Genomic DNA, 53,921 nt, shown 5'->3' on the forward strand with positions numbered 1-53,921 from the left:
AACCTTCGTATAAAGAAACAGTTCCTATTCTTTCATTCAACTTACCTTTTCCTTTATAGGATAGCACTTTTACAACAGGGTAGCTTCCTGCAAAGCCTTTTGAAAGGTCTGTAGCAACAGCTATCAGTTTCGGTTTCTCGGAAATTACGATGCCTCCATTAGAATCTCCGTAGGCAAACTGTTCTTTTTTTCTTCTCCAGTAAAAAAAATTTATCACTAAGAAAATACAAAAGAATATTCCTCCCCAAAGTAAAGAAACATCAAAAGCAAAAACCAGAGAAGACAATAGAGCTATTAATAAAAAAACAGGTTTGTGCACATACCTCATCAATACCAATGGCATTACTCTTACTTTTCCCGGGTTGGAAGCCACAGTATCACTGTCCAATGTAAGAATACCTCTATTATCTTTCATATTTTATTTTAAAGCTTTGAGAAATTTTACAAACTTTTCAGTTTCTCTTCCAAAATAGCAATTTTATCCTGAGCATCTTTTTGTTTCTGGCGCTCTACCTCAACAATTTCAGGTTTTGCGTTGGCTACAAATTTCTCGTTGGAAAGCTTTTTGTCAACGGAAATTAAGAATCCTTTTAAATATTTTAATTCTTCTTCCGTTTTCTTTTTTTCTTCTCCTAAATCCAGGTTTTCACTTAGAGGAATAGAAACTTCCGTTGCTCCCACGAGGAATGTAAAGCTCGGTTTATCTGTTTTTGTCCCGAAATGAATTTCAGAAACATTTGCCAGCTTTTTAATGACAGACTCGTTTGCAAATTCTGAGGCATTGGTATAAATCTCAGCTGCTTCTCTCGGAGAAATTCCCTTAGTCTGGCGATAATTTCTGACTCCGGAAATCACTTCTGCCGCAGTTTCAAAGTTTTTAATGATCTCTTCGTTAAATGTTCCTGCTTTTTTCTGCTGGGCAATAACCAAGGCTTCTTCAACTTTTCTTGCAGAGATCAACTGCCATATTTCTTCTGACTGGAAAGGCATAAACGGATGAACCAACTTCATTAATTCTTCAAAAAGTTCAACTGTTTTATGATAAACTTCCTTAGAAATTCCTTCTCCGTAATTAGGTTTGATTGCTTCCAGATACCAACCGCAAAAATCATCCCAAATCAGTTTATAAATTAAATGTAAAGCATCAGAAATTCTGAATTTTTCAAACTGATCATTGATCTCAATAATCGTCTTATTCAATTTATTTTCAAACCATTCGATTGCTTGTGTTTCAGCCGGGTTTGCAGGTTTATCCTCATGATTCCATAGATTGATCAATCTGAATGCACTCCAAATCTTCGACATGAAATTTCTTCCCTGAAGCATTAAATCTTCATCAAAAAGAAGGTCGTTCCCAGCCGCAGAACTTAACAAAATCCCTACACGAACGCCGTCTGCACCATATTTATCCATCAACTCAAGCGGGTCCGGAGAATTTCCTAAAGATTTCGACATCTTTCTTCTCTGTTTATCCCTTACTATTCCGGTAAAATATACGTTTTTGAACGGAACTTCTTTTCTGTATTCCAGTCCGGCCATAATCATTCTGGCAACCCAGAAGAAAATAATATCCGGACCTGTTACAAGATCAGAGGTTGGATAATAATAGTTGATATCCTTATTTTCAGGATCAAGCAGACCGTCAAAAACAGACATTGGCCATAACCATGAGGAGAACCAGGTATCAAGAGCATCTTCGTCCTGTTTCAGATCTGATGTTCCGAGATTCATGTTTCCTGTTTTTTCCTTGGCTAATGTTAAAGCTTCTTCGATATTTTCTGCAACTACAAAGTCATTTTCACCCTCTCCATAATAGAATGCAGGAATCTGCTGCCCCCACCAAAGCTGGCGGGAAATATTCCAGTCACGGATGTTTTCCATCCAGTGTTTATAGGTGTTTTTGAACTTTTCAGGATAGAATTTCACTTCATCATCCATTACCACATCCAAAGCCGGTTTGGCAATTTCAGACATTTTCAAAAACCACTGAACCGAAACTTTAGGCTCAATAACCGCTCCTGTTCTTTCTGAAGTTCCTACTTTATTGACGTAATCTTCTGCTTTCAACAAAAGATCATTTTCTTCCAGCTCTTTGGCAATCTGCTTTCTTACCTCAAATCTGTTTTTACCTGCATAATGTAAACCATGCTCGTTCAGATTCCCGTCGTCATCCAGTGCATCAATCATTTTCAAATGATGCTTCTGACCGATCTCGTAGTCATTGATATCGTGAGCAGGTGTAATTTTCAAGGCACCTGTTCCGAATTCTATGTCTACATATTCGTCTTCGATGATTGGAATTACTCTGTTTACAATCGGTACAATTACATTTTTGCCTTTAAGATGGGCATATCTTTCATCATTAGGATTGATACACACTGCAGTATCCCCGAAAATAGTCTCGGGACGCGTGGTAGCCACGGAAAGAAATTCTTCCGTACCTTCAATCTTATATTTAAGGAAATATAGTTTTCCGTTCTGCTCCTTGAATATTACCTCTTCATCGGAAATATTGGTCTTTGCTTCCGGATCCCAGTTGACCATTCTGTAGCCTCTGTAGATCAATCCTTTATTATAAAGATCTACGAAACTTTTGATCACCTGCTGGGAAAGTTTTTCTTCCATTGTGAAGCGGGTTCTGTCCCAGTCACATGAACAACCTAGCTTTTTCAGCTGCTCAAGAATAGTTCCTCCGTATTTATCGGTCCATTCCCAGGCATGTTTTAAAAATTCTTCACGGGTAATATCTGATTTATTGATCCCTTCAGACTTCAGTTTAGCAACAACTTTGGCTTCAGTGGCAATTGAAGCGTGGTCTGTGCCCGGAATCCAGCAGGCATTGAAGCCCTGCATTCTTGCACGGCGGACGAGAACATCTTGAATGGTATTGTTCAGCATATGTCCCATGTGTAATATCCCCGTTACGTTTGGCGGAGGAATTACCACAGTATATGGCGGTTTGTCATTAGGTTCCGAATGGAAGTATTTGTTCTCCATCCAGAAGTTGTACCATTTCTGTTCAGTTTCCTGTGGATTGTACTTTTCTGAAATCTGCATAAATTCTATTTCTTTTGCTTACAATTTGCAAAAATAGGCTAAAGAAAAAAAATTTTAAGTATGAATTAAAATAATTTTTAACTTTGTTTCTCAAAATTTATCTAACAAACATATTAACATTCAAGAATATGAAAAAATTAATTGCAGGAATTGCATTATTTGGAACATTTGCACTGGCATCTGCACAAACCATTACGTTTGACAAAACGACTTTTGACTACGGTACTATTAAACCAAGTGCTGATGGTACAAGATTCTTTACTGTAACGAATACAGGTGACAAGCCTTTGATCTTATCTAACGTAAAGCCTTCTTGCGGATGTACAACTCCTGAATTCAGCCAGGACCCGATCATGCCAGGAAAGTCTGCTAAGATTAAAGTAGGATACAATACTGCTATTAACGGACCTTTCAATAAAATGATTGAAGTTTTCTCTAATGACCCGGCTAACAGCAGAAGCGTAATCTACATTAAAGGTAACGTAGACGCTAATGCTCCTGAGCCAAAGCCATTAACAGCTGAAGAGCAGAAAGCAGCAGCAAAAGCTGAGAAGAAAGCCGCTAAACTTGCTAAAAAAGCAGCAGCAAAGTAATCTCTACTAAAAAAATAAAAAAACCGTCTTCAATGAAGACGGTTTTTTTATTACATTTAGGTTAAAATATATCAAATCTATGGACACTAATTTTTCAGACGACTTCCTGATCAAGGAAAAATTTTCAATAAAAAAGACTTCAACGGAATATAAAGGAAAACTTACGAAAGAAGAAGGAGAACAGTTGCTAATTGCAGAAAAAGAAAAACTCCGTGAACTCCAGGAAAAACTATACGCCGATGGAAGCCAATCACTGCTTGTTATTCTCCAGGCAATGGATGCAGCGGGAAAAGACAGTCTGATAGAGCATGTTTTTGGCGGGGTAAATCCGCAGGGCTGTAATGTCACCAGCTTTAAAACGCCAAGCACAAAAGAATATTCCCATGATTTTCTGTGGAGACATTACCTGGCTCTTCCCCAAAAGGGAATGATCGGAATCTTCAACCGCTCACACTATGAAAGCGTATTGGTATGTAAAGTTCACCCTGAATACAATCTCAGTGAGAAAACGTGGTCTTCTGTAAAGGATTTTGATGCAAAATTCTGGAAAAACAGGTATGAAAGTATCCGGAATTTCGAAAAACATCTATCACAGAACGGAACCACTGTGGTTAAAATATTTTTAAATGTTTCCAAGGATGAACAGAAGAAAAGGCTTTTGGACAGAATAAACGAACAGGAGAAGAACTGGAAATTTTCTGCTGGAGATCTTCCGGAAAGAGCTCTTTTCCCTGAATATATGGACGCCTATGAAACTGCTATTAATGAAACTTCAAAGGATTATGCTCCCTGGTATGTACTTCCTGCAGACAACAAATGGTTTGCAAGAGTAGCCGCGATACAGATCATTATCGACACCCTTGAAAAGATGAATCTGAAGTATCCTCAACTTGGAGAAAAGGAAAAAGCAGAGCTTGCCGAAGCTAAAAAAACTCTTGAAAGTGAATAATATTTAAGTGTAAATTATTACACCGTAGCTAAATAAGATAAAATAAATTTAATGTAAAAGACACTAAAAAGTGAATAATATGTTGCACATATTAGTTTTTTTCATAAATTTATCAAAAATTAATTTTTAACCCCTAATTATTAAACTTTAGCTATGAAAAAACATTTATTATTATCAGCAATTGCTGTAATAAGCATTATCTCCTGTAATAGTGAGGGAACGGCAGTCAATACCGTGCAAAGCATGAAGACTCCTCAAATGGAAAATTACGACAAAGCTTTCAAAAGTCTTGGTGACCCCCAGAACAGACCTACCGAAGAAGAGAAGAAAAGTAATACTTCTGAACTGAGTGACAGGAGAAAAGCACTTCTTGTACCTGCATGCAAAGAACTTATTATTTCCTCAGGCGTTACAGAAGCTGAATTAATGAGAAAAACAGGAGGTGATATGAGCCAGATTATTGTCTGGGCCACCAATATCTACATGCAGAAAAGTGATGAGATCCGTAAAAACTTAAAATCTGAATAATCATGAAAAAGTTTTTATTGCTGCTCGGCATATGCTTTGTTTCTTCCGCATATGCTCAGGGTGGAACACTGATCATTCAGAATTTCACCACCAATTACGATTTCCATGGAATAATTTATGCCAATAATTTTGCAGGAGGATGCTATCCTTTCATTACTTCCAAAGACCCTTATCCTGTAGTGGTACCGGCAGGTGCTACAGCAAAATACGAAAACTACAGAGACCAGTTCACTTCTTCCCCCTTTCCGGTTTCTTCGTGGGAAGTTACCCTTGCCTCAGGTTCCGCGCCAACAACAAGACCATGGAACCATCCCAGCCTGATGCCCGGAGGTGTCATTTCCAATAATACAAGATGGTCTATGTCTAAATTCCAGATGTACCATGCCGGAACTTCTGTACCGGAAACTTTTTTTAACGGAGATATCGGAGATGCTACCAATCCATGCAACAGTAATCCTGATTTTATAGATTCATCACCTTACGGAAGCTCCAAGTGGTTCACCATCACTTCAGGCGGTACAGTCTATACTTATCTTGTCATTCAATAAACCACTCACCTTATATTACTATGAAAAGAACAGCATTACTTTTATCAGCCCTGGCTGGAGTTCTTTCCTTTGCCCAGAACTCGCCCCTGATTATACAGAACTACAGTGCGTATGATGCCGTAGGCAGGCTCCGTACCGGTACACCGGGAGTGCCCGGCCCTTATATGTATGCAGCTCCTAACTTCCCTTACGGAACTTACACCGTTCCTGCGGGAGCTATGACACAATATAATTCATTCAGCACATCAGGTACAGCTTCTCTTCCTATTACGACATGGTATGTTACAGATCCAGTAAACCCTGCCAATAGCGGAACATATCCATACAACCATCCCTTTATAGCATCGGTAATGAACCCTTCCAATATATGGGGCGGATTCCATTTCTGGCTGACAGATCCATCGTTGGGAACTGATACGTATCAGCTTGGGAATCCTGTTGTATATTCAGGTTTCACAGCTTCAGGAACGGGAAATTTTTCGAGCGCAGACTGGTTTACCATAACCACACCTAGCGGCCCGACCACTTACCTGCAGATCTTTTAAAAAAAGGGACAGCTGTTCTGCAGCTGTCTTTTTACATTATTATTACAGTGAGCAAAGTTTTTTTGCTTTCTGAGGATTTTCTATGCCTGCATTCAAACCTATTTTAATCTTTACTCTAATATAATTAATTATGAAAAAATTTCTTTTATCGGCTATGGTAGCCGTCATAACATTAACATCATGTAATAACGAAAATACTGCCGTAAATACGGTGGAAAGCATGAAAACCCCACAGATGGAAAACTTCGACAAAGCTTTTAAAAGTCTTGGTGATCCGCAGAACAGACCTACTGAAGAAGAAAGGAAGAGAAATACTTCTGAACTGAGTGACAGAAGAAAAGCACTTCTGGTTCCGGCATCCAAAGAACTTATCCTTTCTACAGGGGTTACAGAAGCCGAACTGACAAGAAAAACAGGCGGTGACATGAGCCAGATTATTGTCTGGGCCACACAGATCTATATGCAGAAAAGTGATGAAATCCGTAAAAATATTAAATCTGATAAATAGTTTATGAAAAAGTTTTTAACAATTATAGGACTGGCATTTATATCATCTGCCTATGGACAGGGAGGACCTCTTGTCATTAATAATTATACATCTTATGATTTCCATACAAGGGTTACTGCTGCTAATCTGACTACACCGGGATGCTATTTCTATGTGGCTTTAAACGATCCTGAGCTTGTAATTTCCGGTGGTAATTCGGTCAGTTACAACAGCTACAATATTCCGGGTACGACCTGGAAAGTATCAACATCGCCTACAAACGCAACACCAAGACCGGGGAACCATCCAAGTTTAACTTTGGGAGGGGTGATTTCCAACAATACGAAGTGGGTGATGTCAGAGTTTCAATTTTACCAGACAGGAACGCCTTTATCATCTGGTGCTGTGGGTGATACGGCTTATACATGCAATCCTGTTCCCAATATATTTAACACTCCTCAGGCAGTAGTAGAATGGTTTACGATTACTTCCGGCACCACTACATCTACCTATATCCAGATATATTAATCAGTTTATCCAATAAATCCTATTCCTTATGAGAAAACATTTTGTACTGGCAGCTTTTGCCTTATTAATCTTAACCTCATGCAGTAATGAAGGTTCTGCCGTCAATACAGTGGAAACTATGAAAACTCCGCAGATGGAAAACTTCGACAAAGCTTTTAAAAGTCTTGGTGATCCGCAGAACAGGCCTACTGAAGAAGAAAGAAAGAGAAACACTTCTGAACTGAGCGACAGAAGAAAAGCACTTCTGGTTCCGGCATCTAAAGAATTAATCCTATCCACAGGGGTTACAGAAGCCGAACTGACAAGAAAAACAGGCGGCGACATGAGCCAGATTATTGTCTGGGCTACGCAGATCTACATGCAGAAAAGCGATGAGATCAGAAAAAATATTAAATCCGATAAATAAACACTAACCATTCAATTATTAAAGTATGAAAAAATTAACTGTTATTCTAGGGATACTGGCAGGAATAGGCATTTCCGCACAATCTTCCTTAATGGTGATCAATAATTACAGCGCTTATGATGCTGAAGGCAGGTTTATGACAGTTGGCTCGGCCGGCATGGGATCTTCTCAACCCTATATGTATGCCCTTCCAAATCCTCCTTACTCGGTATATACCATTCCCGCAGGAGGTTACACTAAATATGACAAGTTTGATAATACAGGCAGCCCAAATCCTATCCCCATTCCCGGATGGAACTATATTGATCCTTTAAACAGTGCCAACACCGGAAATTACCCGTACAATCATCCTATCATCACGGCGGTTACCCCTATCGATGAATGGATGGGCTTCGCATTCAGGCTCACAGATCCTACAGGGTATACGTATGATACTTTTGAGGTAGGGGACCCGATTCTTTCCAACGGTTTCTTAAGCTCGAGCCAGACAGGCCCCAACACCACTGTATCCGCAGACTGGTTTACGATCACAACACCGGGCGGACTGGTTACTTATTTCCAAATCTATTAATTCCCATACTAACCTAGAAGTTTAAAGTAATTAAAAACGAATATTAAGTACTTATGAAAAAACTATTCCTATCATCAGCATTTGCCGTATTAACTCTGGCATCATGCAGTAATGAAAGCAATGCCGTCAATACGGTAGAAACCATGAAAACCCCGCAGATGGAAAACTTCGACAAAGCTTTTAAAAGTCTTGGTGATCCGCAGAACAGACCTACAGAAGAGGAAAGAAAAAGAAATACGTCCGAACTGAGCGACAGAAGAAAAGCTCTTCTTGTTCCGGCATCCAAAGAATTAATCTTATCCACAGGGGTTACAGAAGCCGAACTTACCAGAAAAACAGGCGGAGACATGAGCCAGATCATTGTCTGGGCTACCCAGATTTATATGCAGAAGAGCGACGAGATCCGTAAAAATATCAAATCTTAAAAATAATTATCATGAAAAAAGTATTAACATTACTGGGATTAGCCATTTTTTCTTTCGGTTTCTCACAAGGAGGAACGCTTATTGTGAACAACTATTCTGCATATGACTTCAAAGGATTTATAATCGCTAACAATTTTGCCGGAGGGTGTTATCCTTACATTAACTCCAACAATCCGGATATGGTAACAGTTCCTGCCAATTCTCATATTGGTAACGGTAACGCATTGATATATCCCAATTACAGGGATCAGTACACTTCTTCTTTATACCCGATGACTGAATGGCACGTCAGTACATCATCTTCACCCGGTATAGTAAGATTATGGAACCATCCCGCCATAATGCCCGGCGGGGTTATTTCAAACAATACCAAATGGGCCACTACCAAATTCGTAATGTACTATCCGGGAACAACTACCCTTGCTCCGGATAATTTTAACGGTGCCATCACCCTTGCCGGCAACTCAAGCTGCTACACCGCCTCTGACAATATGACGACCTCAACAGGAAACAATAGTGCAGAAATATTCACCCTGACAACTGGCGGAACTAATTATACCTATATCCAACTCTACTAAGATAATTTAATTATGAAAAAGATCTTAATGATACTGGGAACTGCAGTGGCTTCTTTTGCTTATTCACAGGGAACAATTATTGTGAACAACTATTCGAAATTTGATTTTTACGGATTTTTAATGGCTACCAATTCCACCTCCGGTTGTTATCCCCGTGTAGGAAATGACGGTGTAATTGTGGTTCCTGCTGAATCTCATATGGGAAACGGGCTTGAGCTTGTGTACAAGGATTATATGGGGCAATTCTCTTCTTCCCTGTATCCTACAGCTAACTGGGTAGTGACATTAAATCCTACTTCATCTTCAATCATGGCGTGGAATAATGTGAATCTTTCACCGGGCGGAACCATTGCAACCACCACAAAATGGTATGCCACGAAGTTTGATATGATGGACGCAGGAACAACAAATTCAAGCACAGAAAATTTTCGGGCCAATATGAATATTGCCAACGCTTGCGGTACCGGTATCAATAACTATTTCGTTACCTCTTCAGGAAACAACAGTGCGGAAATGTTTACCATCTCCGGTATTACATACCTGCAGCTTTATTAATCTTAAATCATTTTAATACTACAAGCATGAAAAAAATAGTAACCATCCTTTCACTCGCTTTGTTTTCATCAGCATTCTCCCAGAGCAGTATTATGATTGTTAATAATTATTCTACTACTTACGATTTTCAGGGAAATATCAGTGCTCACAACTTTGCAGGAGGATGCTATCCGTATGTAACCTCCAGCACCCCTGCGGCAATTACTGTTCCTGCAAACTCACATACAGGTAACGGTCAGGAACTTGCCTATAAAAATTTCAGAGACCAGTTTACCGGCTCATTGTATCCAACTACCAACTGGACAGTACAATTAAGCCCTACTACATCTCAGGTACGTGCCTGGAACCATGTAAGTATAGCACCGGGAGGAGTTATTGCCTCAAATGTGAAATGGGCTTCTTCGCAGTTTCAGATGTATTTCGCAGGAACTTCCACACCGGAACCGTCTTTCAGCGGGCTGATCGGAGAATCTCCCGATCTTTGCACAGGAGCTACCGGATATATTTCAACGCCTTACGGAGATGCGGAATGGTTCAATATTACTACAGGAAATGTAGATTATTCTTATTTGCAAATTTATTAATCAAAAAAATCAAATCTAAATTCTAATTAATTATGAAAAAACTTTTTTTATCGGCTGCTTTTGCTGCCCTAACCCTGGTTTCATGTAACAATGAAGGAAGCGCTGTCAATACGGTAGAAACTATGAAAACTCCTCAGATGGAAAACTTCGACAAAGCTTTCAAAAGCCTGGGAGATCCGCAGAACAGACCTACTGAAGAGGAAAGAAAAAGAAACACTTCCGAACTGAGCGACAGAAGAAAGGCACTTCTTGTTCCGGCTTCAAAAGAACTAATCTTATCCACAGGGGTTACAGAAGCCGAATTAACGAGAAAAACAGGCGGTGACATGAGCCAGATTATTGTATGGGCTACCCAGATCTATATACAGAAAAGTGACGAAATCCGTAAGAACATCAAATCTGATAAATAGGTTATGAAAAAAATCCTGTCAATATTAAGTATTGCAGCCTCCATAGCTGCCTATGCACAAGGAACCCTTATTATCAACAATTATACGATTTATGATTACAGAGGAGATGTAATCGCACACAACTTGTTTGCCCCATGCTATCCGAGAGTGGTCAACAATACTCCTATCATAGTGCCCGCCAATTCCAATACCGGAACCGGAACCCAGCTCCAGTATGATAACTTCAGAGATCAGTATACTTCTTCTTTGTATCCGATGGCTGCATGGAGTGTAGCAACCTCTCCCAATTCCACAACTATAAGACCGTGGGACCACCCGGCTTTAGTTCCCGGAGGTACGTTTTCAAACAATACGAGATGGGGCATGTCTAAATTCGGGATGGTATATGCGGGAACCAATAATAATGTTGTTGGTTTTAATGCCGATATAGCTATAGCCGGAAATCCATGTTATACTTATCCTGATTTTTTTACGACTCCAAGCGGAGCTAACAGCGCGGAAATGTTTACCATTACCAGCGGGAGCAATGTAACCACATATCTCCAGCTTTATTAATCAAAAATTCAACCTAAATTCTAATTAATTATGAAAAAACTTTTTTTATCGGCTGCTTTTGCTGCCCTAACCCTGGTTTCATGTAACAATGAAGGAAGCGCTGTCAACACAGTGGAAACTATGAAGACTCCACAGATGGAAAACTTCGACAAAGCTTTCAAAAGCCTGGGAGATCCACAGAACAGACCTACCGAAGAGGAAAGAAAAAGAAACACTTCCGAACTGAGCGACAGAAGAAAAGCTCTGCTTGTTCCGGCATCCAAAGAACTAATCTTATCTACAGGAGTTACAGAAGCCGAATTAACGAGAAAAACCGGTGGTGACATGAGTCAGATTATTGTATGGGCTACCCAGATCTATATGCAGAAAAGTGACGAGATCCGTAAGAACATCAAATCTGATAAATAATGAAAAAGCTATTAACCATATTGGGAATCGCTGCAACGTCACTTGCTTATTCCCAAGGAATGTTCATGCTTAACAATTATTCCCCCCATGATTATCACGGAAATCTCATGGCCATGAATCTTAGCGGCTGTGTTCCGGCTGTCATCAACAATGACCCTGCTACGATTATCGTTCCTGCCAATTCACACATGGGAAACAGTCTTGCATGGAAGATCGATAATTACAGAGACCAGTTCGCCAGTTCCTTATATCCCATTAATAACTGGCTTGTAACCCTTAGCTCATCCTCTTCAACCGTGAGATCATGGAATCATGCCAGCCTTATGCCGGGCAGTGTGATCGCCAATAATACCAAGTGGGTAACCTCTAAGTTTTCCATGTATTATGCAGGAACCAGTAATAAAGTGGTAGGCTTCAATACAAATCTGGGAGATGCTACCCCTAATACATGTATCTCCAGTGTGGATTATTTTTCCACTCCGGACGGCTCTGCAGAATGGTTTACCATTACAACAGGTACTACAACAACAACTTATCTACAAATCTATCCATGAAAAAAACAGCAGCTTTATTATTGGGCTTAGCAGGAATACTTTCCTCAGCCCAAACCTCTTCTTTTGTATTTAATAACTACAATACCTATGATGCAGTAGGAAGACTGATGACCTGCAGCCCGACTCCCGGACTGATCAAATATATGTATGCTTCTCCAAACGGTAATTTTGGTTCGTATACAATGCCGGCAGGAATTTCTTCATCTTATGCATCCTTCGGGACTACCGGCCTGGCGCCATTCCCTATGAACATGATGCAATGGAATGTGACTGATCCTTCCAATACAAACAACAACGCATCATATCCTTACAATCATAATTTTATAACCTCTACAATGTCAGCTATTAACGAATGGGCATCATTTCATTTTACGTTGCGTGACAGCTCCGGAAATGCCATTGATTCTTATCTCGTGGGAGATCCTGCCATTACCATTAATGCAGGTGTAACTGCAAACGCGTATCAGATAGGTGCCAACAGCGGAATAGAATCAGAATGGTTCACCATTACTACGTCTAACGGCAAGGTAACCTATTTCAATATTTATCCATAGAAAAAAGCGGAGATTAGTCTCCGCTTTTTTATTTTAAACAGTTGCTATTTGAATAAAAATCACGAGAAAATCTGTAAGCCGGATTTTGTTCTTCCGAAGAAGCGCCTGTTATTTATCTGCGTCTTACATTGCTGCAAGACTTGAGCTGATTACCCCTCGGCTTTCAGGACGAGCCGCCCCTATTTTCATTACTGAAAAGAACCGATATACTTATCATTGCACCGCAAAGAGTTTACCTGGTTTCACTACAGCCGAACTGTACCTGCTTTCTGTTGCACTTGTCCTACCCTCACGGGTGACGGATGTTATCCGCTTTGCTGCTCTGTGGTGTCCGGACTTTCCTACCCCTGCCGAAACAGGAATCAACAAGCCGATTTTCTCGCGGCTGCAAAGATACGTAAATTTTGGGCAGGAAATGCAAAGAGCGAAATAGCAAAAGGCTAAGCATACGCAATAAGGAAATAAGATAATTTGCAATTTTGTCTTTTTGCTATATATTTTTCACCAATTACCGCATTATTGTTATCTTCGTGCCATTATATAACTATGACTTCCAGAGAAAAAGAATTTGCGCAGCTTATTAAGGATAATCAGGGCCTGATTATTAAAGTTTCGCGCCTTTATACCAATTCTCTTGAAGACGAAGAGGATCTTTTCCAGGAGATTGTACTTCAGCTTTGGAGAAGCTACGATTCTTTTAAAGGAAACTCTAAAATTTCTACGTGGATGTACCGCGTAGCCCTTAATACAGCCATTACTCTTTTCAGAAAAAAAAGCAAAAGCCTTCCTACGAACGAACTGGATATCAACCATAAGGATTTTGTAGAGGATGATGATGAAAAGCAGCAGCAGATCTCACTTCTGTATACTGTAATCAAAACCCTGCCCAATATAGAAAGAGCTATTGTGATGATGTATCTTGATGACCTGCCTTATAAGGATATTGCTGAAAACCTCGGGATCACCGAAGTTAATGCACGTGTGAAAATGAACAGATTAAAGAAAACCCTTAAAGAACAGATGCAAAAATATGCCTGATTTTGATTTAGACAGCTTTAAGAAAACATGGCAGGAACAGCCTGTTCAACCCAAATACGACAGCAATGAAATCCTTCAGATGCTGAACAGAAAATCACGCAATTATGTGAAGTATATTTTCTGGATCAGCGTAGCGGAATTTTTATTCTTTTCCGTTTTGGGACTATTCTATTTCTTTCAGGATGAGGAATCGGACAGTTTCCGTAAAATATTGGAAAAACTAGGTGCACAGAAAGCTCCTGAAATAGAAAATAATTTTGATCATGCGTATTTAGCTATAAAAATCTTAAGCCTCTTAGTTACTGCTTATTTTGTCTTTAAGTTTTACCAAAATTACCGCAAAATAAAAATTGAAGAAAACCTTAAAGGCCTTATTATACGAATCATCAAATTCAAGAAAACAGTCAACGCTTTTATCCTGATCAGCATTGCTCTTCTGGTTGCTTTTACCTTTGTATTTACAGCCTTTATTTTCTATGTCCTGAATTCCCAGAATGTAAGGCCCGACAATTCCAACCTGATTATCGTTATTGTCGGCATCATTGTAAGTACAGTTCTGTGCGTACTTTTGATCTGGCTTTACTACAGGCTTGTATATGGAATCATCATCCGAAAGCTGGACAGAAATTTACAACAGCTCAGAGAAATCGATTCTCAGGAAAATTAGTACAAACAGGCATCAGTTCAAGATTTTTCATTAATTTTATTCTACCAAATCTTAAACTATGCCATTATCTTATGCCCATGGAGTTTCCACTATTCCATTATTGGGACAAACCATTGGGGGAAATCTAAAAAAGACTGTCGAAAAATACCCGAACCAGGAAGCGTTGGTTTCTGTTCATCAGGGTTACAGAGCGACTTATCAGGAATTTTATAATCAGACAACAGCGGTTGCAAAAGCTTTAATCTTTTCGGGCGCCAAAGCGGGCGACAGAATCGGAATCTGGGCTTCCAACCGTTATGAATGGGTATTGCTGCAATATGCCACAGCCCGGATAGGCACAATACTAGTCAATATCAATCCGGCTTACAGAACACATGAGCTTACCTATGTGATAAATCAGTCAGGCATCAGGATGATGTTTTCCTCTTTAAGCTTCAAAACAAGCAATTATAAGGAAATGGTGGAATATGCAAAAGAAGTCTGCCCCAGCCTGGAACATGAAATTTTCTTTGATGACAGCTGGGAAGATTTTCTGAACAACGGCCAGGACATTTCTGATGATACACTTCACAGTTTTGAAGAGCATGTACAGTTTGATGATGCTGTGAATATTCAGTATACTTCAGGAACAACAGGCTTCCCGAAAGGCGTTACACTTTCGCATCACAATATTTTAAATAACGGGTATTTCATAGGCATACGCTTAAAATACACGGAGAAAGACCGGGTCTGCATTCCTGTTCCTTTTTATCATTGTTTCGGAATGGTCATCGGGAACATATGCTGTACCGCCCACGGTGCATGTATAGTAATCCCTAACGACAGCTTTGATCCGGATATTACTTTAAAGACAGTTTCCGAAGAAAAATGCACGTCTTTATACGGAGTACCTACAATGTTTATCGCTGAGCTGGCAGTTAAGGATTTTGATACCTATGATTTTTCAAACCTAAGAACCGGTGTCATGGCCGGATCTGTATGCCCGCCGGAAATTATGAAAAAGGTGGAGAGCCTGATGAATATCAAAGAGATGAGCATCTGTTACGGAATGACGGAAACTTCTCCCGTTTCCACACAGACCCTAATAGGGACACCTTTGGAAAAACAGGTCAGCACTGTGGGAACTGTTCAGGACCATCTTGAAATTAAAATTATTGACGAAAACGGAAAGATTCTGGAACGGGGCGAACATGGTGAACTTTGTACAAGAGGCTATTCCGTCATGCTGAAATACTGGAATGATCCTGAAAATACTAAAAAAGTACTGGATGACGCCCGCTGGATGCACACCGGAGACATGGCGGTAATGGACAATGACGGCTATATTACGATTTCCGGAAGAATCAAAGATCTCATTATCCGTGGCGGTGAAAATATTTCGCCTAAAGAAATTGAAGATTTCCTGTATACTTATCCTAATATTCTTGATGTACAGATCATTGGGGTCCCGAGTGAAAAGTTCGGGGAAGAAGTAATGGCCTGGGTAAAAGTCAGAAAAGGATTTGATGTAACGGAAACTGAGCTTTTAGAATATTGCCAGGGAAGAATTGCTCATTATAAAGTCCCGAAATACTGGAAATTTGTTGATGAATTTCCTATGACCATTTCAGGAAAAATAAGAAAGGTAGAAATGCGGGAAATTTCTATTAAAGAATTGCAGCTGGATGCATTGAAGCAACGTTCTTAATTGATGTTTTATTTTAACGCAAAGTTTTATTTTAAATACGTTTGATTGTAAAGAATGCAAAGTAGCCGGCTGCGCCGTTGATTAAGCTATATGGATAAAACTACTGCTTAAATTTCTCGCAGATTGAGCGGATTGAGCAGATTTTCATTTTATATTTAAGCTGATTTATTTCCGATAAATACAAAAAAGCCCAGTATCCTGGGCTTTTATCAATATATAAAGTGTATAACTTTTTAAAGTTCTTTTCTCAATCTGGCTACCGGGATATTAAGCTGTTCACGGTATTTGGCGATTGTTCTTCTGGCAATATTGTAGCCCTGCTCTTTCAGCATTACTACCAGCGCATCATCGGTAAGAGGTTTTCTTTTGTTTTCTTTCCCGATCACTTCCTGAAGGTGGGTCTTGATTTCTTTGGTAGAAACTTCTTCACCGTCGTCATTCGTTAAACTGTCAGAGAAAAGGTCTTTCAGGTAAACGATTCCGTTCGGAGTATCGGCATATTTGCTTTTTACTACTCTTGAAATGGTTGAAATATCGAATCCGGTAATATCGGCAACGTCTTTCAGGATCATTGGCTTCAAAGATTTTTCGTCACCTGTGATAAAATAATCCTTCTGGAACTTCACAATAGCCGTAATAGTCTGCAACAGAGTATTCTGACGCTGATTAATAGCATCAATATACCATTTTGCAGCATCCAGTTTCTGCTTGATGAATAACGCGGCCTGCTTATGTTCAGAAGAGTTTTTATCGTGAGAATAAGTAGTTAAAATATCCTTGTATTCTTCGGAAACTCTCAGAGTAGGTGCATTTTTACTGTTGAGCATCGGTATTACTAAACCATCTTTTACCTGGATCACAAAATCCGGGATAATTTCCTGGTTGATGGTGATGGTTTGGGTATCAAAGTTCCCTCCTACTTTTGGCGAAAGCTTGGAAATCTCGTCTAACGCATCCTTAAGATCATCCTCTTCTATATCATATTTCTGGATAATCTTGTTGTAATGCTTATTAGTAAGCGCATCGAACTGATGTCTTAAGATATTGGCAGCTAACGAAACCGCTTTATCAGAACTTACTTTCTTTTCGATCTGAAGCAGCAGGCACTCCTGGAGACCTCTTGCCCCAACACCCGGCGGATCCAGTTTCTGGATATAATTTTCAAGAATATCCTCTACTTTTTCTTTAGTGGTATAAATTCCCTGAGAGAAAGCAAGATCGTCCACAATAGCTTTGATCTCCCTTCTTAAATATCCGTCTGTATCTAAATTTCCTATAATATATTCAGCAATTTTTACATCTTCTTCGCTGATATTTACCAGGTGGATCTGTTCCAGCAGGTAATCGTATAATGACTGGCCTTCGGTAAGAAGACTCTCATTATCAAACTCTTCATCGTCCGGAGAATAGTTGCTGGATGCAGTTTTATAGCTAGGTTCATCATCGTAGATGTACTCGTTAACGTCAAAATCTGTCTCAATACTATCGGTTCCTTCGTCCTGATAAGCCTCTTCTATAGAAGAGTAATCATCTTCTTTGGAATCTTCCTTTACAATTTCCAAAGCAGGATTTTCTTCTAGCTCTCTTTCCAGCTCCTCTTCGAATTCCAATGTATGAAGCTGGATGAGCTTCATCAACTGGATCTGCTGAGGTGCCAGCTTCTGTCCTAGTTTGAGTTGTAAGTGTTGTTTAAGCATATTAGTCTTTGTGTTTTAACATAACATATTCTACGAATTTAATGAATTAATTTGAAAAAAAACATATTTAGCATGATTTTTGCATTATAGTTTCAACATAATAAACTATTGGAAAATAAAAAAAGCCTTAATTTTTACATTAAGGCTTTTTTATTGTGCTAAAATTCAGCGCTTTTCGGTGTTCTAGGGAAAGGAATCACATCTCTGATATTGGTCATTCCCGTTACAAAAAGAACCAGTCTTTCCAGTCCTAAACCAAAGCCTGCATGGGGAACAGAACCGAATTTACGGGTATCAAGGTACCACCAAAGCTCGTGTTCATCTACATGCATATCTGCCATTTTCTGTTTTAATACGTCTAATCTTGCTTCTCTTTCCGATCCTCCGATGATCTCCCCGATTCCAGGGAAAAGAACGTCCATTGCTGCAACGGTCTTATTGTCATCGTTCAGTTTCATATAGAAAGCTTTGATCTCTTTTGGATAATCGAACAATACAACCGGGCTTTCAAAATGCTTTTCAACCAGGAATCTTTCATGTTCGGACTGAAGATCCGTTCCCCAGTTTTCAACCGGATACTGGAATTTTCCTTTTTTATTTTCTTTTGAGTTCATTAAGATCTCAATGGCTTCCGTATAGCTTACACGTTTGAAACGCTTGGCGATAACATTCTGAAGTTTCTCGATCAAACCTTCTTTTGCTCTGTCTTTTTCCGGTTTTGATTTTTGTTCTTCTTCAAAACGTTTGTCCAGGAATTCAAGATCGTCTTTACAGTTATCAAGAACGTACTGGATTACATATTTTAAGAAATCTTCCGCAAGGTCGATGTTATCTTCAAGGTTGTTGAATGCCACTTCCGGCTCTATCATCCAGAATTCGGCAAGGTGTCTTGTGGTGTTCGAATTTTCAGCACGGAAAGTAGGTCCGAATGTATAAATTCTTCCTAATCCCATTGCTGCAGTTTCCCCTTCCAGCTGCCCGGAAACAGTCAGGTTGGTTTTTCTTCCGAAGAAATCCTGTGCAAAATCAATCTCACCATCCTCAGTTCTCGGGATGTTGTTCAGGTCAAAGTTCGTTACTCCGAACATTTCTCCTGCTCCTTCAGCATCAGCTCCGGTAATTACAGGGGTGTTGATGTAGAAGAACTGGTTTTTGTTAAAGAATGAATGTACGGCAAAACTTACCGCGTGACGCACTCTGAAAACCGCTCCGAATAAGTTCGTTCTGAATCTTAAATGAGCCTGGTCTCTTAAAACTTCCAGCGAGTGTTTTTTAGGCTGAAGAATGGTTTTATCTCTATCTTCTGTAAAGTTATCACCTAAAATAACAATTTTTTTCGCTACGATTTCAACACTTTGCCCGGCTCCCTGGCTTTCCACCACTTCACCGATTACTTTTAAAGAAGCAGCCGTACTGATCTTACTGATAATCTCTTCATCGAAATTTTCAAAATCAACAACAATCTGCAAATTATTGATCGTAGAACCATCATTAAGCGCTATAAAGCGATTTGCACGGAATGTTCTTACCCAACCGTAAACCGTAATGTCATGATGTAGTACTTTCTTGTAATCCTGCAGGATTTCTTTAATTGTTTGCTTTTTCATTTGTTGATTATAAATTTTCGTTTAAAAATTAACGTTGGCAAAGTTACAAAAAAACAGCGTAACCTGATGATTACGCCATCTTTTAAAAAAACCATTATCAAATATTAAATCTAAAACTTAAAATATATTCCTGTTTCCACGGAAAAAGAGTTAAAACCTTTTGGAACCGTATTCCTATACCAGAGTCTGTAAGGCATATATGAAGCCTGTATCCCCAATCCTATATTATTTTTCCATAACCTTATCCCCTGCCCGAACTTTAGAGTAGCAATGCTTTCCGCATCTATACTAATATTGATGGTATTTTCATCATCTTCAGTTTCGGGTTCATCCGGTACTGTTTTTCCATCAAAGAACAGGTTATGGAAACTAAGTTCACTCACCCACTCTATCCTGGTATTTCCGGCAGTATATTCTTTCACCAGCCTGCCTCCAAGATTCAGTATGAATTCCCTGGAATCTATGTGGTAAAATGCTCCTCTTTTTCCGTAATCAAAATCATAGATACTTGAACTGTAACCGAAATTTCCACCTATCTCTAAATGGGTCTTATTTTCATCAACAGGATACCGATACCAGTACCCTACATAAAATCCCGGGCTCTGTTTTACTTTTTCAGGTGAAAAATTCATATAACCACCGGTTTCGATGAGTGATTTTTTATACCTCTGACCAGCTTCCGTACTTTGTGCTGCAATCTGTATACAGCATAAAAGCATACAAAAAATATAGGATTTCATAGGTTAAAAATTAATTAATGGCAGTGTTCTTTTGCAGTTTTTGTTCCAGAAACCGATCTGAAGTCCTTTATTTTCATCTGTCTTATTGACCAAACCAATCTGTACCCCTTTGTTTTGCTTGCTTATATTGATTGCACCCCCCTGAAACCCTTTCATCACCTGGGTGTTATTATAAATTCCGATCTGGGCGCCCCCAAAAGTATCTGCCGTATTGCTGAAAGAAATTAAAAGTCCGTGGCCTTCCCGCGCAGAATTATTGAGAAAAGAAACATGCAGCCCGTTAAGCTTACCGGAATTATTATTAAATCCATTCACCGTAAATCCATTGGTTACCTGGGCAATATGGTACATCGAAATTCCCAGCCCATTCAGTTTTTTAGCATCCGTCATTCCTCCTGTTGAAATATGTAAACCATTGATAGAGACCGTTGCCGCTTCGTCACCGGGAACTTCCACCGCATGTGGAAGCAGAAGATAAATAACGGAAAGAGGATTCCCCTGGAGATTAATACCATTGATCTTCTGGGTTTTGTAGTCATCCATTACGCCAAAATTGATTCCGGTTGTGTTTTCCATTTTGCTCTTAGGTGTGAATGAGATTATTTTTGATTTTATTTTTTCAACCTTTACACTGTCCTGAGCACTGATAATGCCTCCCGCAAAGAGACTGATGATCAAGAAAAATTTTATTTTCATAACGCTTTGTTTTAAAATGATGAGTCAAAATTATCTGTGAAAAGCACAAATCCGAATGCGGAAAAAAATTAAAATAAAGAAGTACATTTGTGAAAATCACAAAACCATGTATCAGGAACTTTTACTTAAGGAAATCCGCAGGAAGATCGGAGCACAATCGTTGAATGATGAGATTGCGAACATCCTCAATATAAGTTATGATGCAGCACACAGAAGAACGTCACTAAAGGCAAAATTCAGCTTTGAAGAAGCACTGGAACTGGCAAAATATTATCAGATTTCCCTCAACCAATTCATCACTTCGGACCGGCAGCTTGTGGTTCAGAAGACTACTGTGGTAGACAAAACGGAAGACCTGCAGTCATTTTTCCAGAACAATCTCAGCATCTTTGAAAATCTTCCGCTTTCTGATGAAATGACGGTTTATTATTCTGCGAAGGACATTCCTTTCTTCTATACGCTTTCGGACACTTTGCTTTCCCGTTTTAAAATTTATGTCTGGATGAATCTCCTGAACGCCAAGCAGGTCTTCATTCCTTTTCTGCAATTTTCACCACCTTATTTTGAATCCAACACTCAGGAGCTCAGGAAAAAATATGAAGATCAAAATGTAGTGGAACTGTGGAATGACAGGACCATTTCAAGTATTCTGCAACAGATCCTGTTTTATTTTGATACCGGACTTTTACAAAAAAATGAAGCCGGAATTATTCTGAAAGAACTTGAAGAACTGATAAAATACATTGAACAAAAAACGGAAAGTAACCTCAAATTCCATCTGTATGAAAACGAACTGATGCACCTTTCCAATGATATCTTTTTCCATCATCCGCAACAGTCGCTTTTTGCCATACCTATCAATATGTTCGGGTATATTCTGATTAATGATGCGAAAACCTGCAGTGAGACAAGGAACTATTTTGAACACCAGATTAAAAATTCAAAATCCCTGAACACGTCGGGAAACCGTGACCGAAAAATATTTTTCAACAAAATGTATAACCAGATTGAATCTTTAAAACAAAAAATGATACTATGAAAACCCTCTATAATGGTGAGTTTTTTGGAAAGACCAATGAAACGCTTCGTTTTGATGGATTAACCATTACGGATACGGAATACACACATCCTTACGTAGACTGGCACTATCATGAAAATGCTTATTTCACCTTTCTTTTACAGGGGAATATGAGGGAAGCAAACAAAAAAGAAACTTACGATTGCCAGGCAGGAACATTGCTCTATCACCATTGGGAAGATGCTCATTATAATATTAAGCCTGATATTTTCACAAGAGGATTTCATCTGGAAATTACCGAAAACTGGTTTGATGATTTTCAGGTTTCAAAAGAAGCTGTTGAAGGAAGCTTTAATTTGAAAGATCCTGCTTTAAAATTGTTGATGTGCAGGATTTTCAAAGAAACAAAAATTAACGATCCATCATCCGAACTTTCTGTTCATGAACTTTTACTGAGTATTTTCAGCCAGTTATCTGAGAAAAGCAGCAATTCTGACAAAAAGCCGGTATGGACCCGGAAGATTACTGAAATACTTCACGAAAATTTCACAGAAAAGCTAAGCCTCACAGAACTTTCAAAGGCATTGGATGTTCATCCGGTTCATTTGAGCAGGGATTTTCATAAACATTTCCAGTGTACCTTAGGAGTGTACATCAGAAAGCTGAAAATCAATAAATCTATAACTCTTCTCAATACCGGTTTGTCTTTAGCTGAAATAGCCCTTGACTGTGGTTTTACAGACCAAAGTCATTTTATCAGGTCTTTTAAAGAAAATACAGGAATTACTCCTTTGCACTATAGAAATATTCTGAAAAAGTAAAGATGCTAATTTCATTCTATTTTTCTTAAGGATCAATTTATATTTTTGTTTACATAAAACATTAACATGAAATCTATTCTACTGTTTGTCTTTTTCCTCGGATTCGGATTTTCTTTCGGACAGTTCAAAAATATTATAGATCCTGAAGCCATTGTACACCCTGTACAGAAAAAATACTTCAACAAAATAGTTTTTCTGGATAAAACGATTCCCTTAGACCAATTAAAAGAATCCGATATTATTACTGCTACAGAATTTCAGGAAGATAAGGATCTTGATATCCGTATTTTTATGGATAATTCCTTGGTTAATTATCTACATCAGCTAGATCCTTCTTTATCGCCCGATGAATTGCTTAAAAAGGGAAATTATCAGTTTAGTTTCTATGTTGACGGAAAATTAATGTATACTGAAAATCTGAATACCGGAGCAGGAACGCCGGACGATAAAAAGAAGAAAACTACATTCAGAATTCCTTTATTAAGTTCAAAAAACGAAGATTCCTGGGGAAGGTATATGTGGATGAGATTCTACCTTGGAAATGGAGGAATTGATGCACTGGAAGAGGGAAATCATGTTTTAAGAATTGAAATCAAACCTTACCTGAAAACTCCGGCCTTAAAGACAGGAAACATAATTACAGCAGGAGAAATTCAATTAAAGATACCTCATAAAAATATTCCTGAGCAGCAGATGGCCATTCAAAAAATACAGGCCAACAGCGGATGGAAAATTTCCAGTGAAAAGCTGAACGAAGAAAAAATCAGGATTTTAAACAGAAAAATTGCAGAAAACAGGTTCCGGGAGATCACCGGTATTGCAGTTATTAAAAATGAAAAGCTTCTTCTGGAAGAATATTTCAGCAATTCCGGAAGGGATTCTTTGCAGGACACCCGTTCAGTCGGAAAATCTTTTGCCTCTGCACTCACGGGTATTGCAATTCATGACGGTTATCTTAAAAGTGAAAACCAGATACTGAAGGACTTCTATGACCTGAAACAGTTCAAAAATTATTCTACGGCAAAGGACAGCATCACCATCAAAAGCCTATTAACGATGAGTTCCGGATTTGACGGAAATGATTCCGATGAAAGCTCTCCGGGAAATGAGGAGAATATGTATCCTACTGAAAATTGGGTAAAATTTGCCCTGGATCTGCCTGTAACACAAAGTAAACCCGGAAACACATGGAGTTATTTCACAGCTGGTGTTGTAATGACCGGAGATATTTTGGATAAAACAGTTCCGGAAGGTCTGAAAAATTATGCTGCCAAGAAATTATTTCAGCCTCTTGGAATTACAGATTACAAATGGCAGTTTACGCCACAGCAGAAACCTTCTCTGGCCGGCGGACTGCGCATGCGGGTACTGGACTTTGCCAAATTCGGGCAGCTTTATAAAAATAACGGAATATGGAACGGCAAGAATATTATCGACAAAAACTGGATAAAGAAATCCTTCACCAATTATTTCCCGAATGACCAGGATTTTGAAGGGTATGGTTATTTATTCTGGAAAAAAATCTATAAAGTGGGAAACCGGAATTTTGAAGCCTATCAATCCAGCGGAAACGGAGGAAACAAAATTATCATATTCACAGAAATTCCTGTTGTAATTGTAGTTACGGCAAAAGCTTATAACAAACCTTATGCACATATACAGACAGATAAAATCGTTCAGGAATATTTGCTTCCAGCCATTAATAATAAGTAATAGTTTTCCGTAATTTCTTAGCTATATCCCTATATTTGCCCAATAATCAACATTTATAAAACTATAGCCTGACATGACTTTTAATGAAATAAAAAAAGAAATACAACTTGAGATAAAAACCAATAAAAAAGTAAGATCAATCTGGTATTGGGGGCTTTTTTCTATGACGGCTGTCTTTGTATTAAAGTGGATCAGAGCAAGGCACATGAATCTTTCAGGAGTTCAGGATTTTCTTCAGGGTACGTTACCTAATTTTTTTGCTGCTACCGGAATTTGTGCAAGCCTATTTATATTTTACAAACTGATTTTCTTTACAGATACCTCTTTTACCAAAAAATTAGCTTTTTCAACATTATTTACATTTTTTGGATTGGCAGCCTGGGAAGTTATACAATATTATATGGGGTCTCCGATGGACATTTATGATATACTGATGACCATTTCAGGCTGTGTGATGACTGCAGGTTTTATAATGATTGTTCACTCTGACAGGTTACAACAGAATAGGTAATTGATAAATGGAGTAATGAAAAGCGGATCGCTTAGGAGATAACTCCTTTTTGCCAGAAAAGTTAATGATTTTAATTATTCGTCTTTTTTAGAAGAAACTAAAAAGACATCGATAAGCCCTTCCGGAAGCTGCATTTTGATGAACCTTTCTTCTCGGTTCACCTCAAGGATCCAGTCTTTGATGATAGGGATCACTACTTCTTTTCCGTCCAGATTGGTGACAAAATAATTTTGGGCAGTCTGATCATTTACAGATCGTATGACGCCGCATTCTTTATTATTTTCATCAAGGATATCGAAACCGATGATCTCATGATAGTAAAACTGTTTTCCGGAAAGTTTGGGAAGGCTTGCCAGCGGCAGGTAAACATCTTTCCCTAAGGATTGGTCTACCAATGCTTCAGTGGAGTTTTTGAAGGCAATATTCAGAGCATCATTTTTGCTCCATGATGATTTGGCAATAAAAAATGGAACCAATAATCCGTTGATTTCAACGAATATTGATTCCAATTTATTGTAAAGCTCGGGTTGGTCGGTATCCAGTTTAAGGATCACATTTCCCGCAAGGCCGTGTCTGCGCGTGATTTTTCCTAGTAAATAGCAATCTTCTTTACGCATACAGGGTTATTCTTAAGCTTCAGTGTTTTCTTCAGTTTCAGCAGCAGGAGCTTCTCCTTCTGTAGCTTCAGCAACTTCTTCTGCAGGTGCATTAGCAGCTTCCTCAGCAGCTTTAGCATCAGCCTCAGCTTGTGCAGCAGCAGCAACTCTGGCTTCGTTTACTTTAGCTTCAGCTTCTAAAGCAGCTTTCTTAGCGTCAGCCTGAGCTTTAGATAAACCTTCTACTTTACCTTGTACTTTTTGTTCTTTTGCTTCTACCCAAGCAGTGAATCTTTTTTCAGCTTCAGCCTCATCAAAAGCTCCTTTAGCAACACCACCTTGTAAGTGTTTTTTGTAAAGTGCTCCTTTGTAAGAAAGGATCGCTCTTGCAGTATCAGTTGGCTGAGCACCGTTGTTTAACCACTTTACAGCAGAATCAACGTTCAAATCGATAGTTGCAGGGTTAGTAATTGGGTTGTAAGTTCCTAGTTTCTCGATGAATCTACCATCTCTTCTAGCTCTAGAATCTGCAACCACGATGTGGAAGAAAGGCTTACCTTTTTTACCGTGTCTTTGTAATCTGATTTTTACTGACATAATGTTGTGAATTTTACGGGAACTCGTCCCAGTTAAATATTTAAGAGTGCAAAGATAATAAAAAAAACTAATCCAGCACACAATAAATTACTTTCTCCAACATTTAACTTAATATTATCATTGCAATTGGATAAAAATGTCAGAAAAATCAGGATATTTGGCCTAAAAAAAACGAATGCCTAAATACTTATTTTTCGTCCTTGTTATTTTAACTGTTGTAAAAGTTCAAGGCCAAACTAAAGAAGAAAAAATCAATACCTTGGTTAATACCTATAGCAATACGGATCGCTTTAACGGAAGTGTTCTGATTGCAGAAAAAGGAAAAATAATCTTCGAAAAAAGTTTTGGAATCCAGGATTTCCAGACCAAAATAAAAAATACCAACCAAAGTAAATACCGGATCTATTCTACCACAAAAACATTTACAGCTACGGTAGCTCTCCTGTTAAATGAGGAAGGAAAATTATCACTGAATGATAAGCTTTCTAAATATTATCCGGATTTTCCTAAAGGAGACAGTATTACCATAGAGAATTTAATTACCCATACTTCGGGAATTCCTGGTGATAGGGGACCTGAGAGCACCAAGAATGAAGATATTTTTATAAAATCCATTTCCCAGCAGCCTTTTGTTTTTTCTCCGGGAAAAGGCTGGGGCTACAGCAATTCCAATTATTATATTTTAGGATACATCATTACAAAGGCAAGCGGGATGCCATATCCGAAAGCCATTCAACATTATATTCTCGATCCGCTGGGAATGAAAGACACAGGTTTTGGGTTTAAAGATTTAAAGGATAAAAACAAAACAACAGGCTACGAATATTTGTCTCCCCACAACTACCGTGAAGCAGTGGTTTACGATTATGACCATCCTCATGCAGCAGGCGCCATGTATTCTACCGTTGAAGATTTATACAAGTTTGAAGAAGGTATTAAAGCTTATAAAATTCTTAACAAGGAGACTCTGAAAAAAGCACAGACTCCTTTCAAAACTTACGATTTCGGGTACGGCTGGCACCGCCAAATCATCAAAGGAAGAACAACCATTGGCCATGATGGAGCCGGACCTGGTTTTATAAGCCGTTTCATAACAATCCCCGATGAAGATATTTCTATTATTATTTTAAGTAATTTAAAGGACAACAGTGTTTTTGAAATGACCGACAAAATCATTGCAATTCTTTCCGGCGAGAAGTATGATCTTCCCAAAAAAGTCAATATTGGAACAAAATATGAAAAAGAGCTGACAGGTCTATACCAATCAAAAAATTCCTTTTTCTATATTTTAGCCAATGACAACATACTGAGCTTTAAAGAAACCAATGAAGGAGAAGGTATCCTTTTTACAGAAAGCCCTGCAAAATTTTATATCAACAACCAGATTGGAGACAGAATCTATTTTGAATTCAAGCCTGACAGTAAGGGTAAAAATACAGTCTTAAACATTGTCATTAAGGATAAAATCGTAAAAGAAGCGAAAAAGATCGATGATCATTTTCTTTGGGGTGTAACCGGAAGTGCAACGGCAAACGGCTGGAACGGCCCTGATATCAAACTTACTCCGACCGAAAAGAATGAGAATATTTTAGAAGCTAAAAATATTCCGTTGAAATCCGGTCAGATCAAATTCAGAGGGAACAACGAATGGACGCTGGATCTTGGTATTAATGACAACAACCAACTCGTTCAATATGGCAGAAATATCGATGTGGAACCCGGAACTTACGACATCATTTTTGATACTACCAATCCGGTTCGCCCAAGCTATCAATTGATCAAAAAGAAATAGATTAGCAGTTAAAACCCGTTGTACATTTATAATTTTATTCAGAAATAATTGAACATAAGATTAAAAATGTACAACGGGCTAATCAATCAATTTATACTTCCCATATAAAAAAGTCCCAGACATTTCTGATTTTCCTCAATGGTTAAAGATTCTTTAAGGTGGTTTACAATCGCCGGAGAGCTCCAGTAACAGCCTATATTATTGGCTGTACAGGTAAGGTACATATTCTGAACTGCCATGGAAACAGCAGCAATCTCTTCCCATTCCGGAACCATACCACTGAAATTGACCACAATGGAAACAACAGCATCTGCTTTATTGATTTTAAAGCCAATGTCCTGATATTTCTTCTCCAAAAAAGTCTGTTCGGGTTGTGTTGCTTTGTAAATAGCCTGCATTTCTGAAGCCAATTTTGCTTTTTCCTCTCCTCTAAAAATCTTAAAACGCCATGGTTTTGTACGCTTATGATTAGGAGCTAAGGTTGCCGAGTGTAGGATTTCATCCAGAATTTCCTGAGATATTTCCGTTTCAGAATAATCTTTTGGAAAGATGCTTCTCCTCTGCTCTATGATTTGTTTTAAAATTTCTGCATGATTCATATTGCAAATTTACAATATGTAATTGAATGCATTACTTTAAGAATAATTAATAGTTAATATTATTGCAATACTAAATGACCTCTACAATCTTCTGGTGAATTTTGTTCAGGGTAAACTCAGCGCCGGGTTTCATTCCCATCATCTTTTTAGCCATAGGGCTTTCGGGAGAAATGGCATAAAACCGGTCGCCTTCATAAAAGAACTCTCCCAAAGAAACCGAAATATAAAAACGGGCTTTATTGGTAATCACCAATGAACCCAGCTGTATCCTTTCCGTAGAAGTATTGAGAACCTTTGACATATTTCTTTTAAGATCATTCAAAGCTCCCAACTGGCGCTGCATCTGATAAATCTCCTCCTGCATCTCTTCCCTCATGCTGTCATATTTTGGAGTCTTTTTAATATCACGGCTTGCTTCCAGGGTAAACTCAATAAAATTTTTAAGCTTTTCTATTTTTTCAGAAATTACAGTTTTCACGTAATCTCTTATATCACTTTTCTCAAATACGGTCTTCTCCATGAATCTAATCTTTACATAAAGATAATAATTTTTTAAAATAATAATTGATATTTTCATTCTTCATAAAAACAGGCCGGTAATTCATAAAATACACTTACAGAAGATCAGGTTTTTGAGTAAATACAATAAAAAAGCCCTGTGTTTCCACAAGGCTTATGTTTTTTACTTTTCAGCAAGCTTTTTAAGGTCTCCCAGCCCCTGGCCAAACATTTTATTCATATTCATGTTCATCATAGGTTTCATGATCTTCATCATTGTATTCAGTTCATTGTCTATTGCCCAGGTGACTTTGGTTCCGTTTCCTTCAGGCGTCAAAATAAATTTTGCAACCGCATCCCCTTCAAAAGGTTTGATGAAATGAAGCTTGGTCACCATTTTTTCACCAGGTACAATTTCGGTGATCGATTGCTCGCCCTCTCCTACTTTGTCATTCCCTTTCCAGTGATAGGAATCTCCCACTTTGTCGCCTTCTCCTGAATAAGTGATCACAATATTTTTATCTGCCTTGGAAAAAGGATCCCAGATATTATATTGTTTCAGCGATCCTACATGCTGCCATACTTTTTCCTTTGGAGCATTGATTACAACTGACTTTTCGAAGTGGTAATTTTTACTGAAAGCCAGCATGGCAATAACTGCATATACTACCAGTAAAAGAATGATTACGCCAAGAATTTTTAAGAGTGTTTTCATAGTTCTGATATTTTGAGTTTATTTTTCCAATTTTCACCACAACAACCATTAAAATGAAATTCATCACTCGTTAAGCTGGTATGTTTATGGCTTATAATTTTATTTTTCAAAATTAGTCATTCCACCCACTTCGCTGCTTTTCATATGACAAGATATTAAAGTTAAAGTATTTTTGTCACATCTGGATATCCGGGCATTATTTTTGTGCATTTCAGCTGTGATTCCCATTGAATCATTAAATTTACTTATCTAAAAAACGAAAAATGAATATTTTAACAGAGAAATTTAACACACCATATCACGCAGCACCGTTTACCGGCATTAAAAATGAAGATTTCCTTCCTGCATTTAAAGAGCTGATCAAACAATCTGAAGATGAAATCAATGCTATTGTCAGTAATCCTGAAACACCGACTTTTGAAAATGTCATTGAGGCATTGGCTTATTCCGGTGAACAGCTTGATGTGGTTTCCAATATTTTCTTCAATTTAAATTCTGCCGAGACAAGCGATGAAATTCAAAAGATCGCCCAGGAAGTTTCTCCGCTTTTAACTGAGTATTCTTCAAAGATTTCCCAGAATGAAGTCCTTTTCAATAAGATCAGAAAAGTATATGATGAAAAGGAAAAGTATCATCTGAACGAGGAACAGGAAATGCTGCTGAATGAAACATATAAAGGTTTTGTAAGAAGCGGAGCCCTGCTGAACAAAGAAGACAAAGAAAAACTTCAGAAGATCAATATGGAGCTCTCTGTGAAGTCGCTTCAGTTCGGGCAGAATGTTTTAGCCTCTACCAATGCTTATTTTAAGCATATTACCAATAAAGAGGAGCTGGCCGGAATTCCGGAGGCCATCCTTGATCAGTATGCGGAAGAAGCGAAAGAAAGGGAACTGGAAGGCTGGGTAGTCACTCTACAGTATCCAAGCTATATTCCGTTTATAACTTACGCCGAAAACAGGGAGCTGAGAAAGGAAATTGCCTTAGCCAGCGGTAAAAAATCTTTTGATGGCGGAGAATTCGACAATCAGGAACTCATCAAGGAACTTCTGCAGCTGAAACAGCAGAAAGCTGAATTATTAGGCTATAAAAACTATGCAGAGTACGTTCTGGAAGAAAGAATGGCAAAATCTCCGGTAAAGGTTTTTGATTTTTTAAATGAACTTTTAACGAAAGCAAAGCCGTATGCAGATAAAGAAATTGAAGAGCTCAGAGCTTTAGCCAAAGCCGACGGAATAGACGAATTGCAAAGCTATGACCATATTTTTTATGCTGAAAAACTACGTAAGCAGAAATATGATTTCAATGACGAGGAACTGAAACCTTATTTTCCATTGAATCAGGTACAGGATGCTGTTTTTGGCCTGGCAGGAAAGCTTTTCGGACTGCGTTTTGTGGAAAGGAATGATATTCCGAAATACCATGAAGATGTAAAGGTTTATGAAGTCTTCGACTCCGCTCAGAATGATGGTGTAAAAGAAGAACAATTCAAAGCGTTGCTGTATGTGGATTATTTCCCGAGAAAAGGCAAAAGAGCCGGAGCATGGATGACAAGCTATAAAAACCAGTATAAAAAAGACGGCGAAAATTCCCGCCCGCATATTTCTATTGTGTGCAATTTCAGCAAACCAACGAAAGATACGCCAAGCTTGCTTACCTTCCAGGAAGTAACGACTTTATTTCATGAATTTGGTCACGCCCTTCACGGCATGATGGCTGACACTCAATATCCAAATCTTTCCGGAACGTCTGTGAAATGGGATTTCGTAGAACTTCCGTCCCAGTTCCTGGAGAATTTCTGTTATGAGCCTGAGTTTTTAAAGACTTTTGCCAAGCATTATAAAACCGGAGAAGTGCTTCCTGACGAAAAGATTGAAAAGATCGAACAATCGAAAAACTTCATGGAAGGCTACCAAACGATGAGACAGCTTGGATTCGGGCTTCTGGATATGAACTATCATACAAAAGTCGGTGAGCTGGCGAATGAGAGTGTGAAAGCTTTTGAAGATAAATATACCAAAGTAACCTCCCTTTATCCTGTGAATCCTGAAACAGCCATGAGTCCAAGTTTTTCCCATATTTTCCAGGGCGGGTATTCTGCAGGTTATTATTCTTACAAATGGGCAGAAGTTTTGGATGCAGATGCTTTCCAGTATTTTAAAGAAACCGGAATCTTCAATCCTGAAACGGCAGCAAAATACAAAGTCCTTCTTTCCTCAGGCGGAACAAAAGATCCGATGGAACTGTATAAAAGCTTCAGAGGAAGTGAGCCTAAAGTGGAAAGCCTGCTGAAGAGAGCATTCGGATAACCAATATATATTGTAAATAATTAATTTATAGAAAGAACAGTGAATCGCTGTTCTTTTTTGTTTCAGTTATAAGGCATATTGCAAAAATATGAGGTTTAATTATTTTATTTAAATCTCCATGAAAATATATAAATTAGCTTACTTTCAAATTAAAAACACAAAAGCCAGTCATGAAAAAAACATTGATAGTAAAAGGATTTTTAACCCTCAATATATTTTGTATGCTTGCCTGTTCAAAAACAAAGCAAACCGGGAAAGAAAATAATTTTCCAAAGGAAAATCTTCAAAATCAAGATTTAAAAGAATTCATAGGGAAAAGAATAACCGTTACCGGCCAAACAATAAACATGAAACTTGGCGCATTACTGATTATAGAAAACGGGGAAAGCATCTGGATGGAAGGAATGGATAGCTGGCCGGATGGATATTATGTAAGTAAATCTGAAACTAAAACTGTGAAAGTAACAGGAATTTTAACCGAAAAAAATGATTTACCTGTTTTCATTATAAGTGACTCAACAATTCAACAGGGAATACCTCAACCGGAAAAGACCAACCTTGAAAAATCAGGTAATAGATATTTCTTAAAAGATTATAAATACACTGTACTTAAATGAAAATAACTATAGCAATGAACCGAAATATAATAACGCAGAATATTGGTATTTGAAAAATAAAATTTTGTTCAAAAAAGAAACAAACTAATACTGTAATTAACAAGCAAAACATTAAAAAAACATATGGAAAAACAATTTTATGCAGTTTATTTAAACCCTTCAAGACCTGATTTTGCCATGAGTATGACAGACAGCGAAAAGACAATTATAATAGAGCATGTCGCTTACTGGACGGAAAAAGAATGCCGTAGTTCCGGACATATCCAATTCTATTTTATAACAGCCGACAAAAACAACTGAATTTATATGACCCTACAGGAACAGATCGCAGAATACATCAATAGCCAGCCGGAGTCTAAACGCAATGATATGCTGGAACTGCACCGCAGCATTCTGGAAATAAATCCGACATGCCAGCTATGGTTTCTGGATGGTAAAGATGATGAAGGCAAAACTGTTTCCAATCCCAATATTGGCTACGGACATTATACCATACAATATGCCGGTGGAAAGACCAGAGTGTTTTATCAGATTGGTCTTAGTGCTAATACCACCGGAATATCCGTCTATATTCTCGGTATTGATGATAAGAAATATTTAGCGGAAACGTATGGAAAAACAATAGGCAAAGCAAGCGTTACCGGATATTGCATTAAATTTAAAAAGCTGGAAGATATCAATATTGAAATACTTGAGGCTGCTATACGGGATGGGTTTATCACGACATAGGGCAAACTGATATTTCTTTACCTTCAGCATAGGTTTTTCCCCAGTCGCAAAGGCTTTCCAGAATAGGAATTAAATCCAGGCCTTTATTCGTTAAAACATACTTGACTCCTGGAGGAACGGTTTCAGGAATTTCTTTCTTGACAATAATTGCGTGAGTTTCCAGCTCTTTCAGCTGCCGTCCCAAAACCTGTTCGGAAATATTGGGCAACTCCTTTTTTAATAAATGAAACCTGTTATTTCCCTGTGAAATAGAATAAACAATTTGCGACTTCCAACGGCCGCTAATCATTGCTACCGCTGAATTGAGCTCACAAACCTGAAATAAAAACTGTTCATTTATCGCCTGGGTTGAATTTTCTTTACGCATAAGTCTTCATTTTTAACGGCTCACAATTTTGTTCGTTATTGTACAGAACAAAATGCTTGCTGAATTTTGTAATAAAATTACACAATATGAATAAGGTAATAAGCATTATGATCGGATTACTTACGGCAATTTCAGCCAAGGCACAGGAAAAATGGGTGATAAAATCTGACTATTTGGAAAAACCCGACACAGTTCTGATTTTTAAGCCCAAAACCTATCAGAAAACAGAAAAATATCCCTTGATCTATCTTTTTCATGGTTACAGCGAAAATTATAAACAGTGGTCCAAAACCACAGATTTACAGAAACTGGCCGATCAATATAACTTCATTATTGTTACGCCAGATGGTTTTACATCTTATTATATCAACAGTCCCATCAACAAAAGTTCACAGTATGAAAATTTTTTCTTTAAAGAATTGGTCCCAAAAGTACACCGTTCATTTACTGTTGACAACAGAAATATTTTCATCAGCGGTTTAAGTATGGGAGGCTATGGAGCTTTGCGGTATTTCATTCTGCATCCGGACTATTTTAATACAGCAGGATCTACCAGCGGAGCTTTGGAAATTGACCCTTTGAATTTTAAAAAAGTAAGTCAGCACTTTTGGCAAAGCAACAGATTAATGGATGATCTGACCACTAATATCGGCGATCCGAAACATACAGACTGGACCCCATACAGTATCTCATCACTTTTGAAACAGCATCCCGATTTTAAGAAAGCTTTTATTTTTGACTGCGGAACCGAAGATATCTTATATCCGAATTCCCTGCAGCTGAAACACCAGTCTGACAGTCTCAAAATTCCAGCTACTTTTATCAGTCAGCCGGGTGACCATAATACAGAATACTGGAACAAATCCATTGAACATCATTTTGTCTATTTCCAACAGCATTTGAAAAAATAAAAAGGACAAAAGCCTGTGAACATTATTCTAAATCAATAAATTAAAAAGTAAAATTAAATTGTTTCTTTTTCAGGAACATTGACAAATTCACCTTTTTCAACAACAAGCCGGTTGCCCCATTCTGTAATAGCGTCCAAAACAGGAATAAACGTTTTACCAAGATCAGTCAGGCTGTACACCACCTTAACAGGTGGCTTTTCGCCAAAGACTTTCCTTGACACCAAACCGTCTTTTTCCAATTGCTTTAACTGCAAACTCAGCGTCATTTCGGTCACTGCCGCCAGCTCTTTCCGAAGTTCACTGTACCTTTTAGCTTCTTCTTTCAGATGATAAAGGATAACTGCTTTCCATTTCCCGCCTACCAGATCCATGGTAAGACTTACGGTACAGGGATATATTTTCCCTTTTAATTTTATATGGTCACCAATGCACTCTGTTTTCATTTTAAATTTATTTTGGCCTATCGGTTTAGATAGTTATTGCAGATGTAGTGTACTAAAAATAATTTTGTAACTAAAATAATTATAGTACAAATTTAAAGAAAATGAAAATACTTATTGTTCTTGCACATCCGGAAGAAAAAAGTTTTAATGCGGCCATGTTCAACACTGCAGTCAGGACTTTAGAAAAAGAAGGCCACGAAGTAAAAACCACCGACTTGTATAAAGAAAATTACCAGCCGGTCAGTGGAAAAGAAAACTTCACCCAATTAAAAAATGCAGATTACTTTAAACAGCAGAATGAAGAATTATTCGCCTTAGAGCATTCTACTTTTACCCCCGATATTGTATCGGAACAGGAAAAGATTGAGTGGTGCGATATGATGATCTGGCAGTTTCCGCTGTATTGGTTTTCGGCTCCGGCTATTTTAAAAGGCTGGATCGATAAAGTTTTTACAATGGGAAAGTTTTATGATAACGGTAAAATTTTTGATAACGGATTTTCTGTTGGGAAAAAAGCAATGCTGTCTGTAACGGCCGGTGGCCCTGAAAAAATTATACAAAGGACAAATACGGTGATATAAACTCAATTTTGTTTCCGATACATCGTGGAATTCTGGAATTTCTCGGTTTTTCAGTTTTACAGCCGGAATTTATTTATTCTGTGGAACGGCTTACTGACGAAGAAAGAAAAGCAGTATTAAACAACTGGTCAGAAAGATTGATCAATATTGAAAAAGAAATCATGAAAAGCTAATGACTAATGATTGGAATATAATTATCCTGAAAATGGAAAAGGTAGAGATCCGAAAACTTATTTCCTGAAAAAACATCAAATTAGTAATGCAAATTTTGACTGCTTTCCAAAAAGTTAGATTAATTTTGGAAACAAGGAAAACCAACAGATCTCTTACCATAAACCTTCCGTAAAATTGAAAAATACATTAAGCTTAATTGCTTTATTTCTAACCTGCATCCATTTATACTCTCAGAACACCTATGTCTTTTTCGGCTCATTCAACCGTGATAAAGCAACCGAAGGACTGTATGTATATCAGCTGGATACCATTAAAGGCAAATTAACCAAAGTAAATTCTCTGAAAGGAATTTTAAATCCTTCATTTCTTACCCTGTCTCCCAACGGAAAGTACGTTTTTGCCTGTACAGAAAGTAAAACACAGGGTGCAGGAAGTGTAAGCAGCTTCAAATTCAAACCTGAAGATGGAAAACTGACTTTTATCAACAGTCAAAAAAGTGGTGGTGAAAATCCTGTTTATGTAACGGCCCATAAAAACGGTAAATGGCTGGTTAATGCCAATTACACTGAAGGCAGCGTTTCCGTATATCCCTTATCCGAAGACGGAACCATATATCCATACGTACAGAATTTACATTTTTCGGAGGGCAGTGTCAATAAAAACAGACAGGACAGATCACATGTTCATGCAGCTGTCTTTTCACCGGATTTCAGTCAGCTATTTCTAACGGATCTCGGTGCCGATAAAATCAGGTCCTATATGTTTGACAGTACCGCAAACGAGCCTTTACAACCTGCAAAACCTCCTTATCTGTCAACTACTTCAGGAGGCGGACCAAGGCATTTCACCTTTCATCCGAACGGAAAGTTTGCCTACTCCATCGAAGAAATGGGAGGTGCCGTGAATGTGTACAAATATGAAAATTCCCAACTGGAAAGCATCCAAAGGATAGATACACATAATGATCAGCACAAAGAAGAATTTGAAAGCTCGGATATTCACATTTCCCCGGACGGTAAATTTTTATACGCGTCTAATCGTGGGTACGAAAATAATATTGCTATTTTTTCGATTCTTCAGCACGGAACATTAAAAAATATCGGGTACCAGCCCACTTTTGGCAAGCAATTAAGGGTTTTTGATATGGACGAAACAGGAAAATTTTTAATTGTAGCCAATGCTGCCAGCGGAGATGCTTTCGTATTCAGGCGTAATCCTGAAACCGGTTTATTGAAAAAGGCAGGAAAAAGAACAAAAATTAAGGGAGTTTCTTGTGTGAAAATAAAAAAATATTGATTTACTTTTCACCCAGCAAAAAATTTTTTAAAAAAATAAGATATCCTAGCAAAGTATCTTATAATTGCATAACTTTAGTTTTATGACAACCATTGAACAGCTCTATAAAACCTTAGATGAGCGCAGACGTCCGGAAGATGTTGCGGAGATGATTGTTGAATTAATGAAAAATGATCTGAACCGTCATGAACTTTCTGTTTTGGAAAAAGCTGCTCAGGGCTCATTGAAAAGAAGTCTGTATGGGTATACTTCAATGCTCGAAACTTTCGGAACTGCAGTTGGAGCCGAAAAACAGATCAAAAAAGCAATTGAAATCTTTAAAATCAGTCAAAGTGAAACTTCCAATTATCACTATATTGAAAATATTGAAACCTTTTTAACAGAAACATCTCCTTTGATCCATAAATCAATAGGAAAGAATGATTTTCGTAGCGACAGGCTTAATAAAATTCAGAGAAAAGAAGCAGGACTGGATCTTTCCAAAAGGAGCTACAATAAAAAATGGCGTCTTCTGAAGCGTATTGAAAAAAGACTATACAAGTGTATCCAGGAGTCCAAAAAGATTGAGTTCCAGAAAATAGCAAAACATGGATTGGCACACACCATCAGTCCTGAAGATTTTAATGCAGATCTTAATACCGCCTGTTTTATTGCCTATTTCAATGCACGGAGTAATGTAAGAAGTACATTTACCAATCAAAGTCAGGAAAGGCCGTTTGATGAAATCTGTGAAATGTTATTCAACAGATGCAAAGGAAATGCTGACAAAACCAACTGGCAGGCTGTTTCATATATCTATACCAATGAAGAAGCTTTGCACTATCTTGCTGACGAACAGAAAGGAAGACTATTGGGAAAATGGAGTAAAATCCTGCAGGAAATTGCTGAATTCCTGGAAAAATTGTGGACAGATAATGACATCAACAGGAAAACTATGGCTGTAAAAAAAGGCAATGATTCCACTACATGGAACAATACGGCCGGAGCCTGGAATAAAGCAAGAGACAACTGGATGAATTTGATCTATGCACTAGGCATGGAGTATATTCTCGATGATATCTGCTTCGGAAAAGTGATGCGACTGATGGCGGCCGACGTCATTGCATGGCATTTATCCAGTGGTGGAAAACTCGACCCTAACACAGAAGTCTGGAATATACTACCTTTGCCCTGGGAGGTTTTTCAGGAAAAACAATTCTGCAATAAAAAAATGATTATACAGGCTTGCAGAAAAGCCGGTATTGATCCTGAAAAATCAGGCTGGATTGCTCCGAAAACTCAACAGGTAAGCCAGTTTAAACCAACGCCTGAACTGGTACATGGAGTGACCGTTTCAAACCCTTTTCTTGCATCTGTCTTAAGAAAAAACAAATATTTTTCAGGCAAAATCTGAAAACAATAAAATAACGGATAGGTTAATTCAGTGGTAGAATTCCCGGCTCTTCATCCGGGTTGACGCAGGTTCGAGCCCTGCACCTATCCAACTTCTGATATAGCTCAGTGGCAGAGCACCCGGCTCTGGACCGGGAGGACACAGGTTCGAGCCCTGTTATCAGAGCAATAATAAAGAAAATAGTGTAATCTTTAACCCAATTTAAAAACTACCATCATGTTACTTGCTATTCTCCTTCCTTTTCTCTCCTTTATGGTCCGTGGGAAAATACTTACAGGCATTGTCTGTCTCATTTTACAGATTACCCTCATCGGTTGGCTTCCTGCTGCGATCTGGGCGGTTTTATCCCTGAACAATGCCAGGGCAGAACGAAGAAATGACAAACTGATCCGGGCCATGAAAGAAAATGGAAGATAAGGAGGTTTGAAAAAATTCAAGTAAAAACTCAATATGAAAATCGCATTTAGAGATTAATCACTGGAATGAAAATTACCACATCAAAAGGATGGAATCTTGAATTTAACGAACTGAGGAAGGATGGCAAAGCGACAGAAACCTGACAGGTAATGACGCAACCTCTGTCACTAAAAATCCTTGTTTCATCTTTCCGGATTGCCTGTATCAGGAATATTCCGAGGATAACGATTTTGAAAATGATCTCGGACAGTTCATTGATTTCTATCTGGACAACCGGTACACTATACTCTCTCAAACAAAAGTGGCTGTTAATGCTATTACGCAACACAATCATGATTTCGCAGCCGATGATGATGTGAATTATATCATATCCTACATTGAGATTTCTTACCTTAAACGATATGAATTCAAAATTAATTTTGTGTTTATGTACGGGTATGCTTTCTACGATATCTTTTATCAGGTTATATCGCCTGAACATTTCATCATTAATAAGGTAGAGCGGCTTTTAAATTATTGATGCCATTCCATTTATTGTGATGTAAAAGAAACAAGAAATAAAAAAATACCATCACAGAACTTGAAATCATTCATTAAATTAATATTAGTGTGTGAAAGAATAATGGTTAAGTTGATCAATCATAAAAGGATTAAACATCCACTGCATAACATTTTTACTTATTTTCATTACATATTTTGTATCTTTAGTTACCATTTGGAAAAGACATGTGGTATACAAGCAATGGCAGAAGAACTTTTTTTCATCAAAACGAATCCTAATGTTGCCAAAATCAATTTGTACAATAAACTGTGCCGTGATGAGGAAAAAATCATCGGCTTTCTGCAGTCCGATGCTAAAGTAAGCCTTGAAATCATTAAAAATAAAGTAAAAGATTCTGTAGAAAATCTTTCCAAAGAGGAACTTTCAAGTATTTTCCAATGGTTCAGCAATGCTTATCCTGCAGACCGGGAAGAAGCTAAAACCCAGCTTTTCATTCACGGGCTGGATCTTTTTTATGAAATTCCAAAAGAACAGCATGTAAAAAGTTTTCAGGAAATCCTGGCTGATTATGAAAAATATTCCAAGCAGAACCTGGATTTTATGGTAGATGCCCAAAACTTCAATCAATTCCTAATTTACGGTTTATTTTTTACTGATATTGCCCTGCAAGAAAAAGGAAATGACACTATTCTTTCTCATTATTTAAAATCAGATTACCCTTCTCTATATACGCTTGCAGAAGAACAGTTCCGCGCCAACGGACCAGGTAAAGGCAATGACTCCGACCTTCATCACTATTTCGGGGAACTGTATGACCTGACAAAGTTTTATAAAGGCTCCATCATCAAACTGGATCAATAATTGTTTATTTATACATAAGAATACGTTTGTGGAAATAGTAAAGCAGACCTCCTAACAGATAAGCTGCAACATCCAGAATATCCCCGGTAAATTTTCCTGAAAGCATCGGGCAGATAACTTCAAAAAGCAATGACAGATAAAGAATTGAGCTCAGAATAAACTTAATATCCGGTTTCCACTGATATTTCAGCACATTATTCATCAGATATTCTATCAGGTAAGCATACATCGGAACTGTAATGAAATCTGTCAGGTGATTACTGATTACCGGAATAAAAATTCCCTTCTTTCTCAGAAAAACAACAATTAGCCAGATCATAAGGCCCAGCAGAAACCAGTATGAAATTTTGCTCTTCATTACATATGAAGTACGGCCATGATGAAGCCTACAATGATCTGCAAAATTTTCACGAAGATTTCCCGTGTATCTTTTTCTTTTTTAGAATCCTGATTTTCAAATGATTCGTAATTGAACATTTCTTTCCCTTTCATTCTTATTGATTTGAGAAAACAAATATATTAAAAATTAGAACAAATGTTCTAATTTTGAAATATGATTTAAACTCTCTTATATTTGAACAATGAAAACAAAGGACAAGATACTTTCAAAAGCAATGGAGCTGTTTAATGAAAAGGGCTACAACAATATCACTACAAGGCACATTGCGGCAGAACTGAACATTAGTGCCGGAAATCTGCACTATCATTTTAAACACTCGGAAGACATTATCAAGATCCTTTTTTCTGAGCTGGTCCTTAAAATGGATGACCTGCTGAACAATCTGCAGAAAATAGAGAATAAGACCCTGGAAGATCTGTATCACTTTACATTTTCCACTTATGATGTTTTTTATTCCTTCCGCTTTATCTTCATGAATTTCTTTGATATCCTGAAACATATTCCGGCTATAGAATCCCAGTATGAGTCTATTAACATCAGCAGGAAAGATGAGTTTCAGGAAATTTTCAAAGGTTTTCAAAAGAATAACATTTTTAGAGAAGACATCCCGGATTTTATACTCAGAGGCCTTACTACCCAGATTTTCATTATTGCAGACAACTGGATCATCCATAACAACCTTGCTTTTAAACTTGAAAAAGATGAAGCGATAAAGCATTATGCTTTGATACAGATGAACCTGTTTTATCCGTTACTGACTGAGGAACAGCAGAAACTGTATATAGCCAAATATATCTGTGAACCATGATCATCAGGAAAGGAACCAGCACCGACCTTCCGGAAATGAAACAGCTTTTTACAGAAACCATTACGTGTGTCTGCAAAAAAGATTATGATAATGATCAGATCAGTGCCTGGAAATCGGGAGCCGGCAATGAGGAGAGATGGAACAACGTTATAGAAAACCAGTTGGTGTTCATTGCAGAAGTTAATAAACAGATCGCCGGGTTCTGCACCCTGGATGGAAATAATATTGACCTTTTATTCGTTCATAAAAATTTCCAGCGCCAGGGAATCGCAAAAAATTTGTATACCTTTATAGAACAGGAGGCCAGAAATCAGAAGCAAAAATTCCTGACTGCCGATGTAAGCAAAACTGCCAGACCTTTCTTTGAAAATGCAGGTTTTAAGATGATAAAAGAACAAACCGTCAATGTAAAAGGAACTGATCTTATCAACTATAAAATGGAGAAAATATTAAATTAAATCATCCTATGCAGGAACTACATCCGGAATACCGCCAGCTTAAAATCCCGGTTCCCAAAGAGTTTGAGAGCATATTCACGTATTTTTATTACGCAGAAAACAGTTCGCCCGATCCGGTTACAAAAACCCTCCTCCCCTCTTATCAGACTATTATGCTGTTTTGTTTTGGTGAAAATGCCTTTATGACAACTCAGGAAAAGAATACGATTGAGGTCAATCAGTGCATTGTTTTGGGCCCCGTACGTCAGGCTTTTGATTATACTTTGCCGGCAGGAACTTCTATTCTGGTAGCTAATTTTAAAGATGATGCTTTCTACAGGTTCTTTGGCAAAGCCATTGTGACGGCAAATGGAACACACCCCAACGAAATTCTTCATGATAATTGCTTTACAGAGCTCTGGCATCAGATCTCCGTTTTTCCGTCTCCGGAAGAGAAAACCAATCACGTTCTTGAGTTCTGCAGACCCTACCTTCAAAATCAGGATGAGATCATCCGCCTGCTCAATCAATTTGAGGATCCCGGATTGAATCCTATTAAAGCGATTGCCAGCCAAACCAACCAGAGTGAAAGAACCATTCAGCTGAAACATAAAACACAGTTCGGGTATTCATCCAAAGAGCTTATCCGCTATAACCGTTTTCTCAAGGCCATTACCATTATTGAAAAAGAACTGATTCACCAGAAAAAAATTGAGTGGTTCAGTATAATTGATGAATGCGGATATTATGATCAGAGCCAGCTTATCCGCGATTTTAAACACTTTATCAATCTTTCACCGTCCCGGTATCTGAAATTCCAGGATGACATCTGCCGTTCCGGATCAGCATAATACCTTTCGTTTTCTTACAATTTTTGCGGGATGTATTCCCCGACATTTGTCTCATAAAATTTAAAAACAAAAAGCAATGAGACACTTAATCATTTACGCGCATCCTAACGAAAACAGTTTAAACAGCAACCTTCTTCAAACGGTAGTTGAAAGTCTGGAAAAAGGTAATCATGAAATAGAAATCAGGGACCTCAACAAAATCGGGTTTGATCCTGTCCTTTCATTGGCAGATATGCAGGGCCAGCGTGCAGGAAAGGTTTCAGATGATGTAAAAACGGAACAGGATTTCATTTCCAGAGCAGAATTTATCACATTCATTTATCCGATTTGGTGGACCGGAATGCCAGCCATTATGAAAGGCTATATCGACCGGGTTTTCAGCTATAATTTTGCCTACCGGTATGATCAGGGAGTTCAGAAAGGACTTTTAAAAGGTAAACAAGCAGTCATTATAAACACCCACGGAAAGTCCCATGAAGAATATGAGCGTATGGGAATGGATAAAGCACTCACCTTAACCTCGGACAACGGAATTTTCCTGTACAGTGGTTTTGAAATCATACAGCACTTCTTTTTTGACAGGGCAGACAAAGCCTCTCAGGAAGACCTCAACATCTGGAAAGAGCAGATCAGAAATACCTATTCGCAGCGTGTATTCGATCTTGAAACGGATAGACAATACACAAATGAGCATTGATCGTTTAAAGATATGCTGTAAAATAATCTTTAATAAAGCATTCTTATGACAGTTCTCAGTTTTTACCTGTAAAGGATTTATGGCATGAAATTAGCTGCAAAAGCGCTAAGTAAAATTGTTTTGAAAACCTTTATTTTAAACCATTAAGATTAATCAACTGTCGAGAACAGTGAGTTTAAAACTCAGCTGATATGGAACTTTACAGCAGATCTTAGTGGTTTAAATATTGGATTTATCTCAGTTTTTTTCTACATTTACACTATCAATGAAACATTTAAACAGCATATTGCGTCTTCCTTTCTTTAATGAGTATTACTCCCCGGCGAACCGTTCGGGAAGACTTTCTATATCTGTAATCTAAACAAGAATAACATCCAAATAATATAGAGCCCGGACAGTATTGTCCGGGCTTTTTTTAATTTAAAAACCAATAAAAATGATCAGCACACTAAAAGAAAACACAGCCATTATTCTCCCGGAAAACGGTCTGGAAGAAAAACTGAAACAGGCTGAAAAGGAAAACAGGAAATTAATTATTAAGCTGGGATTTGATCCTACGGCTCCGGATCTGCATCTGGGCCATGCCGTGTTGCTCAAAAAACTGAAACAATTTCAGGAGCTTGGGCATCAGGTTGTGATCGTAGTAGGAAGCTTCACAGCAAGAATCGGTGATCCGACAGGGAAAAACAAGGCACGGAAACCTTTAAGTGCCGAAGATGTCAGTCATAATGCACAGACCTACATCAACCAGCTTTCAAAAGTAATTGATGTAGAAAAAACCAAAATTGTTTTTAATTCCGATTGGCTGGATAAACTCAGTTTTCCGGAAGTTATTCAGCTGATGTCGAAAGTTACCGTCGCCCAGCTGATGCACCGGAACGATTTCAATAAAAGATTTACAGAAAATACGCCGATCGCAATGCATGAGCTCGTTTACCCTATCCTCCAGGGTTTTGATTCTGTACAGATTAAATGCGACATTGAAATGGGCGGAACAGACCAGCTTTTCAACTGTACGATGGGAAGACAGCTTCAGGAAGCCCATCTGATGCCGGCACAGATTGTTATGTGTATGCCGCTGCTTAAAGGTCTTGACGGTAAAGAAAAAATGAGCAAATCCCTGAACAATATTATCGGACTTACCGATGAACCCAATGAGATGTTCGGGAAAACCATGTCGATTCCGGACAGCCTTATTGATGAGTTTATCGATCTGGCTTCAGATTTTTCTGATGAAGAAAAAAGAGGTTTACAACTAAAATTACAAAATGGTGAAAACCCTATGAATATTAAAAAGCTGATTGCTAAAAATATTATTTGCCAATACCATGATAAAGCTGCAGCAGAACTTGCAGAAAGTTTTTTCAGCAGTCAGTTTCAAAGCAAAAATCATGAAGAAAAAGTCTATGAACCTGTTTCTTTAAATTCTTTGTCTCATACAGGCAACCTGATAACATTAGTGGAACTCTGCAGTAAGCTTAAAAATGATCTCAGTAAATCGTCAGTCCGAAGAATGATTCATAGCGGAGGCATCAGGATTAACCATATCAAAATAACAGATCCTGATAAAGAGATTGAATTATTCCCGCAAACAAAGATAAAAATCGGGAAAAGAGATTTTTTTGAACTGATATAAGTAGAGGTGTTTTTAATATATTTGTTTTGGTGAATAAAACTGCATGACCACAAAAGAAATTTTCGATATAATAGAAGACGAACTCTATCTCACGGTGCCTGATTTTGAGATTGAGGAAGACCGGATTTTCTGGAAAGATGCCTTCGGGGCAGAAATTGAAATAAGCAGACACAGCACAGCAATCAATGATCAGGGGATTTTTGCATGGTGGCAAAGCAATGAAGTGGGACATGAACTGGTAAGAATAAAAATAAACAAAGATATCATCATCAATTGGCGGCCTCCTATTAATACGATGGGACAGCCTTCATCAGGGGGACATTTACAGTTTTTTGAAAATTTTCTTATTGCCCTATATCAGGATAAACACAGACAGCGGCTTTTTGTTTTCAATATTGATACCCTAAAAGCAGAAGAAGTTGTTACGAAAGGCTTCAGCAAGAAAGTAAAATTAAATGGTAATGAACTGTTCATCGCAGACAGCTTCGAAAATGAATTTATAAAAATTACCCTATATCCTGACCGCATGGAAAGAGAAGAAATTGACGAAGAATATATGAACAGCAGAAATATAAAATTTGATTAGGCAATGAGCTATTTTATGGTTGATATTGAATCGGATGGCCCGATTCCGGGAGATTTTTCAATGATCTGCTTCGGAGCAGTTCTGGTCAATGAAGAACTGGAGACTACTTTTTACGGAAAGCTAAAACCTGTTTCTGAAAAATTCAATTCTGATGCTTTGGCGGTTTCAGGATTCAGCAGGGAAGAAACAATGGGTTTCGATGATCCTGAAGAAGTGATGCTCGGTTTTGAGGAATGGATTAAAGAAAATTCCAAAGGAAGACCTATATTCATCAGTGATAACAACGGTTTCGACTGGATGTTCATCTGCTGGTATTTTCATCATTTTATCAAAAGAAACCCTTTCGGATATTCTTCAAGAAGGTTGTCTGACCTGTATTGCGGACTGGAAAAAGATACTTTCGCCCAATGGAAGCATCTGCGCAAAACAAAGCATACACACCATCCCGTAGATGATGCAAGAGGAAACGCAGAAGTTCTGCTGCATATGAAAAAGGAAATGGGACTGGAAATAGATTTGAAATAATTCAGATCAAACAGATGGGAAGAAATACGGAAATCTATATGTTCGATAAGGAGAAGGCATCTGCTCATCTTTATGAGGATCTGAAGCATACTACATTCCACAAGAGAACCTTTAAAACCTATCTTGAAGACCGGAAAAAAGAATTGAGCGGTACTGATTTCGAAGTCGGGTTTGAAGAAATTTTAAATACAATCAAAAATGACATTAATGCCATAACTCCTGATGAGCTGTTTGAAATCAATCTATTCCTTAGTGAAGAAATACATTCAAAATTTTCAGCTGAGGGTTATCCGGTAATAGAAAAACATCTTCAGAACTTAAATGACCGGTTTGGGATCATCCTGCTTTATGAACTTCCTACTTCAACCGTCTGTACAAGTTATATGTTTCAGTATGGAAATTATACTCATTATTTCCCTATTTATGACATGCCCTCTAAAGATGGAGGGACCAATCTGGATTCGAAAGACTTTCTCCACTTTAATGATTATATGATCCTGCTGACAAAAATGATCCTTGACAACAAGCTGGATGGTTATGAGTATACATTTACAAAAGATGAGGAAGAAATCATTCATCATATAACGGAAGAAAATCAGAACCATCTGATCCTGTTTAAAGAAGTCGAAAATGAGTATGAATTTCTTAAAAATGCAATATCCACTGATACCAATGGCCCCAACGCGCAAACCATCTACTATGCCTATACTTTCTTTAAACAATCTCTGGAAATGAAATCAAGGATTCAGACAGAAAAGAATCCAAGAATTGTTATCTTAGATTCCTATTAGTAGAAAAGGCAAAATAAAGCTTAAACCAGGATCTCACAATAAGTTATGAATACTACAGTTACCTATAGAAAAGCCTCTGACCAAGATATTAATTACCTGCTCGACCTGAGAACAAAAACCATGAATCCGCATTATGTGGACTCAGGACTTCCGACGGACAGGGAATCTACACTCCAGAGAATTCTGTATCAGTTCGACAAGGCCCATATCATCCTCTTCAACAATGAGCCCGCAGGACTGCTGAAGATCAGTAAAAATGATGATAAAACAGAAGTACTACAGCTCCAGATTGATCCGGATCTGCAGGGAAAGGGACTTGGGAGAAGTATTTTAACTGATATTCTGAAGGAAGCTTCTACGGAAAGAAAAACAGTAGCTTTAAGCGTATTAAAAACAAATAAAGCCCAGCATTTATACACAAGTTTAGGTTTTAAAACTGTAGGTGAAGATGATCATTCCTATTTTATGGAATTTCTTGAAAGATAAGTATTTACTTAGGTTCTAAAAAAACTAAATTTCCTTATTGGTTTATCATTTGTTGAGGAATTCCCCTCATCCGGAGGGGTGGCGAAAATTCAAAGAATTTTTGACGGGGTGGTCCAATCCCGCATCCTACTGATTGGCCATCGTCACCAATATCAGCCTTCCACCTTCTTCCGCAGACAAAAGTATTTTTTTCCCATCCGTCAGCTCAACCATAGATCCCGTCGGAATTTCTTTCTGCTCAGTAACATCTTTCATAGAAGTTAGGCTCTGATTTACGAATACCCATTTCCCTTGATGAAAAGTAAAATAACCTACCGGCATTTTATCCTGCATGGTAAGGTTTTCATTTCTGATCACTTTTCTGGATACATGCCATTTGAATAAATATTGATTGTTATAGACCATCAACCTGTGGTTTTCCGGTTTCCATACATCGCCATCGAATTTAAAATACAGATCCAGTACCGGAAGTGTTCCCCGGTGGGGTGTTCCGCAGAAAGGACATTTCGGGTTGCTGCTGTTATCAAATACATACCATTTTTCCGTACATTCCTGGTTGTGGCAAGGCTGTATCAGATCTGCGGTCTTCAGCAGCGCAGTTTCCCATTCATTGGCGGTAGGACGGCGGATAGGATCGTGAAGGCCATCTACGAACGCTTTTTTAAATAGCTCGGAAAGATAAGGGCCCGCTGCCGTGAACGGAATTTTTTGCGGATCGCCCCAGAAAGCATCCCATTTTCTCAGATGATCCGCTTTTACCTGATTGGACGGGTCTGTAGGATGTTCCACGAACAGGGCTTTTTCGCCCATAGAAATAATCTCATCTTTTTCGGAATCCAGATCCCAGATTTTTCCTCCCCTCAAAGGGTGTCTCCTGAACAAATACATATAAATGAGTACAGCCAGTGCATGAAGGTCCGTTTTCTGGTCAGGAAGGTGTCTTCCGGGGTCCTGCATATTCAGATGTTTGGTCTTCAAGACTTCGGGAGCAATAAAATCCGCCGTCCCGATTACTTCCGGGGGGAATAATTTTGGAACCACCAGGCCGTCTATGTCGATAATGCAAGCCGATTTTGTAACCGGATCGATCAAAATATTGTTATACGAAAGATCCGAATGAGCCAGCCCCATCTGGTGAAGCTTTTTTACTCCCCTGCTGATATTAATCGTGATCTGGAAATAGCTGAGCCAATCCCCGAGTTCAGAATCATCCAGCCTTAAAGGATACTGCCGGTTCCTGAACATGGGAGCCGTAAACCATTTCCCTACTTTATCCTGTCCCTGAATATTATCCGAACCTACATATCCTTTTGCAAAAAAGAACTTTTGGTGGTAAATGGGAACCACAATTCCTGTCAATTTGCCTTTTTCCACAATATCATATGGCCATCTGAATATTTCGTTCAGAAAATAATCTGCCGAATTTCCGTTTTTAATATTCCCGAGATAGGTGGAAACAATTCTCATAATACGCTCCTTCTGCCCGGTATCCAGAGGATTCCGGTAAAAAGCAACTACATATTCCCTGTCCGGCGAAAAGTAAACATCTTTCACCCCGCCCCGAATAGGGCTTTCGTCCACATATTCGTAGAATATGTCTGGGTCAAGAACTGAGGTAACTTTAACGGTTTTTTTCATGTTTAATAAATTATGGCCAGTGTTCTGTCATCATGATTTCCCCGGCTCCAGAAATCGGTCCAGAGAAGAAGCTGCTCATCAATATCGGTATCATTAATGAAATCTACCTTAGCCCGGTCGTCATTATTCCCGCCAAGGTCATTAAAAAAAGTTTTCCAGCTTTCTATGTCTTCAAGCCGGCTTTCCGTCATGAATTTCGGATCATAGATGCCATCTGTCATCAATACCAAATAAGAAAAATCGTTAACGCAGGTGATCGTAAACCTTGAGGCTACATTATCATCATTAAAGATCTCTTTCATGGTCACAAAACGGGTTCCGCCTCCAAATTCTCCTACATCCATATGATTCAGAAGCTTTACTTCAGAAAAATCAGGATTAATCAGGCTTACCGGGCAATCTCCCACTCCAAAACTAAGGATTACATACCCAAAATCGAATTTTTTAGTTAATGTAAATACCAGGGTGGTATGGAAATCTTTGATAGAAAAAGAATTTTCTGCTGCGGTTTTATCTAGCACATGGTAAACATGATAAACACCTTCATACAAAAGCCGGATAACCTTTTCTCCGGCTTCGGACTTCATTTCTTTTGAGGACTGAAAGGAATAAATATTTTTAATATTTCTTTCGATATTATTTAAAATATCTTCAGAGTCGAAAAAGCGGTTAACTGAACTAACAGCCAGTCTGGAGCCTTCTCTTGCCAGAACCGCGGAACCTGCCCCATCTGCAACAGAGACAATAAACCAACCCCCGGGAAGAGCTTTCACAGCAAAATCATCATCCCTGAATTTTCCTTCATGAGCATGAGAACGTCCCCTTTTGGATACGACCGTGATTTTTTTATCTAAAAAATTTCCTTTGTAGGAATTTTCGTCGGGTTTATGATAGATATCGTCTGTATCACTTGGAATATTTTTCCAGAGGTCTTTGGGATCAGCATTAATGAACAGATGTATTTTCTTAATCTCCGTACTGCTTTCGTCATGGATATGATAGAATTCAATATCCAGGTCATGAACATTATTAACATACGGCGTTCCTGATATTTTATTATTTTCGAAGGTAAGTCCTGTATCGTGAAGATTAGCAATATTTCTGATCCTTATGTTTGGAAAATCATCAAGCTCAAAACTGAACTCGTAAAACTGATTGGAGCTGGCATTTTTAAGCACCAGATGAAAGTCTTTAAACTCTTCTTTTTCTCTGTAAATTACAGCTTTTTCCATGGTTTATTTCCTTCGGGATAAACTTCCTTACCCTAATGTTCTGTTAATATCAAACCCTTCGCTGGAAAACCCATAATAATCTGAAGTTCCGCACCACGGGCACTTATTGTAGCCTTCTCCCCGCAGGCAATGGATCCCGCCACATGAACAGGTTGCCAATGCAATGGGATTGGCACAGTGAGGGCATGACGTGCCTCCCTGAAGTTCTTCAATAGAAATTTTAAGATTATTTTTCTGGGAAGAGGAAAGTCTCATATATGCTTTTTCATCAATTTTATAGGCTCCGTCCAGTCTGTAATACCTTGTAGACATCCCCGGTATGCTTGATTCCGCGAATGTTTTTTTGAACTTCATTAAATACAGCTTTTCTGTTTCTGAACATTTACCGTTCAGAACCACAAAATTATTATCCGGAAATTTCTGCTCCAGTTCCGGGTTTACTTTTTCCAGAATAATGGAATCTATCTTGGAGAGGTTAATTCCTTCTTTATTGGCTTCGGTAACACTCTGGCTGGTTGTTTTAATGGAATCCGTCACCCATTTGAAAAATTCCCTGTAAGAATTCTCATCCGAATTGTTGAACAATAGAACATTGTCAGATAAAGTTCCCAGGAGTTTATAGTTCGTGTTCTCCCCGATAGAAACAGCTATGGTATTGGACTTCCCATGATATTTATTATTCCATCTTTCAATCGCTTTGGTAGCATCATCGGTAGGAACTCCATCTGTAAAGAGAAAAACGATAGGCTTCCAGTCGCCTTTCCTTTCATAGGTTGTTTTCACAATATCCCTGTCTATGCAGTCCATCACTTTGATCAGCCCCTGAGACAAAGATGTTCCACTTCCGATAGGGATTTTCGGAGGATAAAAGCTGATAATATCCTGAAGCGGCGTTATTACCTCAGCTTCTCCTGCAAAACCGATAATGGAGATATAAACCGTTTCCAGCGAATATGGGTCTTTTTTAAGCTCTTTAATGATATTGGCGATACCTTCCTGTACCTGCTCAATAGGGTCTCCCACCATAGATTCGGAGACATCAACTAAAAAATAAATGGGCAGTCTTCTCATGATTTATAAAGACAAAGTGATTTAGATAATAATATTAAGCTCGGAAGGAGGAGGAGGCAGCGGAATATTTTCTTCGGTCCCCTGTGATTTTCCGCCCATGGTGATGGATGAACTTACCCACTTGAAAAACGAAGAAAGGGTGATCGCATCGGTAGTATCCAGTTTTACCACGTGGTCGGTAAGCTCTTTTAAGAACTGTTCGTCTGCTTTAGGACCTGCCGCACAGCCTACAATAGCCCCGAATTCCATCTCTCTGATCACCGGGATCATCTGACGGTATTTCTGGATATCGGATGGCTTCCCGTCTGTAAATATAAACAGCAGCGGCCTCCAGTCATTTTTTCCATCTGAAGAACCTCTGATCAGTTCTTTCTTCACCAGTTCCGAAACCATTTCCAATGCCGCCCCGGTATGGGTAGGGCCACTGTCCGGGCAAGTGATCTCCATAGGATAAAAACTTGTCAGATCAGTTAAAGGAATAATGTTTTTCACCTCACGGTCAAAGGTGATCACACTCAGATGAAGGCTGTCCATGGCCTGGGGATCTGCACGAAGCATGCTTATCAGCCCGTTAAATCCGTTATTGAGTGCCTGGATAGGCTCACCGTTCATGGAACCTGAAGTATCCAGTAAAAAGTATGCTAATAATCTCCTGCTCATTGGTAAGATAATAGTATTTCTGAAGCCGGCAGCGGAAGTTGAAAACTTCCCTGCCGGCTGTTAGGTTTGGTAAAATTTGCTTAATTGCTGTATGCGTACTGCTTCAGGATCTCAATAAAATTATCGGTCTGGTGAGGTTCTCCTAAGGCACGGAACTTCCAGTCACCGTTGTGACGGTAGGCTTCGGCAAAAACCATCGCACATTTTCCGTTCATACTGGCATCACCTGAAAGGCTGTATTTTGTAATTTCTTTTCCTTTGGCATCTACTGCACGGATAAAGGCATTCTCTATCATCCCGAAATGCTGGTTATTTTGTTTTCCCTGGTAAATTGTCACCAGGAATAATATTTTCTGATAACTTTGATCAAGCTGGTCAAGCTTCACAATGATCTGTTCATCATCACCATCTCCGGCTCCGGTTCTGTTATCTCCGGTCAGCCAGATATTTCCGCTCGGATGCTGCATAGAATTGAAGAAAACCACATCACCCTGATAGAGCGCGATCTGTCTTCCGTCGTTGGTCTGTACTGTTCTTCCCAGGTTGGCTACTTTTCCGTTTCCATCCAAGAGAAATGCTACCGCATCAAGATCGTATTCCGCTTCTTTATTGAACAGTTTTCCAAAAAAACCACCCTGTTTTCTTACGTCCCATCCTAAACCGATCGTTACTTTTGAAAGGTCATAAACACTTTCTCCGCGGTCGTTTTTTCTTAAATCAATGGTTTGACCTTTCTGTAAATTAATTGCCATAGTTATAGTTTTGTGTATTTGAAATATAATTATTTAATGATCTGTCCTTTGTAATATTTCTCAAGGAAGAAAGCAAGGTCTGCCCTGTATCCTATTCCTGAAGCTTCAAACTTCCAGCTTCCGTTTCTTTTGTATAGCCTTCCGAATTCCACTCCGGTTTCAATAGAGAAATCTTCATCCAGCTCATATTTTGCGATCTCCTGACCGGTATTATTATCTACAATTCTGATGTATGAATTTCTTACCTGTCCGAAATTCTGCTTTCTTCTTTCAAAGTCTTCTATAGTTACTACGAAAAGAATTTCTTCTGCTCTGGGGTCCACTTTTTCAAGATCTACAATAATCGCTTCATCATCGTCGCCATCACTGTTTTTACCGCTAGGATCATCTCCTGTATGGATAAGGGCTCCATCGGGAGACTGCAGGTTATTATAGAAAACAAAACATTCTTCAGTTATTAATTTTCTGTCGGAATCAATCATGATGGCAGAAGCATCCAGATCAAAATCAAAACCGGTACCTTCATTCGGGTCCCAGCCCAGCCCTATCGTCATTTTTGTAAGTCCGATCTCTATTTTTTGTCCTTTCTGTAAATTAATTGCCATAGTGTATTAGTTTAAAATTATTTTTGTTTAATATAAATTTGATTTGTGAGCTGACCAAATTTATCGATAAAAAAATAAATGGCATATCAGGAATGAGATAAATATTACATTTTATGAAGGTTTTAACATACTCATGAACAGCAGAAATTAATGTTTTCTTTGTGATTGGATTAAAGTATCAGCTTTAGGTTTTCTATATAAAAAAGGCCCAATTAAAAAATCGGACCTGTATATTTAAAAGCTATATTTATTTTTACTCATGAAATTCTTTGCCGGAAACTGCCTTTTCTCTTGCTTTTGCCAGCATTGGAATGGAAATCAG

Annotated in this window: 69 protein-coding genes, 2 tRNA genes and 1 other RNA gene (2 of these 72 only partly in view); 48 read left to right on the forward strand and 24 right to left on the reverse strand. The window is 38.3% G+C overall.

Annotated features, from left to right (window positions below):
* Both BUB03_RS05855 and BUB03_RS05860 read right to left on the reverse strand, forming a co-directional pair.
* Window positions 1-415, reverse strand: partial view of a hypothetical protein gene (locus tag BUB03_RS05855; RefSeq protein WP_073061007.1) — the 5' portion only. Its footprint begins 200 nt before the window's first position; 415 of the gene's 615 nt are visible here — the first part of the coding sequence; it begins with the start codon at window positions 413-415; its stop codon lies beyond the left edge, outside the window.
* A gap of 26 nt (window positions 416-441) precedes the next feature.
* The gene (locus BUB03_RS05860) at window positions 442-3,057 is read right to left on the reverse strand and encodes a valine--tRNA ligase (RefSeq protein ID WP_073061010.1); all 2,616 of its coding nucleotides are present in this window, start codon (window positions 3,055-3,057) and stop codon (window positions 442-444) included.
* 128 nt (window positions 3,058-3,185) lie between these two features.
* Between BUB03_RS05860 and BUB03_RS05865 the strand changes: the two genes are divergently transcribed.
* From BUB03_RS05865 to BUB03_RS05950, 18 genes are all read left to right on the forward strand, one after another.
* Window positions 3,186-3,650, forward strand: coding sequence for a DUF1573 domain-containing protein (locus BUB03_RS05865; protein WP_040997965.1), 465 nt, complete (start codon window positions 3,186-3,188; stop codon window positions 3,648-3,650).
* Between the two features lie 79 nt (window positions 3,651-3,729).
* The gene (locus BUB03_RS05870) at window positions 3,730-4,599 is read left to right on the forward strand and encodes a polyphosphate kinase 2 family protein (protein WP_073061012.1); all 870 of its coding nucleotides are present in this window, start codon (window positions 3,730-3,732) and stop codon (window positions 4,597-4,599) included.
* 153 nt (window positions 4,600-4,752) lie between these two features.
* Complete coding sequence (locus tag BUB03_RS05875) at window positions 4,753-5,127, forward strand: hypothetical protein (RefSeq protein ID WP_040997969.1); 375 nt, start codon at window positions 4,753-4,755, stop codon at window positions 5,125-5,127.
* A 2-nt stretch (window positions 5,128-5,129) separates the two neighbouring features.
* The gene (locus BUB03_RS05880) at window positions 5,130-5,675 is read left to right on the forward strand and encodes a hypothetical protein (RefSeq protein ID WP_073061014.1); all 546 of its coding nucleotides are present in this window, start codon (window positions 5,130-5,132) and stop codon (window positions 5,673-5,675) included.
* A 20-nt stretch (window positions 5,676-5,695) separates the two neighbouring features.
* Entirely contained in the window at window positions 5,696-6,220 is a 525-nt protein-coding gene (locus BUB03_RS05885) for a hypothetical protein (RefSeq protein WP_073061017.1), read from the forward strand.
* A 130-nt stretch (window positions 6,221-6,350) separates the two neighbouring features.
* Window positions 6,351-6,728 (forward strand): hypothetical protein, encoded by a 378-nt coding sequence (locus BUB03_RS05890; protein WP_073061019.1) that lies wholly within the window; start codon window positions 6,351-6,353, stop codon window positions 6,726-6,728.
* 3 nt (window positions 6,729-6,731) lie between these two features.
* Window positions 6,732-7,235: a hypothetical protein gene (locus BUB03_RS05895; protein ID WP_073061022.1), complete on the forward strand. Its 504-nt coding sequence runs from the start codon at window positions 6,732-6,734 to the stop codon at window positions 7,233-7,235.
* 28 nt (window positions 7,236-7,263) lie between these two features.
* Window positions 7,264-7,641, forward strand: a complete 378-nt coding sequence (locus BUB03_RS05900; RefSeq protein WP_073061025.1) for a hypothetical protein — start codon at window positions 7,264-7,266, stop codon at window positions 7,639-7,641.
* A 25-nt stretch (window positions 7,642-7,666) separates the two neighbouring features.
* A complete protein-coding gene (locus tag BUB03_RS05905; RefSeq protein WP_040997982.1) occupies window positions 7,667-8,212 on the forward strand; it encodes a hypothetical protein in 546 nt (181 codons plus the stop codon).
* Between the two features lie 53 nt (window positions 8,213-8,265).
* Window positions 8,266-8,637: a hypothetical protein gene (locus BUB03_RS05910; protein WP_040997984.1), complete on the forward strand. Its 372-nt coding sequence runs from the start codon at window positions 8,266-8,268 to the stop codon at window positions 8,635-8,637.
* Window positions 8,638-8,648: 11 nt separating this feature from the next.
* Entirely contained in the window at window positions 8,649-9,215 is a 567-nt protein-coding gene (locus BUB03_RS05915; protein ID WP_040997986.1) for a hypothetical protein, read from the forward strand.
* A gap of 12 nt (window positions 9,216-9,227) precedes the next feature.
* Window positions 9,228-9,770, forward strand: coding sequence for a hypothetical protein (locus BUB03_RS05920; RefSeq protein WP_040997988.1), 543 nt, complete (start codon window positions 9,228-9,230; stop codon window positions 9,768-9,770).
* A gap of 26 nt (window positions 9,771-9,796) precedes the next feature.
* The gene (locus BUB03_RS05925; protein WP_073061027.1) at window positions 9,797-10,354 is read left to right on the forward strand and encodes a hypothetical protein; all 558 of its coding nucleotides are present in this window, start codon (window positions 9,797-9,799) and stop codon (window positions 10,352-10,354) included.
* Between the two features lie 32 nt (window positions 10,355-10,386).
* Complete coding sequence (locus BUB03_RS05930) at window positions 10,387-10,764, forward strand: hypothetical protein (RefSeq protein ID WP_073061030.1); 378 nt, start codon at window positions 10,387-10,389, stop codon at window positions 10,762-10,764.
* A 3-nt stretch (window positions 10,765-10,767) separates the two neighbouring features.
* Complete coding sequence (locus BUB03_RS05935) at window positions 10,768-11,319, forward strand: hypothetical protein (protein WP_073061032.1); 552 nt, start codon at window positions 10,768-10,770, stop codon at window positions 11,317-11,319.
* A 30-nt stretch (window positions 11,320-11,349) separates the two neighbouring features.
* Window positions 11,350-11,727, forward strand: coding sequence for a hypothetical protein (locus tag BUB03_RS05940; RefSeq protein ID WP_040997992.1), 378 nt, complete (start codon window positions 11,350-11,352; stop codon window positions 11,725-11,727).
* Window positions 11,727-12,281 (forward strand): hypothetical protein, encoded by a 555-nt coding sequence (locus BUB03_RS05945; RefSeq protein WP_073061034.1) that lies wholly within the window; start codon window positions 11,727-11,729, stop codon window positions 12,279-12,281. Before BUB03_RS05940 ends, BUB03_RS05945 begins: the two co-directional genes overlap by 1 nt.
* Window positions 12,278-12,835, forward strand: coding sequence for a hypothetical protein (locus BUB03_RS05950; protein ID WP_073061037.1), 558 nt, complete (start codon window positions 12,278-12,280; stop codon window positions 12,833-12,835). Before BUB03_RS05945 ends, BUB03_RS05950 begins: the two co-directional genes overlap by 4 nt.
* A gap of 58 nt (window positions 12,836-12,893) precedes the next feature.
* Here BUB03_RS05950 and rnpB read toward each other — a convergent pair.
* An RNA gene (rnpB, locus tag BUB03_RS05955) (RNase P RNA component class A) lies at window positions 12,894-13,217 on the reverse strand.
* A gap of 164 nt (window positions 13,218-13,381) precedes the next feature.
* Between rnpB and BUB03_RS05960 the strand changes: the two genes are divergently transcribed.
* The 3 genes from BUB03_RS05960 to BUB03_RS05970 are packed head-to-tail and all read left to right on the forward strand — an operon-like array spanning window position 13,382 to window position 16,227.
* Window positions 13,382-13,873 carry an RNA polymerase sigma factor gene (locus BUB03_RS05960; protein WP_040998000.1) on the forward strand — a complete coding sequence of 164 codons (492 nt, stop codon included), beginning with the start codon at window positions 13,382-13,384 and terminating at the stop codon, window positions 13,871-13,873.
* Complete coding sequence (locus BUB03_RS05965; protein ID WP_040998002.1) at window positions 13,866-14,540, forward strand: hypothetical protein; 675 nt, start codon at window positions 13,866-13,868, stop codon at window positions 14,538-14,540. The genes BUB03_RS05960 and BUB03_RS05965 overlap by 8 nt, the downstream gene beginning before the upstream one ends.
* Before the next feature lie 58 nt (window positions 14,541-14,598).
* Entirely contained in the window at window positions 14,599-16,227 is a 1,629-nt protein-coding gene (locus tag BUB03_RS05970) for an AMP-binding protein (protein WP_073061039.1), read from the forward strand.
* 233 nt (window positions 16,228-16,460) lie between these two features.
* Here the strand turns inward: BUB03_RS05970 and rpoN are convergent, their stop codons facing one another.
* From rpoN to BUB03_RS05990, 4 genes are all read right to left on the reverse strand, one after another.
* Complete coding sequence (rpoN, locus tag BUB03_RS05975; RefSeq protein ID WP_040998006.1) at window positions 16,461-17,924, reverse strand: RNA polymerase factor sigma-54; 1,464 nt, start codon at window positions 17,922-17,924, stop codon at window positions 16,461-16,463.
* A 158-nt stretch (window positions 17,925-18,082) separates the two neighbouring features.
* Complete coding sequence (gene asnS, locus BUB03_RS05980; RefSeq protein WP_040998008.1) at window positions 18,083-19,531, reverse strand: asparagine--tRNA ligase; 1,449 nt, start codon at window positions 19,529-19,531, stop codon at window positions 18,083-18,085.
* Between the two features lie 110 nt (window positions 19,532-19,641).
* Window positions 19,642-20,271 (reverse strand): hypothetical protein, encoded by a 630-nt coding sequence (locus BUB03_RS05985; RefSeq protein WP_139258779.1) that lies wholly within the window; start codon window positions 20,269-20,271, stop codon window positions 19,642-19,644.
* Window positions 20,272-20,274: 3 nt separating this feature from the next.
* Window positions 20,275-20,967, reverse strand: coding sequence for an LA_2272 family surface repeat-containing protein (locus BUB03_RS05990; RefSeq protein ID WP_073061045.1), 693 nt, complete (start codon window positions 20,965-20,967; stop codon window positions 20,275-20,277).
* A 106-nt stretch (window positions 20,968-21,073) separates the two neighbouring features.
* Here BUB03_RS05990 and BUB03_RS05995 point away from each other — a divergent pair, with 106 nt between their 5' ends.
* From BUB03_RS05995 to BUB03_RS06010, 4 genes are all read left to right on the forward strand, one after another.
* A complete protein-coding gene (locus BUB03_RS05995; RefSeq protein ID WP_073061048.1) occupies window positions 21,074-22,006 on the forward strand; it encodes a transcriptional regulator in 933 nt (310 codons plus the stop codon).
* Window positions 22,003-22,806 carry an AraC family transcriptional regulator gene (locus BUB03_RS06000; RefSeq protein WP_073061051.1) on the forward strand — a complete coding sequence of 268 codons (804 nt, stop codon included), beginning with the start codon at window positions 22,003-22,005 and terminating at the stop codon, window positions 22,804-22,806. Before BUB03_RS05995 ends, BUB03_RS06000 begins: the two co-directional genes overlap by 4 nt.
* Before the next feature lie 66 nt (window positions 22,807-22,872).
* Window positions 22,873-24,519, forward strand: a complete 1,647-nt coding sequence (locus tag BUB03_RS06005; protein ID WP_073061053.1) for a serine hydrolase domain-containing protein — start codon at window positions 22,873-22,875, stop codon at window positions 24,517-24,519.
* Between the two features lie 73 nt (window positions 24,520-24,592).
* Window positions 24,593-25,030, forward strand: a complete 438-nt coding sequence (locus tag BUB03_RS06010) for a hypothetical protein (RefSeq protein ID WP_040998022.1) — start codon at window positions 24,593-24,595, stop codon at window positions 25,028-25,030.
* 74 nt (window positions 25,031-25,104) lie between these two features.
* Here the strand turns inward: BUB03_RS06010 and rimM are convergent, their stop codons facing one another.
* Together rimM and BUB03_RS06020 are read right to left on the reverse strand one after the other, a co-directional pair.
* Window positions 25,105-25,647, reverse strand: a complete 543-nt coding sequence (rimM, locus tag BUB03_RS06015; RefSeq protein WP_040998024.1) for a ribosome maturation factor RimM — start codon at window positions 25,645-25,647, stop codon at window positions 25,105-25,107.
* A gap of 12 nt (window positions 25,648-25,659) precedes the next feature.
* The gene (locus BUB03_RS06020) at window positions 25,660-26,223 is read right to left on the reverse strand and encodes a 30S ribosomal protein S16 (RefSeq protein ID WP_040998025.1); all 564 of its coding nucleotides are present in this window, start codon (window positions 26,221-26,223) and stop codon (window positions 25,660-25,662) included.
* Window positions 26,224-26,398: 175 nt separating this feature from the next.
* Here BUB03_RS06020 and BUB03_RS06025 point away from each other — a divergent pair, with 175 nt between their 5' ends.
* Window positions 26,399-28,015, forward strand: coding sequence for a serine hydrolase (locus tag BUB03_RS06025; protein ID WP_073061056.1), 1,617 nt, complete (start codon window positions 26,399-26,401; stop codon window positions 28,013-28,015).
* Between the two features lie 86 nt (window positions 28,016-28,101).
* Here BUB03_RS06025 and BUB03_RS06030 read toward each other — a convergent pair whose 3' ends face one another.
* From BUB03_RS06030 to BUB03_RS06040, 3 genes are all read right to left on the reverse strand, one after another.
* Entirely contained in the window at window positions 28,102-28,614 is a 513-nt protein-coding gene (locus BUB03_RS06030; protein WP_073061059.1) for a nitroreductase family protein, read from the reverse strand.
* Between the two features lie 70 nt (window positions 28,615-28,684).
* Window positions 28,685-29,134 carry a hypothetical protein gene (locus tag BUB03_RS06035; RefSeq protein ID WP_040998395.1) on the reverse strand — a complete coding sequence of 150 codons (450 nt, stop codon included), beginning with the start codon at window positions 29,132-29,134 and terminating at the stop codon, window positions 28,685-28,687.
* A 162-nt stretch (window positions 29,135-29,296) separates the two neighbouring features.
* Window positions 29,297-29,827, reverse strand: a complete 531-nt coding sequence (locus tag BUB03_RS06040) for an SRPBCC family protein (protein ID WP_040998030.1) — start codon at window positions 29,825-29,827, stop codon at window positions 29,297-29,299.
* 263 nt (window positions 29,828-30,090) lie between these two features.
* Here BUB03_RS06040 and BUB03_RS06045 point away from each other — a divergent pair, with 263 nt between their 5' ends.
* The 4 genes from BUB03_RS06045 to BUB03_RS06055 all read left to right on the forward strand — a co-directional run bounded on the left by BUB03_RS06045 (window position 30,091) and on the right by BUB03_RS06055 (window position 33,479).
* Window positions 30,091-32,133 (forward strand): M3 family metallopeptidase, encoded by a 2,043-nt coding sequence (locus BUB03_RS06045; RefSeq protein WP_073061062.1) that lies wholly within the window; start codon window positions 30,091-30,093, stop codon window positions 32,131-32,133.
* A 170-nt stretch (window positions 32,134-32,303) separates the two neighbouring features.
* Complete coding sequence (locus BUB03_RS06050) at window positions 32,304-32,750, forward strand: hypothetical protein (RefSeq protein ID WP_139258781.1); 447 nt, start codon at window positions 32,304-32,306, stop codon at window positions 32,748-32,750.
* Window positions 32,751-32,873: 123 nt separating this feature from the next.
* Window positions 32,874-33,050 (forward strand): hypothetical protein, encoded by a 177-nt coding sequence (locus tag BUB03_RS21815; RefSeq protein WP_175547484.1) that lies wholly within the window; start codon window positions 32,874-32,876, stop codon window positions 33,048-33,050.
* A 6-nt stretch (window positions 33,051-33,056) separates the two neighbouring features.
* A complete protein-coding gene (locus BUB03_RS06055; RefSeq protein ID WP_073061065.1) occupies window positions 33,057-33,479 on the forward strand; it encodes a DUF1801 domain-containing protein in 423 nt (140 codons plus the stop codon).
* Here BUB03_RS06055 and BUB03_RS06060 read toward each other — a convergent pair.
* The gene (locus BUB03_RS06060) at window positions 33,469-33,846 is read right to left on the reverse strand and encodes a winged helix-turn-helix transcriptional regulator (protein WP_073061068.1); all 378 of its coding nucleotides are present in this window, start codon (window positions 33,844-33,846) and stop codon (window positions 33,469-33,471) included. The two genes, BUB03_RS06055 and BUB03_RS06060, sit on opposite strands and share 11 nt — an antisense overlap.
* A gap of 86 nt (window positions 33,847-33,932) precedes the next feature.
* On the opposite strand from BUB03_RS06060, the gene BUB03_RS06065 reads away from it, so the two are divergent.
* Window positions 33,933-34,757: an alpha/beta hydrolase gene (locus BUB03_RS06065; protein ID WP_073061071.1), complete on the forward strand. Its 825-nt coding sequence runs from the start codon at window positions 33,933-33,935 to the stop codon at window positions 34,755-34,757.
* Window positions 34,758-34,810: 53 nt separating this feature from the next.
* Here BUB03_RS06065 and BUB03_RS06070 read toward each other — a convergent pair whose 3' ends face one another.
* On the reverse strand, window positions 34,811-35,200 hold the full coding sequence (locus BUB03_RS06070; protein ID WP_073061074.1) for a winged helix-turn-helix transcriptional regulator: 390 nt from the start codon (window positions 35,198-35,200) through the stop codon (window positions 34,811-34,813).
* A 101-nt stretch (window positions 35,201-35,301) separates the two neighbouring features.
* On the opposite strand from BUB03_RS06070, the gene BUB03_RS06075 reads away from it, so the two are divergent.
* The 7 genes from BUB03_RS06075 to BUB03_RS06100 all read left to right on the forward strand — a co-directional run bounded on the left by BUB03_RS06075 (window position 35,302) and on the right by BUB03_RS06100 (window position 39,061).
* A complete protein-coding gene (locus BUB03_RS06075; protein ID WP_228417776.1) occupies window positions 35,302-35,781 on the forward strand; it encodes an NAD(P)H-dependent oxidoreductase in 480 nt (159 codons plus the stop codon).
* Window positions 35,782-35,789: 8 nt separating this feature from the next.
* Window positions 35,790-35,954 carry an NADPH-dependent FMN reductase family protein gene (locus BUB03_RS22055; protein ID WP_228417778.1) on the forward strand — a complete coding sequence of 55 codons (165 nt, stop codon included), beginning with the start codon at window positions 35,790-35,792 and terminating at the stop codon, window positions 35,952-35,954.
* A gap of 175 nt (window positions 35,955-36,129) precedes the next feature.
* Window positions 36,130-37,251: a lactonase family protein gene (locus tag BUB03_RS06080; RefSeq protein WP_073061077.1), complete on the forward strand. Its 1,122-nt coding sequence runs from the start codon at window positions 36,130-36,132 to the stop codon at window positions 37,249-37,251.
* An 82-nt stretch (window positions 37,252-37,333) separates the two neighbouring features.
* A complete protein-coding gene (locus BUB03_RS06085) occupies window positions 37,334-38,644 on the forward strand; it encodes a hypothetical protein (RefSeq protein ID WP_073061080.1) in 1,311 nt (436 codons plus the stop codon).
* Between the two features lie 15 nt (window positions 38,645-38,659).
* A tRNA-Lys gene (locus tag BUB03_RS06090) sits at window positions 38,660-38,734 on the forward strand.
* 3 nt (window positions 38,735-38,737) lie between these two features.
* A tRNA-Gln gene (locus BUB03_RS06095) sits at window positions 38,738-38,809 on the forward strand.
* A 51-nt stretch (window positions 38,810-38,860) separates the two neighbouring features.
* Window positions 38,861-39,061 (forward strand): YqaE/Pmp3 family membrane protein, encoded by a 201-nt coding sequence (locus BUB03_RS06100; protein WP_228374920.1) that lies wholly within the window; start codon window positions 38,861-38,863, stop codon window positions 39,059-39,061.
* 46 nt (window positions 39,062-39,107) lie between these two features.
* On the opposite strand, the gene BUB03_RS21670 is transcribed toward BUB03_RS06100, so the two are convergent.
* A complete protein-coding gene (locus tag BUB03_RS21670; protein ID WP_139258782.1) occupies window positions 39,108-39,356 on the reverse strand; it encodes a hypothetical protein in 249 nt (82 codons plus the stop codon).
* A 447-nt stretch (window positions 39,357-39,803) separates the two neighbouring features.
* Here BUB03_RS21670 and BUB03_RS06110 point away from each other — a divergent pair, with 447 nt between their 5' ends.
* Window positions 39,804-40,424: a hypothetical protein gene (locus tag BUB03_RS06110; protein WP_073061085.1), complete on the forward strand. Its 621-nt coding sequence runs from the start codon at window positions 39,804-39,806 to the stop codon at window positions 40,422-40,424.
* A 4-nt stretch (window positions 40,425-40,428) separates the two neighbouring features.
* Here BUB03_RS06110 and BUB03_RS06115 read toward each other — a convergent pair whose 3' ends face one another.
* Together BUB03_RS06115 and BUB03_RS22185 are read right to left on the reverse strand one after the other, a co-directional pair.
* A complete protein-coding gene (locus tag BUB03_RS06115; RefSeq protein ID WP_073061088.1) occupies window positions 40,429-40,782 on the reverse strand; it encodes a hypothetical protein in 354 nt (117 codons plus the stop codon).
* Window positions 40,782-40,916, reverse strand: a complete 135-nt coding sequence (locus tag BUB03_RS22185; RefSeq protein ID WP_262484330.1) for a hypothetical protein — start codon at window positions 40,914-40,916, stop codon at window positions 40,782-40,784. Before BUB03_RS22185 ends, BUB03_RS06115 begins: the two co-directional genes overlap by 1 nt.
* Before the next feature lie 89 nt (window positions 40,917-41,005).
* On the opposite strand from BUB03_RS22185, the gene BUB03_RS06120 reads away from it, so the two are divergent.
* The 9 genes from BUB03_RS06120 (at window position 41,006) to BUB03_RS06160 (ending at window position 47,641) form a co-directional block, all read left to right on the forward strand.
* The gene (locus BUB03_RS06120) at window positions 41,006-41,632 is read left to right on the forward strand and encodes a TetR/AcrR family transcriptional regulator (RefSeq protein WP_073061091.1); all 627 of its coding nucleotides are present in this window, start codon (window positions 41,006-41,008) and stop codon (window positions 41,630-41,632) included.
* Window positions 41,629-42,090 (forward strand): GNAT family N-acetyltransferase, encoded by a 462-nt coding sequence (locus tag BUB03_RS06125; RefSeq protein WP_073061094.1) that lies wholly within the window; start codon window positions 41,629-41,631, stop codon window positions 42,088-42,090. The genes BUB03_RS06120 and BUB03_RS06125 overlap by 4 nt, the downstream gene beginning before the upstream one ends.
* 8 nt (window positions 42,091-42,098) lie before the next feature.
* A complete protein-coding gene (locus tag BUB03_RS06130; RefSeq protein ID WP_073061097.1) occupies window positions 42,099-42,920 on the forward strand; it encodes a helix-turn-helix domain-containing protein in 822 nt (273 codons plus the stop codon).
* Between the two features lie 76 nt (window positions 42,921-42,996).
* Entirely contained in the window at window positions 42,997-43,617 is a 621-nt protein-coding gene (locus tag BUB03_RS06135) for an NAD(P)H-dependent oxidoreductase (protein WP_073061100.1), read from the forward strand.
* Between the two features lie 436 nt (window positions 43,618-44,053).
* Window positions 44,054-45,253, forward strand: coding sequence for a tyrosine--tRNA ligase (tyrS, locus tag BUB03_RS06140; protein ID WP_073061103.1), 1,200 nt, complete (start codon window positions 44,054-44,056; stop codon window positions 45,251-45,253).
* 43 nt (window positions 45,254-45,296) lie between these two features.
* Window positions 45,297-45,839, forward strand: coding sequence for a hypothetical protein (locus BUB03_RS06145; protein WP_073061105.1), 543 nt, complete (start codon window positions 45,297-45,299; stop codon window positions 45,837-45,839).
* A 3-nt stretch (window positions 45,840-45,842) separates the two neighbouring features.
* Window positions 45,843-46,364, forward strand: a complete 522-nt coding sequence (locus BUB03_RS06150) for a 3'-5' exoribonuclease domain-containing protein (protein WP_073061107.1) — start codon at window positions 45,843-45,845, stop codon at window positions 46,362-46,364.
* A gap of 14 nt (window positions 46,365-46,378) precedes the next feature.
* Window positions 46,379-47,155, forward strand: a complete 777-nt coding sequence (locus BUB03_RS06155; RefSeq protein ID WP_073061109.1) for a hypothetical protein — start codon at window positions 46,379-46,381, stop codon at window positions 47,153-47,155.
* 45 nt (window positions 47,156-47,200) lie between these two features.
* Window positions 47,201-47,641 (forward strand): GNAT family N-acetyltransferase, encoded by a 441-nt coding sequence (locus BUB03_RS06160; protein ID WP_073061111.1) that lies wholly within the window; start codon window positions 47,201-47,203, stop codon window positions 47,639-47,641.
* A 126-nt stretch (window positions 47,642-47,767) separates the two neighbouring features.
* On the opposite strand, the gene BUB03_RS06165 is transcribed toward BUB03_RS06160, so the two are convergent.
* The 7 genes from BUB03_RS06165 to BUB03_RS06195 form a co-directional block, all read right to left on the reverse strand.
* Window positions 47,768-49,279, reverse strand: a complete 1,512-nt coding sequence (locus tag BUB03_RS06165) for a helix-hairpin-helix domain-containing protein (protein WP_073061113.1) — start codon at window positions 49,277-49,279, stop codon at window positions 47,768-47,770.
* Between the two features lie 2 nt (window positions 49,280-49,281).
* Window positions 49,282-50,511 carry a PP2C family serine/threonine-protein phosphatase gene (locus BUB03_RS06170; RefSeq protein ID WP_073061115.1) on the reverse strand — a complete coding sequence of 410 codons (1,230 nt, stop codon included), beginning with the start codon at window positions 50,509-50,511 and terminating at the stop codon, window positions 49,282-49,284.
* Window positions 50,512-50,538: 27 nt separating this feature from the next.
* On the reverse strand, window positions 50,539-51,582 hold the full coding sequence (locus BUB03_RS06175; RefSeq protein ID WP_073061116.1) for a TerY-C metal binding domain-containing protein: 1,044 nt from the start codon (window positions 51,580-51,582) through the stop codon (window positions 50,539-50,541).
* 21 nt (window positions 51,583-51,603) lie between these two features.
* Complete coding sequence (locus tag BUB03_RS06180; protein WP_073061118.1) at window positions 51,604-52,242, reverse strand: vWA domain-containing protein; 639 nt, start codon at window positions 52,240-52,242, stop codon at window positions 51,604-51,606.
* Window positions 52,243-52,322: 80 nt separating this feature from the next.
* A complete protein-coding gene (locus BUB03_RS06185; RefSeq protein ID WP_073061120.1) occupies window positions 52,323-52,994 on the reverse strand; it encodes a TerD family protein in 672 nt (223 codons plus the stop codon).
* Window positions 52,995-53,023: 29 nt separating this feature from the next.
* A complete protein-coding gene (locus BUB03_RS06190; RefSeq protein WP_073061122.1) occupies window positions 53,024-53,599 on the reverse strand; it encodes a TerD family protein in 576 nt (191 codons plus the stop codon).
* A gap of 253 nt (window positions 53,600-53,852) precedes the next feature.
* Window positions 53,853-53,921, reverse strand: partial view of a lysylphosphatidylglycerol synthase transmembrane domain-containing protein gene (locus tag BUB03_RS06195; RefSeq protein WP_073061124.1) — the final stretch only. The gene runs 960 nt beyond the window's last position; 69 of the gene's 1,029 nt are visible here — the last part of the coding sequence; its start codon lies off the right edge, out of view; the stop codon is at window positions 53,853-53,855.

Origin of the sequence: Chryseobacterium oranimense, assembly GCF_900129755.1 — a bacterium.
GTDB lineage: Bacteria > Bacteroidota > Bacteroidia > Flavobacteriales > Weeksellaceae > Chryseobacterium > Chryseobacterium oranimense.

Excerpts from the sequence above, each read along its gene's own strand:
- BUB03_RS05860 (WP_073061010.1), bottom strand. The coding sequence starts at position 3,057 with ATGCAGATTTCAGAAAAGTACAATCCACAGGAAACTGAACAGAAATGG.
- BUB03_RS05865 (WP_040997965.1), top strand. The coding sequence starts at position 3,186 with ATGAAAAAATTAATTGCAGGAATTGCATTATTTGGAACATTTGCACTG.
- BUB03_RS05870 (WP_073061012.1), top strand. The coding sequence starts at position 3,730 with ATGGACACTAATTTTTCAGACGACTTCCTGATCAAGGAAAAATTTTCA.
- BUB03_RS05875 (WP_040997969.1), top strand. The coding sequence starts at position 4,753 with ATGAAAAAACATTTATTATTATCAGCAATTGCTGTAATAAGCATTATC.
- BUB03_RS05880 (WP_073061014.1), top strand. The coding sequence starts at position 5,130 with ATGAAAAAGTTTTTATTGCTGCTCGGCATATGCTTTGTTTCTTCCGCA.
- BUB03_RS05885 (WP_073061017.1), top strand. The coding sequence starts at position 5,696 with ATGAAAAGAACAGCATTACTTTTATCAGCCCTGGCTGGAGTTCTTTCC.
- BUB03_RS05890 (WP_073061019.1), top strand. The coding sequence starts at position 6,351 with ATGAAAAAATTTCTTTTATCGGCTATGGTAGCCGTCATAACATTAACA.
- BUB03_RS05895 (WP_073061022.1), top strand. The coding sequence starts at position 6,732 with ATGAAAAAGTTTTTAACAATTATAGGACTGGCATTTATATCATCTGCC.
- BUB03_RS05900 (WP_073061025.1), top strand. The coding sequence starts at position 7,264 with ATGAGAAAACATTTTGTACTGGCAGCTTTTGCCTTATTAATCTTAACC.
- BUB03_RS05905 (WP_040997982.1), top strand. The coding sequence starts at position 7,667 with ATGAAAAAATTAACTGTTATTCTAGGGATACTGGCAGGAATAGGCATT.
- BUB03_RS05910 (WP_040997984.1), top strand. The coding sequence starts at position 8,266 with ATGAAAAAACTATTCCTATCATCAGCATTTGCCGTATTAACTCTGGCA.
- BUB03_RS05915 (WP_040997986.1), top strand. The coding sequence starts at position 8,649 with ATGAAAAAAGTATTAACATTACTGGGATTAGCCATTTTTTCTTTCGGT.
- BUB03_RS05920 (WP_040997988.1), top strand. The coding sequence starts at position 9,228 with ATGAAAAAGATCTTAATGATACTGGGAACTGCAGTGGCTTCTTTTGCT.
- BUB03_RS05925 (WP_073061027.1), top strand. The coding sequence starts at position 9,797 with ATGAAAAAAATAGTAACCATCCTTTCACTCGCTTTGTTTTCATCAGCA.
- BUB03_RS05930 (WP_073061030.1), top strand. The coding sequence starts at position 10,387 with ATGAAAAAACTTTTTTTATCGGCTGCTTTTGCTGCCCTAACCCTGGTT.
- BUB03_RS05935 (WP_073061032.1), top strand. The coding sequence starts at position 10,768 with ATGAAAAAAATCCTGTCAATATTAAGTATTGCAGCCTCCATAGCTGCC.
- BUB03_RS05940 (WP_040997992.1), top strand. The coding sequence starts at position 11,350 with ATGAAAAAACTTTTTTTATCGGCTGCTTTTGCTGCCCTAACCCTGGTT.
- BUB03_RS05945 (WP_073061034.1), top strand. The coding sequence starts at position 11,727 with ATGAAAAAGCTATTAACCATATTGGGAATCGCTGCAACGTCACTTGCT.
- BUB03_RS05950 (WP_073061037.1), top strand. The coding sequence starts at position 12,278 with ATGAAAAAAACAGCAGCTTTATTATTGGGCTTAGCAGGAATACTTTCC.
- BUB03_RS05960 (WP_040998000.1), top strand. The coding sequence starts at position 13,382 with ATGACTTCCAGAGAAAAAGAATTTGCGCAGCTTATTAAGGATAATCAG.
- BUB03_RS05965 (WP_040998002.1), top strand. The coding sequence starts at position 13,866 with ATGCCTGATTTTGATTTAGACAGCTTTAAGAAAACATGGCAGGAACAG.
- BUB03_RS05970 (WP_073061039.1), top strand. The coding sequence starts at position 14,599 with ATGCCATTATCTTATGCCCATGGAGTTTCCACTATTCCATTATTGGGA.
- rpoN (WP_040998006.1), bottom strand. The coding sequence starts at position 17,924 with ATGCTTAAACAACACTTACAACTCAAACTAGGACAGAAGCTGGCACCT.
- asnS (WP_040998008.1), bottom strand. The coding sequence starts at position 19,531 with ATGAAAAAGCAAACAATTAAAGAAATCCTGCAGGATTACAAGAAAGTA.
- BUB03_RS05985 (WP_139258779.1), bottom strand. The coding sequence starts at position 20,271 with ATGAAATCCTATATTTTTTGTATGCTTTTATGCTGTATACAGATTGCA.
- BUB03_RS05990 (WP_073061045.1), bottom strand. The coding sequence starts at position 20,967 with ATGAAAATAAAATTTTTCTTGATCATCAGTCTCTTTGCGGGAGGCATT.
- BUB03_RS05995 (WP_073061048.1), top strand. The coding sequence starts at position 21,074 with ATGTATCAGGAACTTTTACTTAAGGAAATCCGCAGGAAGATCGGAGCA.
- BUB03_RS06000 (WP_073061051.1), top strand. The coding sequence starts at position 22,003 with ATGAAAACCCTCTATAATGGTGAGTTTTTTGGAAAGACCAATGAAACG.
- BUB03_RS06005 (WP_073061053.1), top strand. The coding sequence starts at position 22,873 with ATGAAATCTATTCTACTGTTTGTCTTTTTCCTCGGATTCGGATTTTCT.
- BUB03_RS06010 (WP_040998022.1), top strand. The coding sequence starts at position 24,593 with ATGACTTTTAATGAAATAAAAAAAGAAATACAACTTGAGATAAAAACC.
- rimM (WP_040998024.1), bottom strand. The coding sequence starts at position 25,647 with ATGCGTAAAGAAGATTGCTATTTACTAGGAAAAATCACGCGCAGACAC.
- BUB03_RS06020 (WP_040998025.1), bottom strand. The coding sequence starts at position 26,223 with ATGTCAGTAAAAATCAGATTACAAAGACACGGTAAAAAAGGTAAGCCT.
- BUB03_RS06025 (WP_073061056.1), top strand. The coding sequence starts at position 26,399 with ATGCCTAAATACTTATTTTTCGTCCTTGTTATTTTAACTGTTGTAAAA.
- BUB03_RS06030 (WP_073061059.1), bottom strand. The coding sequence starts at position 28,614 with ATGAATCATGCAGAAATTTTAAAACAAATCATAGAGCAGAGGAGAAGC.
- BUB03_RS06035 (WP_040998395.1), bottom strand. The coding sequence starts at position 29,134 with ATGGAGAAGACCGTATTTGAGAAAAGTGATATAAGAGATTACGTGAAA.
- BUB03_RS06040 (WP_040998030.1), bottom strand. The coding sequence starts at position 29,827 with ATGAAAACACTCTTAAAAATTCTTGGCGTAATCATTCTTTTACTGGTA.
- BUB03_RS06045 (WP_073061062.1), top strand. The coding sequence starts at position 30,091 with ATGAATATTTTAACAGAGAAATTTAACACACCATATCACGCAGCACCG.
- BUB03_RS06050 (WP_139258781.1), top strand. The coding sequence starts at position 32,304 with ATGAAAAAAACATTGATAGTAAAAGGATTTTTAACCCTCAATATATTT.
- BUB03_RS21815 (WP_175547484.1), top strand. The coding sequence starts at position 32,874 with ATGGAAAAACAATTTTATGCAGTTTATTTAAACCCTTCAAGACCTGAT.
- BUB03_RS06055 (WP_073061065.1), top strand. The coding sequence starts at position 33,057 with ATGACCCTACAGGAACAGATCGCAGAATACATCAATAGCCAGCCGGAG.
- BUB03_RS06060 (WP_073061068.1), bottom strand. The coding sequence starts at position 33,846 with ATGCGTAAAGAAAATTCAACCCAGGCGATAAATGAACAGTTTTTATTT.
- BUB03_RS06065 (WP_073061071.1), top strand. The coding sequence starts at position 33,933 with ATGAATAAGGTAATAAGCATTATGATCGGATTACTTACGGCAATTTCA.
- BUB03_RS06070 (WP_073061074.1), bottom strand. The coding sequence starts at position 35,200 with ATGAAAACAGAGTGCATTGGTGACCATATAAAATTAAAAGGGAAAATA.
- BUB03_RS06075 (WP_228417776.1), top strand. The coding sequence starts at position 35,302 with ATGAAAATACTTATTGTTCTTGCACATCCGGAAGAAAAAAGTTTTAAT.
- BUB03_RS06085 (WP_073061080.1), top strand. The coding sequence starts at position 37,334 with ATGACAACCATTGAACAGCTCTATAAAACCTTAGATGAGCGCAGACGT.
- BUB03_RS06100 (WP_228374920.1), top strand. The coding sequence starts at position 38,861 with ATGTTACTTGCTATTCTCCTTCCTTTTCTCTCCTTTATGGTCCGTGGG.
- BUB03_RS06110 (WP_073061085.1), top strand. The coding sequence starts at position 39,804 with ATGGCAGAAGAACTTTTTTTCATCAAAACGAATCCTAATGTTGCCAAA.
- BUB03_RS06115 (WP_073061088.1), bottom strand. The coding sequence starts at position 40,782 with ATGAAGAGCAAAATTTCATACTGGTTTCTGCTGGGCCTTATGATCTGG.
- BUB03_RS22185 (WP_262484330.1), bottom strand. The coding sequence starts at position 40,916 with ATGAAAGGGAAAGAAATGTTCAATTACGAATCATTTGAAAATCAGGAT.
- BUB03_RS06120 (WP_073061091.1), top strand. The coding sequence starts at position 41,006 with ATGAAAACAAAGGACAAGATACTTTCAAAAGCAATGGAGCTGTTTAAT.
- BUB03_RS06125 (WP_073061094.1), top strand. The coding sequence starts at position 41,629 with ATGATCATCAGGAAAGGAACCAGCACCGACCTTCCGGAAATGAAACAG.
- BUB03_RS06130 (WP_073061097.1), top strand. The coding sequence starts at position 42,099 with ATGCAGGAACTACATCCGGAATACCGCCAGCTTAAAATCCCGGTTCCC.
- BUB03_RS06135 (WP_073061100.1), top strand. The coding sequence starts at position 42,997 with ATGAGACACTTAATCATTTACGCGCATCCTAACGAAAACAGTTTAAAC.
- tyrS (WP_073061103.1), top strand. The coding sequence starts at position 44,054 with ATGATCAGCACACTAAAAGAAAACACAGCCATTATTCTCCCGGAAAAC.
- BUB03_RS06145 (WP_073061105.1), top strand. The coding sequence starts at position 45,297 with ATGACCACAAAAGAAATTTTCGATATAATAGAAGACGAACTCTATCTC.
- BUB03_RS06150 (WP_073061107.1), top strand. The coding sequence starts at position 45,843 with ATGAGCTATTTTATGGTTGATATTGAATCGGATGGCCCGATTCCGGGA.
- BUB03_RS06155 (WP_073061109.1), top strand. The coding sequence starts at position 46,379 with ATGGGAAGAAATACGGAAATCTATATGTTCGATAAGGAGAAGGCATCT.
- BUB03_RS06160 (WP_073061111.1), top strand. The coding sequence starts at position 47,201 with ATGAATACTACAGTTACCTATAGAAAAGCCTCTGACCAAGATATTAAT.
- BUB03_RS06165 (WP_073061113.1), bottom strand. The coding sequence starts at position 49,279 with ATGAAAAAAACCGTTAAAGTTACCTCAGTTCTTGACCCAGACATATTC.
- BUB03_RS06170 (WP_073061115.1), bottom strand. The coding sequence starts at position 50,511 with ATGGAAAAAGCTGTAATTTACAGAGAAAAAGAAGAGTTTAAAGACTTT.
- BUB03_RS06175 (WP_073061116.1), bottom strand. The coding sequence starts at position 51,582 with ATGAGAAGACTGCCCATTTATTTTTTAGTTGATGTCTCCGAATCTATG.
- BUB03_RS06180 (WP_073061118.1), bottom strand. The coding sequence starts at position 52,242 with ATGAGCAGGAGATTATTAGCATACTTTTTACTGGATACTTCAGGTTCC.
- BUB03_RS06185 (WP_073061120.1), bottom strand. The coding sequence starts at position 52,994 with ATGGCAATTAATTTACAGAAAGGTCAAACCATTGATTTAAGAAAAAAC.
- BUB03_RS06190 (WP_073061122.1), bottom strand. The coding sequence starts at position 53,599 with ATGGCAATTAATTTACAGAAAGGACAAAAAATAGAGATCGGACTTACA.